Annotated in this window: 72 protein-coding genes and 2 other annotated features (1 of these 74 cut by a window edge); of the genes, 71 read left to right on the forward strand and 1 reads right to left on the reverse strand. The window is 39.2% G+C overall.

Annotated features, from left to right (window positions below; genetic code table 11):
- Positions 1-199: 199 nt before the first annotated feature.
- The 70 genes from ctsR to Q9B79_RS25730 all read left to right on the forward strand — a co-directional run bounded on the left by ctsR (position 200) and on the right by Q9B79_RS25730 (position 55,356).
- On the forward strand, positions 200-661 hold the full coding sequence (gene ctsR, locus Q9B79_RS25385) for a transcriptional regulator CtsR (RefSeq protein ID WP_001244563.1): 462 nt from the start codon (positions 200-202) through the stop codon (positions 659-661).
- Between the two features lie 173 nt (positions 662-834).
- Positions 835-1,383, forward strand: a complete 549-nt coding sequence (gene mcsA / locus Q9B79_RS25390; protein WP_306188674.1) for a protein-arginine kinase activator protein McsA — start codon at positions 835-837, stop codon at positions 1,381-1,383.
- 4 nt (positions 1,384-1,387) lie between these two features.
- Positions 1,388-2,452 (forward strand): protein-arginine kinase McsB, encoded by a 1,065-nt coding sequence (gene mcsB, locus Q9B79_RS25395; protein WP_306188676.1) that lies wholly within the window; start codon positions 1,388-1,390, stop codon positions 2,450-2,452.
- Between the two features lie 22 nt (positions 2,453-2,474).
- On the forward strand, positions 2,475-4,910 hold the full coding sequence (gene clpC, locus Q9B79_RS25400; RefSeq protein WP_000971179.1) for an ATP-dependent protease ATP-binding subunit ClpC: 2,436 nt from the start codon (positions 2,475-2,477) through the stop codon (positions 4,908-4,910).
- A 96-nt stretch (positions 4,911-5,006) separates the two neighbouring features.
- Positions 5,007-6,383, forward strand: a complete 1,377-nt coding sequence (radA, locus tag Q9B79_RS25405) for a DNA repair protein RadA (RefSeq protein ID WP_001085207.1) — start codon at positions 5,007-5,009, stop codon at positions 6,381-6,383.
- 3 nt (positions 6,384-6,386) lie between these two features.
- A complete protein-coding gene (gene disA / locus Q9B79_RS25410; RefSeq protein ID WP_078418158.1) occupies positions 6,387-7,460 on the forward strand; it encodes a DNA integrity scanning diadenylate cyclase DisA in 1,074 nt (357 codons plus the stop codon).
- 160 nt (positions 7,461-7,620) lie between these two features.
- Positions 7,621-8,730: a PIN/TRAM domain-containing protein gene (locus Q9B79_RS25415; protein WP_098669548.1), complete on the forward strand. Its 1,110-nt coding sequence runs from the start codon at positions 7,621-7,623 to the stop codon at positions 8,728-8,730.
- 16 nt (positions 8,731-8,746) lie between these two features.
- Positions 8,747-9,427 carry a 2-C-methyl-D-erythritol 4-phosphate cytidylyltransferase gene (gene ispD / locus Q9B79_RS25420; protein ID WP_306188681.1) on the forward strand — a complete coding sequence of 227 codons (681 nt, stop codon included), beginning with the start codon at positions 8,747-8,749 and terminating at the stop codon, positions 9,425-9,427.
- A gap of 115 nt (positions 9,428-9,542) precedes the next feature.
- Positions 9,543-10,019, forward strand: coding sequence for a 2-C-methyl-D-erythritol 2,4-cyclodiphosphate synthase (ispF, locus tag Q9B79_RS25425; RefSeq protein ID WP_000488386.1), 477 nt, complete (start codon positions 9,543-9,545; stop codon positions 10,017-10,019).
- Between the two features lie 89 nt (positions 10,020-10,108).
- Positions 10,109-11,566 (forward strand): glutamate--tRNA ligase, encoded by a 1,458-nt coding sequence (gltX, locus tag Q9B79_RS25430; RefSeq protein ID WP_000415154.1) that lies wholly within the window; start codon positions 10,109-10,111, stop codon positions 11,564-11,566.
- Between the two features lie 47 nt (positions 11,567-11,613).
- Positions 11,614-11,842: a binding site (T-box leader), on the forward strand.
- A 138-nt stretch (positions 11,843-11,980) separates the two neighbouring features.
- The gene (gene cysE, locus Q9B79_RS25435; protein ID WP_306188687.1) at positions 11,981-12,646 is read left to right on the forward strand and encodes a serine O-acetyltransferase; all 666 of its coding nucleotides are present in this window, start codon (positions 11,981-11,983) and stop codon (positions 12,644-12,646) included.
- A complete protein-coding gene (gene cysS, locus Q9B79_RS25440; RefSeq protein ID WP_306188688.1) occupies positions 12,627-14,024 on the forward strand; it encodes a cysteine--tRNA ligase in 1,398 nt (465 codons plus the stop codon). The genes cysE and cysS overlap by 20 nt, the downstream gene beginning before the upstream one ends.
- Before the next feature lie 2 nt (positions 14,025-14,026).
- Positions 14,027-14,434: a Mini-ribonuclease 3 gene (locus Q9B79_RS25445; RefSeq protein WP_000564261.1), complete on the forward strand. Its 408-nt coding sequence runs from the start codon at positions 14,027-14,029 to the stop codon at positions 14,432-14,434.
- Positions 14,431-15,174: a 23S rRNA (guanosine(2251)-2'-O)-methyltransferase RlmB gene (gene rlmB / locus Q9B79_RS25450; RefSeq protein WP_000093759.1), complete on the forward strand. Its 744-nt coding sequence runs from the start codon at positions 14,431-14,433 to the stop codon at positions 15,172-15,174. The genes Q9B79_RS25445 and rlmB overlap by 4 nt, the downstream gene beginning before the upstream one ends.
- A 3-nt stretch (positions 15,175-15,177) precedes the next feature.
- Entirely contained in the window at positions 15,178-15,690 is a 513-nt protein-coding gene (locus Q9B79_RS25455; RefSeq protein WP_098669544.1) for an NYN domain-containing protein, read from the forward strand.
- A 67-nt stretch (positions 15,691-15,757) separates the two neighbouring features.
- Positions 15,758-16,417: an RNA polymerase factor sigma-70 gene (locus Q9B79_RS25460; RefSeq protein ID WP_306188689.1), complete on the forward strand. Its 660-nt coding sequence runs from the start codon at positions 15,758-15,760 to the stop codon at positions 16,415-16,417.
- Between the two features lie 128 nt (positions 16,418-16,545).
- Complete coding sequence (rpmG, locus tag Q9B79_RS25465; protein WP_002070160.1) at positions 16,546-16,692, forward strand: 50S ribosomal protein L33; 147 nt, start codon at positions 16,546-16,548, stop codon at positions 16,690-16,692.
- A 32-nt stretch (positions 16,693-16,724) separates the two neighbouring features.
- Entirely contained in the window at positions 16,725-16,904 is a 180-nt protein-coding gene (gene secE, locus Q9B79_RS25470; protein ID WP_001241321.1) for a preprotein translocase subunit SecE, read from the forward strand.
- 131 nt (positions 16,905-17,035) lie between these two features.
- Entirely contained in the window at positions 17,036-17,569 is a 534-nt protein-coding gene (gene nusG, locus Q9B79_RS25475) for a transcription termination/antitermination protein NusG (protein WP_000415794.1), read from the forward strand.
- A gap of 167 nt (positions 17,570-17,736) precedes the next feature.
- Positions 17,737-18,162, forward strand: a complete 426-nt coding sequence (rplK, locus tag Q9B79_RS25480) for a 50S ribosomal protein L11 (protein WP_001085872.1) — start codon at positions 17,737-17,739, stop codon at positions 18,160-18,162.
- Between the two features lie 178 nt (positions 18,163-18,340).
- Positions 18,341-19,033, forward strand: coding sequence for a 50S ribosomal protein L1 (gene rplA, locus Q9B79_RS25485; protein WP_002020168.1), 693 nt, complete (start codon positions 18,341-18,343; stop codon positions 19,031-19,033).
- A 49-nt stretch (positions 19,034-19,082) separates the two neighbouring features.
- Positions 19,083-19,226 (forward strand) — a sequence feature (ribosomal protein L10 leader region).
- A gap of 39 nt (positions 19,227-19,265) precedes the next feature.
- Positions 19,266-19,766: a 50S ribosomal protein L10 gene (gene rplJ / locus Q9B79_RS25490; RefSeq protein WP_029439120.1), complete on the forward strand. Its 501-nt coding sequence runs from the start codon at positions 19,266-19,268 to the stop codon at positions 19,764-19,766.
- A 67-nt stretch (positions 19,767-19,833) separates the two neighbouring features.
- Positions 19,834-20,193, forward strand: coding sequence for a 50S ribosomal protein L7/L12 (rplL, locus tag Q9B79_RS25495; protein WP_000159736.1), 360 nt, complete (start codon positions 19,834-19,836; stop codon positions 20,191-20,193).
- 76 nt (positions 20,194-20,269) lie between these two features.
- Complete coding sequence (locus Q9B79_RS25500) at positions 20,270-20,869, forward strand: class I SAM-dependent methyltransferase (RefSeq protein WP_306188690.1); 600 nt, start codon at positions 20,270-20,272, stop codon at positions 20,867-20,869.
- A 293-nt stretch (positions 20,870-21,162) separates the two neighbouring features.
- Positions 21,163-24,696, forward strand: coding sequence for a DNA-directed RNA polymerase subunit beta (gene rpoB / locus Q9B79_RS25505; protein ID WP_000147555.1), 3,534 nt, complete (start codon positions 21,163-21,165; stop codon positions 24,694-24,696).
- A gap of 37 nt (positions 24,697-24,733) precedes the next feature.
- Positions 24,734-28,345, forward strand: coding sequence for a DNA-directed RNA polymerase subunit beta' (gene rpoC, locus Q9B79_RS25510; RefSeq protein WP_048526366.1), 3,612 nt, complete (start codon positions 24,734-24,736; stop codon positions 28,343-28,345).
- A gap of 113 nt (positions 28,346-28,458) precedes the next feature.
- A complete protein-coding gene (locus Q9B79_RS25515) occupies positions 28,459-28,707 on the forward strand; it encodes a ribosomal L7Ae/L30e/S12e/Gadd45 family protein (RefSeq protein ID WP_306188692.1) in 249 nt (82 codons plus the stop codon).
- 114 nt (positions 28,708-28,821) lie between these two features.
- On the forward strand, positions 28,822-29,244 hold the full coding sequence (gene rpsL, locus Q9B79_RS25520) for a 30S ribosomal protein S12 (protein ID WP_001142341.1): 423 nt from the start codon (positions 28,822-28,824) through the stop codon (positions 29,242-29,244).
- A 29-nt stretch (positions 29,245-29,273) separates the two neighbouring features.
- Complete coding sequence (gene rpsG, locus Q9B79_RS25525) at positions 29,274-29,744, forward strand: 30S ribosomal protein S7 (protein ID WP_001137493.1); 471 nt, start codon at positions 29,274-29,276, stop codon at positions 29,742-29,744.
- Positions 29,745-29,952: 208 nt separating this feature from the next.
- Positions 29,953-32,031, forward strand: a complete 2,079-nt coding sequence (fusA, locus tag Q9B79_RS25530) for an elongation factor G (protein ID WP_000090370.1) — start codon at positions 29,953-29,955, stop codon at positions 32,029-32,031.
- A gap of 117 nt (positions 32,032-32,148) precedes the next feature.
- On the forward strand, positions 32,149-33,336 hold the full coding sequence (gene tuf, locus Q9B79_RS25535) for an elongation factor Tu (protein WP_001029614.1): 1,188 nt from the start codon (positions 32,149-32,151) through the stop codon (positions 33,334-33,336).
- A gap of 398 nt (positions 33,337-33,734) precedes the next feature.
- Positions 33,735-34,043, forward strand: a complete 309-nt coding sequence (rpsJ, locus tag Q9B79_RS25540; RefSeq protein WP_001040596.1) for a 30S ribosomal protein S10 — start codon at positions 33,735-33,737, stop codon at positions 34,041-34,043.
- 34 nt (positions 34,044-34,077) lie between these two features.
- A complete protein-coding gene (rplC, locus tag Q9B79_RS25545) occupies positions 34,078-34,710 on the forward strand; it encodes a 50S ribosomal protein L3 (RefSeq protein ID WP_000160207.1) in 633 nt (210 codons plus the stop codon).
- A gap of 25 nt (positions 34,711-34,735) precedes the next feature.
- On the forward strand, positions 34,736-35,359 hold the full coding sequence (rplD, locus tag Q9B79_RS25550) for a 50S ribosomal protein L4 (RefSeq protein ID WP_001127258.1): 624 nt from the start codon (positions 34,736-34,738) through the stop codon (positions 35,357-35,359).
- Positions 35,359-35,649 carry a 50S ribosomal protein L23 gene (gene rplW / locus Q9B79_RS25555; RefSeq protein WP_001205558.1) on the forward strand — a complete coding sequence of 97 codons (291 nt, stop codon included), beginning with the start codon at positions 35,359-35,361 and terminating at the stop codon, positions 35,647-35,649. The genes rplD and rplW overlap by 1 nt, the downstream gene beginning before the upstream one ends.
- A gap of 28 nt (positions 35,650-35,677) precedes the next feature.
- Positions 35,678-36,508, forward strand: a complete 831-nt coding sequence (rplB, locus tag Q9B79_RS25560; RefSeq protein WP_000511582.1) for a 50S ribosomal protein L2 — start codon at positions 35,678-35,680, stop codon at positions 36,506-36,508.
- A 60-nt stretch (positions 36,509-36,568) separates the two neighbouring features.
- Positions 36,569-36,847: a 30S ribosomal protein S19 gene (rpsS, locus tag Q9B79_RS25565; RefSeq protein ID WP_098669541.1), complete on the forward strand. Its 279-nt coding sequence runs from the start codon at positions 36,569-36,571 to the stop codon at positions 36,845-36,847.
- 17 nt (positions 36,848-36,864) lie between these two features.
- A complete protein-coding gene (gene rplV, locus Q9B79_RS25570) occupies positions 36,865-37,206 on the forward strand; it encodes a 50S ribosomal protein L22 (RefSeq protein WP_001148024.1) in 342 nt (113 codons plus the stop codon).
- A 3-nt stretch (positions 37,207-37,209) separates the two neighbouring features.
- On the forward strand, positions 37,210-37,869 hold the full coding sequence (rpsC, locus tag Q9B79_RS25575) for a 30S ribosomal protein S3 (protein ID WP_000529956.1): 660 nt from the start codon (positions 37,210-37,212) through the stop codon (positions 37,867-37,869).
- Between the two features lies 1 nt (position 37,870).
- On the forward strand, positions 37,871-38,305 hold the full coding sequence (gene rplP / locus Q9B79_RS25580; protein ID WP_000928971.1) for a 50S ribosomal protein L16: 435 nt from the start codon (positions 37,871-37,873) through the stop codon (positions 38,303-38,305).
- Positions 38,295-38,495, forward strand: a complete 201-nt coding sequence (gene rpmC / locus Q9B79_RS25585) for a 50S ribosomal protein L29 (RefSeq protein ID WP_000855718.1) — start codon at positions 38,295-38,297, stop codon at positions 38,493-38,495. The genes rplP and rpmC overlap by 11 nt, the downstream gene beginning before the upstream one ends.
- Positions 38,496-38,515: 20 nt before the next feature.
- Complete coding sequence (gene rpsQ, locus Q9B79_RS25590; protein ID WP_000004106.1) at positions 38,516-38,779, forward strand: 30S ribosomal protein S17; 264 nt, start codon at positions 38,516-38,518, stop codon at positions 38,777-38,779.
- Between the two features lie 43 nt (positions 38,780-38,822).
- Positions 38,823-39,191: a 50S ribosomal protein L14 gene (gene rplN / locus Q9B79_RS25595; protein ID WP_000615912.1), complete on the forward strand. Its 369-nt coding sequence runs from the start codon at positions 38,823-38,825 to the stop codon at positions 39,189-39,191.
- A 38-nt stretch (positions 39,192-39,229) separates the two neighbouring features.
- Entirely contained in the window at positions 39,230-39,541 is a 312-nt protein-coding gene (rplX, locus tag Q9B79_RS25600) for a 50S ribosomal protein L24 (protein WP_000558200.1), read from the forward strand.
- A gap of 26 nt (positions 39,542-39,567) precedes the next feature.
- The gene (gene rplE, locus Q9B79_RS25605; RefSeq protein WP_001080829.1) at positions 39,568-40,107 is read left to right on the forward strand and encodes a 50S ribosomal protein L5; all 540 of its coding nucleotides are present in this window, start codon (positions 39,568-39,570) and stop codon (positions 40,105-40,107) included.
- 33 nt (positions 40,108-40,140) lie between these two features.
- Entirely contained in the window at positions 40,141-40,326 is a 186-nt protein-coding gene (gene rpsN / locus Q9B79_RS25610) for a 30S ribosomal protein S14 (RefSeq protein WP_001085700.1), read from the forward strand.
- 29 nt (positions 40,327-40,355) lie between these two features.
- Positions 40,356-40,754, forward strand: coding sequence for a 30S ribosomal protein S8 (gene rpsH, locus Q9B79_RS25615; protein ID WP_000245511.1), 399 nt, complete (start codon positions 40,356-40,358; stop codon positions 40,752-40,754).
- Between the two features lie 32 nt (positions 40,755-40,786).
- Positions 40,787-41,326 carry a 50S ribosomal protein L6 gene (rplF, locus tag Q9B79_RS25620; protein WP_000086558.1) on the forward strand — a complete coding sequence of 180 codons (540 nt, stop codon included), beginning with the start codon at positions 40,787-40,789 and terminating at the stop codon, positions 41,324-41,326.
- 31 nt (positions 41,327-41,357) lie between these two features.
- Entirely contained in the window at positions 41,358-41,720 is a 363-nt protein-coding gene (gene rplR / locus Q9B79_RS25625; RefSeq protein ID WP_000628816.1) for a 50S ribosomal protein L18, read from the forward strand.
- Positions 41,721-41,741: 21 nt separating this feature from the next.
- Positions 41,742-42,242, forward strand: a complete 501-nt coding sequence (gene rpsE / locus Q9B79_RS25630) for a 30S ribosomal protein S5 (RefSeq protein ID WP_000554646.1) — start codon at positions 41,742-41,744, stop codon at positions 42,240-42,242.
- A 13-nt stretch (positions 42,243-42,255) separates the two neighbouring features.
- Entirely contained in the window at positions 42,256-42,438 is a 183-nt protein-coding gene (gene rpmD, locus Q9B79_RS25635) for a 50S ribosomal protein L30 (protein WP_001085234.1), read from the forward strand.
- 33 nt (positions 42,439-42,471) lie between these two features.
- A complete protein-coding gene (gene rplO / locus Q9B79_RS25640; protein WP_000766080.1) occupies positions 42,472-42,912 on the forward strand; it encodes a 50S ribosomal protein L15 in 441 nt (146 codons plus the stop codon).
- Complete coding sequence (gene secY / locus Q9B79_RS25645; RefSeq protein WP_000490117.1) at positions 42,912-44,213, forward strand: preprotein translocase subunit SecY; 1,302 nt, start codon at positions 42,912-42,914, stop codon at positions 44,211-44,213. The genes rplO and secY overlap by 1 nt, the downstream gene beginning before the upstream one ends.
- Positions 44,214-44,269: 56 nt before the next feature.
- Entirely contained in the window at positions 44,270-44,920 is a 651-nt protein-coding gene (locus Q9B79_RS25650) for an adenylate kinase (protein ID WP_098669539.1), read from the forward strand.
- On the forward strand, positions 44,920-45,666 hold the full coding sequence (gene map / locus Q9B79_RS25655; RefSeq protein WP_000582539.1) for a type I methionyl aminopeptidase: 747 nt from the start codon (positions 44,920-44,922) through the stop codon (positions 45,664-45,666). The genes Q9B79_RS25650 and map overlap by 1 nt, the downstream gene beginning before the upstream one ends.
- 68 nt (positions 45,667-45,734) lie before the next feature.
- Positions 45,735-45,953 (forward strand): translation initiation factor IF-1, encoded by a 219-nt coding sequence (gene infA / locus Q9B79_RS25660; RefSeq protein WP_001029884.1) that lies wholly within the window; start codon positions 45,735-45,737, stop codon positions 45,951-45,953.
- A 35-nt stretch (positions 45,954-45,988) separates the two neighbouring features.
- Positions 45,989-46,102: a 50S ribosomal protein L36 gene (gene rpmJ / locus Q9B79_RS25665; RefSeq protein ID WP_000868344.1), complete on the forward strand. Its 114-nt coding sequence runs from the start codon at positions 45,989-45,991 to the stop codon at positions 46,100-46,102.
- A 21-nt stretch (positions 46,103-46,123) separates the two neighbouring features.
- Positions 46,124-46,489, forward strand: a complete 366-nt coding sequence (gene rpsM, locus Q9B79_RS25670) for a 30S ribosomal protein S13 (protein WP_000090788.1) — start codon at positions 46,124-46,126, stop codon at positions 46,487-46,489.
- 24 nt (positions 46,490-46,513) lie between these two features.
- A complete protein-coding gene (rpsK, locus tag Q9B79_RS25675) occupies positions 46,514-46,903 on the forward strand; it encodes a 30S ribosomal protein S11 (RefSeq protein WP_000101798.1) in 390 nt (129 codons plus the stop codon).
- Between the two features lie 180 nt (positions 46,904-47,083).
- A complete protein-coding gene (locus Q9B79_RS25680; RefSeq protein ID WP_000569643.1) occupies positions 47,084-48,028 on the forward strand; it encodes a DNA-directed RNA polymerase subunit alpha in 945 nt (314 codons plus the stop codon).
- Between the two features lie 35 nt (positions 48,029-48,063).
- Positions 48,064-48,426: a 50S ribosomal protein L17 gene (gene rplQ, locus Q9B79_RS25685; protein WP_000331490.1), complete on the forward strand. Its 363-nt coding sequence runs from the start codon at positions 48,064-48,066 to the stop codon at positions 48,424-48,426.
- Between the two features lie 103 nt (positions 48,427-48,529).
- A complete protein-coding gene (locus tag Q9B79_RS25690) occupies positions 48,530-49,372 on the forward strand; it encodes an energy-coupling factor ABC transporter ATP-binding protein (protein WP_306188722.1) in 843 nt (280 codons plus the stop codon).
- Positions 49,348-50,229, forward strand: a complete 882-nt coding sequence (locus Q9B79_RS25695; RefSeq protein ID WP_098669537.1) for an energy-coupling factor ABC transporter ATP-binding protein — start codon at positions 49,348-49,350, stop codon at positions 50,227-50,229. The genes Q9B79_RS25690 and Q9B79_RS25695 overlap by 25 nt, the downstream gene beginning before the upstream one ends.
- Complete coding sequence (locus Q9B79_RS25700) at positions 50,217-51,011, forward strand: energy-coupling factor transporter transmembrane component T family protein (RefSeq protein WP_098669536.1); 795 nt, start codon at positions 50,217-50,219, stop codon at positions 51,009-51,011. Before Q9B79_RS25695 ends, Q9B79_RS25700 begins: the two co-directional genes overlap by 13 nt.
- 14 nt (positions 51,012-51,025) lie before the next feature.
- The gene (gene truA, locus Q9B79_RS25705) at positions 51,026-51,769 is read left to right on the forward strand and encodes a tRNA pseudouridine(38-40) synthase TruA (RefSeq protein ID WP_306188726.1); all 744 of its coding nucleotides are present in this window, start codon (positions 51,026-51,028) and stop codon (positions 51,767-51,769) included.
- A 152-nt stretch (positions 51,770-51,921) separates the two neighbouring features.
- A complete protein-coding gene (gene rplM / locus Q9B79_RS25710; RefSeq protein WP_001260793.1) occupies positions 51,922-52,359 on the forward strand; it encodes a 50S ribosomal protein L13 in 438 nt (145 codons plus the stop codon).
- Between the two features lie 21 nt (positions 52,360-52,380).
- On the forward strand, positions 52,381-52,773 hold the full coding sequence (rpsI, locus tag Q9B79_RS25715; protein ID WP_000079986.1) for a 30S ribosomal protein S9: 393 nt from the start codon (positions 52,381-52,383) through the stop codon (positions 52,771-52,773).
- A 162-nt stretch (positions 52,774-52,935) separates the two neighbouring features.
- On the forward strand, positions 52,936-53,364 hold the full coding sequence (locus Q9B79_RS25720; RefSeq protein ID WP_306188730.1) for a DUF2521 family protein: 429 nt from the start codon (positions 52,936-52,938) through the stop codon (positions 53,362-53,364).
- Between the two features lie 66 nt (positions 53,365-53,430).
- A complete protein-coding gene (gene cwlD / locus Q9B79_RS25725; RefSeq protein WP_306188733.1) occupies positions 53,431-54,144 on the forward strand; it encodes an N-acetylmuramoyl-L-alanine amidase CwlD in 714 nt (237 codons plus the stop codon).
- 144 nt (positions 54,145-54,288) lie between these two features.
- On the forward strand, positions 54,289-55,356 hold the full coding sequence (locus Q9B79_RS25730) for an Mrp/NBP35 family ATP-binding protein (RefSeq protein WP_306188735.1): 1,068 nt from the start codon (positions 54,289-54,291) through the stop codon (positions 55,354-55,356).
- Positions 55,357-55,412: 56 nt separating this feature from the next.
- On the opposite strand, the gene gerD is transcribed toward Q9B79_RS25730, so the two are convergent.
- Positions 55,413-56,030 (reverse strand): spore germination protein GerD, encoded by a 618-nt coding sequence (gerD, locus tag Q9B79_RS25735; RefSeq protein WP_098669532.1) that lies wholly within the window; start codon positions 56,028-56,030, stop codon positions 55,413-55,415.
- A 139-nt stretch (positions 56,031-56,169) separates the two neighbouring features.
- On the opposite strand from gerD, the gene kbaA reads away from it, so the two are divergent.
- A protein-coding gene (gene kbaA, locus Q9B79_RS25740) for a KinB signaling pathway activation protein KbaA (RefSeq protein WP_306188737.1) crosses the window boundary here: on the forward strand, positions 56,170-56,257 show its start. 524 nt of this gene lie beyond the right edge of the window; the window shows 88 of its 612 coding nt (coding positions 1-88); it begins with the start codon at positions 56,170-56,172; the stop codon falls past the right edge of the window.

The raw sequence follows: 56,257 nt of genomic DNA on the forward strand, positions 1-56,257 counted from the left end.
CACGAGTCAAATGACTCGTGTTTTTTCGTGTTTTCTTTTATAATCCATAGTAATAAAAAATGTGTTTAAATAATAATAATTTTGATTAAATACAGGGGAATGTGGCTAGGATAGTGAATAAGCAAAAGAGTTGCAAATTTTATTAATACGTATATAATTAAAGTCAAAGATAGTCAAAGTCAATAAAGGTGGCGGATAAATGAGAAATATATCTGATATCATTGAGCAATATCTAAAGCAAGTTATTGACTTAAGTAATAATAATGTGATTGAAATCAAAAGAAATGAGATTGCGGATCGATTCGAGTGCGTACCATCTCAAATCAATTATGTAATCAATACCCGTTTTACGTTAGAAAGAGGATTTGTAGTAGAAAGTAAACGTGGTGGAGGAGGTTACATTCGCATTATAAAAGTCAAACTGCATGATGATATAGACATTATTGATCAAATGCTTCATATGATTGATCATAGCGTTGCGCAAGGAAATGCAGAGAGTATGATTATACGTTTAATAGAAGAGGGAATCATAACAAATCGTGAAGCTAAACTCATGTTAAGCGTACTAGATCGTTCTGTACTATCAATGGATGTTCCTTCTCGAGATGAACTTAGGGCTCGAATATTATGCGCAATGTTAAGAACACTGAAATATAAATAAATACAGCTTTTGTAAAAGAATAATAAGTAAGAAATAAGGCAGTTGAATATTGTAGAAGTTTTGAAAAAAGAACACGCACTTTTATTTAAACGAATAAAGGAAAGTGAACAATCTAGTAATGTATGAAAAGTACTATGAGATAGATCGTTCCTGTTGTAAAGGTGGGGATAGTGATGACTTGTCAAAACTGTAATATAAGACCAGCAACTTTACATTATACAAAAGTGATTAACGAAAAGAAGGCGGAAGTTCATCTTTGTGAGCAATGTGCAGAACAAAGTGGCTATACGTCTTTCTTTCAATCATCGCAGTCTAACTTTTCATTCCATGATTTATTTGCTGGGTTATTACACGGTGAATCAACAATGTTTGAAGAAGGAAAAAACGGATTTTCGAATACAAGTATATTAAGGTGTCCAGGTTGTAAGATGACATATGAGCAATTTACAAAGGTAGGACGCTTTGGATGTGCTTCTTGTTACGATACATTTAAGGAACATTTAAAGCCATTATTAAAACGTCTTCACGGCGGGCATACGGATCATTGTGGAAAAATTCCTGAACGTATAGAAGGAAATATTCACTTAAGGAAAGAATTAGATGAACTAAAACTCATTCTGAAACAATACGTACAGAAAGAGGAGTTTGAGAAAGCTGCTGGAATAAGAGATAAAATTCGAGGTCTTGAAAATCAGCTTAGTGAGCATAGAGAGGGGGAATAGTTCTATGTCACTGGACAAAATTATGAATGAAGCGATTAGTCCATGGATGAAGGGTGATGGCCCTGATTCTGATATTGTTTTAAGTAGCCGAATTCGTTTGGCCCGTAATTTTAAAGAATATCAATTCTCTACTATGCAAAACGAAGAAGAAGCGAAACAGATTCATGAATTATTTAAAAAGGAATTTATAAATAAAACGATAGAACCTTTTGGAGAGTTTGAACTATTAAAAATGAATGAGTTAACGCCTCTTCAAAGGAGAGTATTAGTTGAAAAGCATTTAATTAGCCCCAACCTTGCAGGAACAGAATATGGAGCATGCCTATTGTCAGAAAGTGAACATATTAGTGTCATGCTGAATGAAGAAGACCATATTCGGATTCAATGCTTATTTTCAGGATTGCAGTTATCAGAGGCCCTTCAAAGTGCCAATCAAATAGATAATTGGATAGAAAAAGAGGTTGAGTATGCTTTTGATGAATCACTTGGATATATTACGAGCTGTCCTACTAACGTTGGTACAGGATTGAGGGCTTCTGTAATGATTCATTTACCAGGACTCGTCTTAACAAAAAGAATTAGCCGTATCATACAAGTAATTCAAAAATTAGGGTTAGTAGTAAGAGGAATATACGGTGAAGGTAGCGAAGCGTTAGGTAATATATTTCAAGTGTCAAATCAAATGACACTAGGAAAATCTGAAGAAGATATTATTGCAGATTTAAAGAGTGTTATTCAACAAATTATACAGCAAGAAAAAATGGCGAGAGAATTAATTGTACAGAATTCAAGTATTGAGCTTGAAGACAAAGTTTATCGCTCTTATGGCATACTAGCAAACAGTCGTTTAATTCAATCTGCGGAAGCGGCCAATTGCTTATCAGATGTACGACTTGGTATTGATTTAGGATATATAAAAGGTGTGTCGAGAAATATTTTGACTGAACTAATGGTTCTTACACAACCAGGCATTTTACAACAATATGCAGGAGGGCCTTTAGGACCAGAAGAAAGAGATTATCGAAGATCAACCTTAATCCGTGAGCGATTACGTATTGAAAAAAACTAAGCGCAAGTAGGAGGCGATTTCTATGATGTTTGGAAGATTTACAGAAAGAGCACAGAAAGTATTAGCTTTATCTCAAGAGGAAGCAATTCGCATTGGGCATAATAATATTGGAACAGAACATATTTTACTTGGGCTTGTACGCGAAGGCGAAGGGATTGCAGCAAAAGCGTTAATTGCTCTTGGATTAAGCCCAGAGAAAGTTCAAAAAGAGGTAGAAGCGTTAATTGGGCGCGGAACAGAAGCTTCTCAAACTGTACATTATACACCGCGTGCTAAAAAGGTTATTGAGTTGTCTATGGATGAAGCTCGCAAATTAGGTCATTCTTACGTTGGAACAGAACATATCTTACTTGGTTTAATCCGCGAGGGTGAAGGTGTAGCAGCACGTGTTTTAAATAACTTGGGTGTTAGTCTAAATAAGGCAAGACAACAAGTATTGCAACTTCTTGGAAGTAATGAAGCAAGTTCAGGTCACCAAGGTGGTTCTTCAACAAATGCAAATACACCAACACTTGATAGCTTAGCACGTGATTTAACAGTTGTTGCACGTGAAAATCGTTTAGATCCTGTTATCGGACGTGGCAAAGAAATTCAACGTGTAATTGAAGTCTTAAGCCGTAGAACAAAAAACAACCCTGTATTAATTGGGGAACCTGGTGTAGGTAAAACGGCAATTGCAGAAGGGTTAGCACAACAAATCGTAAATAATGAAGTTCCTGAAACTTTAAGAGATAAGCGTGTTATGACGCTAGATATGGGTACAGTGGTAGCTGGAACGAAATATCGTGGTGAATTTGAAGATCGTTTGAAGAAAGTGATGGATGAAATCCGCCAAGCAGGAAATATCATTCTATTTATTGATGAACTTCATACATTAATTGGTGCAGGTGGAGCAGAAGGTGCTATTGACGCATCGAACATTTTAAAACCGTCTTTAGCTCGCGGGGAGTTACAATGTATTGGGGCGACAACGTTAGACGAATATCGCAAATATATTGAAAAAGACGCGGCTTTAGAGAGACGTTTCCAACCAATTCACGTTGATGAACCAAGCTTAGATGAATCAACTCAAATCTTGAAAGGTTTACGTGATCGTTATGAGGCACATCACCGCGTATCTATTACAGATGATGCAATTGATGCAGCTGTAAAGCTTTCAGACCGTTATATTACAGATCGTTTCTTACCAGATAAAGCGATTGATTTAATTGATGAAGCTGCTTCAAAGGTTCGCTTACGCTCGTATACAACACCACCGAATTTAAAAGAGCTGGAAGTGAAGCTTGAGGAAATTAGAAAAGAAAAAGATGCAGCTGTACAAAGTCAAGAATTTGAAAAAGCTGCTTCGTTACGTGATATGGAACAACGCTTACGTGAGAAGTTAGAAGATACGAAGCGTCAATGGAAAGAGCAACAAGGAAAAGAAAACTCAGAAGTGACAGTAGAAGATATTGCAAATGTCGTTTCTACGTGGACTCGTATCCCGGTTTCTAAACTTGCACAAACAGAGACTGATAAATTATTAAACTTAGAATCCATTCTTCATGATCGTGTTATTGGTCAAGATGAAGCGGTAGTAGCTGTAGCGAAAGCTGTTCGTCGTGCTAGAGCAGGATTGAAAGATCCGAAACGTCCAATCGGTTCATTTATTTTCTTAGGACCAACAGGTGTAGGTAAAACGGAGCTAGCAAGAGCGTTAGCAGAATCTATGTTCGGTGATGAGGATGCAATGATCCGCATCGATATGTCGGAGTACATGGAGAAGCATTCTACTTCTCGTTTAGTTGGTTCTCCTCCAGGATATGTTGGATACGAAGAAGGTGGACAGTTAACAGAGAAAGTTCGCCGTAAGCCATATTCAGTAGTCTTATTAGATGAAGTAGAGAAAGCTCATCCTGATGTGTTTAACATTCTACTACAAGTATTAGAAGATGGTCGCTTAACAGATTCTAAAGGGCGTACAGTTGACTTCCGTAATACAATTGTTATTATGACATCTAACGTTGGTGCAGAGGCGTTAAAACGTAATAAGCATCTTGGATTTAACGTCCAAGATGAGAGCCGCGATTATTCAGATATGAAAGGTAAAGTAATGGATGAATTGAAAAAGGCATTTCGTCCAGAATTCTTAAACCGTATTGATGAAATTATCGTGTTCCATATGCTTGAGAAAAAACATATTCAAGAGATTGTAACACTTATGGTAAATCAATTAGTGAACCGCTTAAAAGAGCAAGAAATTGAATTGCATTTAACAGAAGGAGCAATTTCAGCTATTGCTGATAAAGGATTTGACCGAGAGTACGGTGCTCGTCCGCTTCGTAGGGCAATTCAGAAACATGTAGAAGATAGACTATCGGAAGAACTTTTAAAAGGTGCTATTGAGAAAGGACAAAAAGTTATCTTTGATGTTGAAGGAGAATCATTTGTCATTCATAGTGCTGAAAAGGTAAAATAAGTATAGACAAACTAAGAGGGCTACGAGATAGCCCTCTTTCTTGTACGAGAAGGATAAACTGTTTATAGATGAAAGTGAAGTGAAATATAAAACGATATGGCTAAAAAGAAAACAAAATTCACATGTCAAGAGTGTGGGTATCAGTCACCGAAATATATGGGGAAATGCCCTGGATGTGGTCAATGGAATACGCTTGTTGAAGAGATGGAACCGGTTGTATCATCAAGGCGCCTTAATTATGCCAATGCAATTCAATCGGAAGTAACAAAACCAAGACGCCTAACAGAAGTAGAAACAAAGTCTGAGGCGCGTATTGAAACGAAATTCCAAGAATTTAATCGTGTACTTGGTGGCGGGATTGTAGATGGTTCCTTAGTACTTATTGGTGGAGACCCTGGGATTGGAAAATCAACGTTACTATTACAAATATCATCGCAATTAGCAGATTCTTCATATGATGTACTATATATATCGGGTGAAGAATCAGCAAAACAGATTAAACTGCGCGCGGATCGTTTACATGTAAATGGTAGTAATCTATTTGTTGTATCAGAGACTGATTTACAGCGAATTGCAGCACACATTGAAGAAGTGAATCCAGCCTTTGTTGTTATTGATTCCATCCAAACGATACATTTACCTGAGGTAACGTCAGCACCGGGAAGTGTGGCACAAGTACGTGAATGTACAGCGGAATTAATGAAACTTGCAAAAACGAAAGGGATCCCTATTTTTATCGTTGGGCATGTGACAAAAGAGGGCGCAATCGCAGGGCCTCGTATGTTAGAACATATGGTCGATGCAGTTCTTTACTTTGAAGGAGACCGTCATCATACATATCGTATTTTGCGAGCTGTGAAGAATCGTTTTGGTTCTACAAATGAAATGGGTATTTTTGAAATGAAGGAACTTGGTCTTGCGGAAGTCTTAAACCCTTCTGAAATTTTCCTTGAGGAAAGACCAGTTGGGGTTGCAGGATCGACAGTAGTTGCCTCAATGGAAGGAACACGACCAGTTTTAGTAGAAATACAAGCATTAATCTCCCCTACTAGTTTTGGAAACCCTCGAAGAATGGCAACGGGAATTGACCATAACCGTGTATCGCTTATTATGGCAGTGTTAGAAAAAAGAACAGGTTTATTATTGCAGAATCAAGACGCATATTTAAAAGTAGCAGGCGGTTTGAAGTTAGATGAACCAGCAATTGATTTAGCTGTGGCTTTAAGTATAGCTTCAAGTTTTAGAGATAAATCTACGGCACCAACCGATGCAGTAATAGGAGAAGTAGGATTAACTGGAGAAATAAGAAGGGTATCAAGAATTGAACAACGTGTACAAGAAGCAGCTAAATTAGGATTTCAACGCGCTATTATTCCTAGAAAAAATTTAGGAGGATGGACAATTCCGGATGGGATTGAGGTAGTAGGTGTATCCAATTTAGGAGAAGCGCTTCGTTTGACATTAGGAGGCTAGGCTATGGAAGAAAACAAGCAACGTGTCAAAAGTATGATTAATATTTTACAACTTGTGGCCCCAGGAACACCACTGCGCGAAGGGATAGATAATGTACTTCGCGCACAAACAGGGGGATTAATTGTTCTTGGATATAATGAACAAATTAAAAGTATTGTTGATGGCGGGTTTCATATTAATTGTGCATTCTCTCCCGCTAGTTTATACGAATTAGCAAAAATGGATGGAGCACTTATTTTAAATGAAACTGGAAGTAAAATTTTGATTGCGAACGCACAGTTAGTTCCAGAGTCATCTATTGACTCTATTGAGACTGGTATGCGCCATCGAACGGCGGAGCGTGTAGCAAAGCAGACAGGTAGCCTTGTAGTGGCTATTTCACAAAGACGTAACGTAATTACGCTTTATCAAGGAAATTTACGTTATACACTAAAAGATATAGGTGTTATTTTAACAAAGGCAAACCAAGCTATTCAAACGTTAGAAAAATATAAGGCTGTATGGAATGATGGGATTACGAATTTGGGCATTCTAGAATTTGAAGAGGTCGTTACAATGTCCGAAGTAGTTCATGTTTTACATAGTGTTGAAATGGTACTACGTATTAAAAATGAAATATTGAGCTATATCCATGAACTGGGGACAGAAGGTAGGTTAATTCGTTTACAACTTACGGAACTACTAGCCGATTTAGAAGCAGAGGCAGCGCTATTAATTAAAGATTACTATCAAGAGAAAACACAAGATCATCATCAAATATTGAAAAAATTACAAGAACTTGCAAATGCACAACTTCTAGAGGATAGCGATTTAGTTAAATTGCTCGGATACCCAGGACAAACAAGTTTAGAAGAAAGTGTGACACCGAGAGGATATCGAATCACTAGCAAGATTTCACGTGTTCCACCACTTATCATTGAAAATTTAATTAATCGATTTAAAACCTTACAAGGTGTTTGTCGGGCGACTATTAATGAATTAGATGATGTGGAAGGAATTGGGGAAGTCAGGGCGAAGAAAATACGAGAAGGCCTAAAAAGAATTCAAGAGCATCTCTATATGAGTAGACACAATTAAGAATATTACATTGATTCCATAATATAACGACACTAGAACATTTTTGTTATAAGATATGATATATTGGTAAATAAAACTATTTATAAAAAAACACGTCCGCTTTTGCATTCGGCGTTTTGATTAGCGAAACAATGGTTAATAATGAGTAGGAGGTGGTTGGATGTTAAAACGGATTGTACAGCTCTTCTTTTTAGTAATCGGGGGAGCGTTAGGGATTTATTTAATCCCAAAAGTTATTAATGTATTAGACATCGGTGCCGTTCCTTTATTGGAAGGATCGTATGTTCGTGCAATTATTGGTGCAATTATTTTATTTTTAACAACATTTTGGCTTGTAGATTATATTGTTCAACTTATTAAGCATATTGAAGAGGCTCTTGTAAAAGCGCCTGTAGCGGATGTTTTATTTGGTACATTAGGTTTAATCTCGGGGCTTATTGTTGCGTATTTAATTTTAATACCAATTCGTGAATTTACAATTCCAGTTATTAGTACGGTGTTGCAAGTGTTCTTCACTCTTTTACTAGGATATTTAGGATTCCAAGTAGGGTTTAAAAAGAGGAATGAATTGCTAGGATTATTTACATTACCACAACGTGGGAAGAAGAAAAATAATAATAGTGAGAATGAAGAGCCAGAAAATGAGGCAGAAGAATCTTTAGCGCATTGGAAAATTCTTGATACGAGTGTAATTATCGATGGGCGTATTGCTGATATTTGCCAAACAAAGTTCTTAGAAGGAACAATTGTCATTCCACAATTCGTGTTAGAAGAACTTCAGCACATTGCCGATTCTTCCGATGCTTTAAAGCGTAATCGTGGTCGCAGAGGATTAGACATTTTAAACCGTATTCAAAAAGAGATGCCGATTCCGGTAGAGATTTATGAAGGCGATTTCGAGGATATTCAAGAAGTGGATAGCAAACTTGTAAAGTTGGCGAAAATCACTGGTGGAACAGTAGTAACGAATGATTTCAACTTAAACAAAGTTTCTGAATTACAAGGGGTAACGGTGTTAAACATTAACGATTTAGCTAATGCAATTAAACCTGTTGTACTCCCAGGTGAAGAACTAAGTGTTTATGTTGTAAAAGATGGAAAAGAACAAAATCAAGGTGTTGCATATTTAGATGACGGCACGATGATTGTAGTAGAAGACGGTAGAGAATATGTAGGCTCACAACTCGATGTACTCGTTACGAGTGTGTTACAAACATCGGCGGGTCGTATGATTTTCGCCAAACGTAAGTTATTAGAAAAAGCATTATAAGTAGAGGGTTATTAATATGTATACATTAATTATTCCAGCAGCTGGTCAAGGAAAGCGGATGGGTGCTGGCAAAAATAAGTTGTTTTTACTTATTAATGAAGTGCCGATTATTGTGCATACGTTACGTGCTTTTGAAAAGGATAAGGCGTGTAAAAATATTATTATGGCAATTAATGAAGAAGAGCGTCCGTATTTTGAAGAGTTAATGCAGAAGTATCCGATTGAAAAGCCAGTACAATTTATTCAAGGTGGAGCCGAAAGACAAGATAGTGTGTATAACGCGATTCAGCATACGAGTGGTGTTGAGTATGTTCTTGTACATGATGGGGCACGCCCGTTCATAACGAATAAAGTGATTCAAAATGTATTAACTGCAGCAGAAAAATATGGAGCTTCCATTTGTGCGGTGCCAGTAAAAGATACCGTTAAGAAAGTAGAGCAGGGTGTCGTTGTCGAAACGGTAGAGAGATCTCAGCTTAAAGCTGTACAAACACCGCAAGGGTTCTCTGTTTCTCTTTTATTAGAAGCTCATAGGAGCGCGAAACAGAGTTGTTTCCTTGGTACAGATGATGCAAGTCTCATAGAACGTATTGGGAAGCAAGTAGGTGTAGTAGAGGGGAGTTACTATAATATTAAAGTAACGACTCCAGAGGATTTACTAATTGCTGAAAGTTTTCTTCACGTTCAAAAGAAATGATAACAATGATTATAGCGAAGAAAAGCTCGGCAAAGGCCGGGCTTTTCTTTATAAGGATAGCGATATAATATAGAATCATAAAGCTCAGTAGTTTAGCTTGAGGAGGATGTAAAAAATGTTTCGAATTGGACAAGGTTTTGATGTGCATGAATTCGCGGAAGGTAGACCGTTAATTATTGGTGGAATCACAATTCCCCATGAGAAAGGATTAATTGGTCACTCTGATGCAGACGTATTGTTACATACGATTGCGGACGCATGCTTAGGTGCAATTGCAGCAGGAGATATCGGAAAACATTTCCCTGATACAGACCCTGCCTTTAAAGATGCTGATTCAGCTGTATTACTGCAAAAGGTTTGGGAATTTGTGCGTGAACAAGGGTATGAATTAGGGAATTTAGATTGTACAATTATTGCTCAAAAGCCAAAAATGGCACCACATATTGAAAGCATGCGTAAACGCATTAGTGAGCTATTAGAAACGTCTATTGATAATATTAATGTAAAGGCAACAACAACAGAAAAATTAGGATTTACAGGTAGAGAAGAAGGAATTGCTTCTCAAGCAGTTGTTTTATTGCAGAAAAAATAATGGTTTTTAATTCGTAAGATGGATAATCACATTTTTTTGGTGTACAATTATAGAATGTGTTGACATTAAGAATGGAAGGTGTACCAATTATGGAAAAGCAAGTGAGAGTGCGCTATGCGCCAAGTCCAACAGGACACTTACATATCGGAAATGCGCGTACGGCATTATTTAATTATTTATTTGCTCGTCATCAAGATGGTAAGTTTATTATTCGTATTGAAGATACTGATGTAAAACGTAATGTTGCAGGTGGAGAAGAAAGCCAATTAAAATACTTGAAATGGCTCGGTATGGACTGGGATGAAGGTGTTGATGTTGGTGGTGAATTTGGACCATATCGTCAAACAGAGCGTTTAGATATTTATAAAAAGTTATATGAAGATTTATTAGAGCGTGGTTTAGCTTACAAATGTTATATGACAGAAGAAGAGTTAGAAGCAGAACGTGAAGGACAAATCGCTCGTGGTGAAACACCTCGTTATGCAGGTAACCACCGTGATTTAACTGAAGCACAAGTGAAAGAATTTGAAGCTGAGGGACGTATTCCAAGTATTCGTTTCCGTGTACCAGCTGACCGTGATTACACATTTAAAGATATCGTAAAAGATGAAGTTGCATTCCATTCAAATGATTTCGGTGATTTTGTTATCGTGAAAAAAGATGGAATTCCAACTTATAACTTTGCGGTAGCAGTAGATGATCACTTAATGGAAATTACACACGTACTTCGTGGTGATGACCACATTTCAAACACGCCAAAACAAATGATGATTTATGAAGCTTTCGGCTGGGATATCCCACAATTCGGTCACATGACTTTAATTGTAAATGAAAGCCGTAAAAAATTAAGTAAGCGTGATGAATCTATTATTCAATTTATTGAGCAATATAAAGAGCTTGGATATCTTCCAGAAGCAATCTTTAACTTTATTGCATTACTAGGTTGGTCGCCAGTAGGAGAAGAAGAAATCTTCTCTCAAGAAGAGTTTATCAAAATGTTCGATGCAGCTCGTTTATCAAAATCACCTGCATTATTTGATTCTCAAAAACTAAAATGGATGAACAACCAATATATGAAAAAGCAAGATTTAGATACGGTAGTAGAATTAAGCTTACCGCATCTAGTGAAAGCTGGACGTATAGGTGAAACTTTAAGTGAACAAGAACAAGCTTGGATTCGTGATGTAATTGCGTTATATCATGAACAAATGAGCTTTGGAGCTGAAATTGTAGAGCTTTCTGAAATGTTCTTCAAAGATCATGTTGATTATGAAGAAGAAGGACAAGAAGTATTAAAAGGTGAACAAGTACCAGAAGTACTTCGTGCATTTGCTGGTCAAGTAGAAGCGCTAGAAGCGATGGAACCAGCAGCAATTAAGGCGGCTATTAAAGCAGTTCAAAAGGAAACAGGTCATAAAGGTAAAAACTTATTTATGCCAATCCGTGTTGCAACTACTGGTCAAACACATGGCCCAGAGCTTCCGAATGCTATTGCACTTCTTGGAAAAGAAAAAGTTTTAAATCGTCTACAAAAAGTAATTGGTTAACATTTTCTAGGTTTAGAAATATAATAAGTATACTTAAAACCTAATAAGGAAAAGCGACGAGAAGGAGAAGTAGAAAATCAGGCTTTTTACAGAGAGAACCACCTTTAGGCTGGAAGTGGTTTATAAGCGGATTTTTGAAATGCCCCTTCGAGTCTTCTGCTGAACAGCAAATTGTTTTGTAAAGTAAGCAGAAGCGGTTTACACCGTTATCATAGATGAGTTTGAGGCTTTTTTAGCCTAAACAGAGTGGAACCGCGCTTATAAGGCGTCTCTGTCAATATGACAGAGGCGTCTTTTTTTATACCGTAAAACTGGGTGTGGGTATAAGTTTTATCCGCGTGTATAAAGATTTAGGGAGATAAGTAGGGAGTTAGTTCACTCGAAAAAGCAGCCCATAAAGGGGAGGGAACGTCGATGTTTAAGAGGCTTCGAGAAGATATTGAAGTCGTGTTTGAACAGGATCCAGCGGCAAGAAGTTACTTCGAAGTCATTTTGACTTATTCTGGATTACATGCAGTTTGGGCCCATCGAATTGCACATGCTTTTTATAAAAAGAATTTCTTCTTTATGGCACGTTGGATCTCACAAGTTAGTCGTTTCTTTACTGGCATTGAGATTCATCCAGGAGCAACAATTGGTCGTCGTTTTTTCATAGACCATGGAATGGGGGTTGTAATTGGAGAAACGTGCGAAATTGGTGATAATGTAACGATCTATCAAGGGGTTACATTAGGTGGTACGGGTAAAGAAAAAGGAAAGAGGCACCCTACAATTCAGGATAATGTATTAATTGCAACGGGTGCTAAAGTACTAGGCTCTATTACAGTTGGAGAGAATTCTAAAATTGGAGCAGGTTCTGTCGTATTAAAAGAAGTCCCTGCACATTCTACAGTTGTAGGTATACCTGGCCGAGTCGTTATTCAAAATGGAGTAAAGATTGGTCAAGATTTAAATCATTCTGACCTTCCGGATCCAATTTTTGATAAATTAAAGGTTATGGAAGTAGAACTTGATAAATTAAAAAAACAACTTGAAGTAAAGGTAGAAAGGGAGGATAAAAATGACTATTCACATTTATAATACGTTAACACGTCAAAAGGAAGAGTTTACTCCATTAGAAGAAAATAAGGTAAAGATGTACGTATGCGGACCTACAGTTTATAACTACATTCACATTGGGAATGCCAGACCACCTATGGTATTTGATACGGTCCGCCGTTATTTAGAATATAAAGGGTACGATGTACAGTACGTATCTAACTTTACTGACGTAGATGATAAATTAATTAAAGCAGCAAATGAATTAGGTGAAGATGTGCCAACCATTGCTGACCGTTTCGTTGAAGCGTATTTTGAAGATGTAACGGCGCTAGGTTGCAAGCATGCAACAGTACACCCGCGTGTAACGGAAAATATGGATATCATTATTGAATTTATTCAAGAACTTGTGAATAAAGGATATGCATATGAATCAGAAGGGGATGTGTACTTTAGAACGAAGGAATTCGAAGGGTACGGTAAATTATCTCATCAACCAATCGCAGACTTACGTCACGGTGCGCGCATTGAAGTAGGGGAGAAGAAACAAGACCCACTTGATTTTGCTTTATGGAAAGCTGCGAAAGAAGGAGAAATCTTCTGGGAGAGCCCTTGGGGGCAAGGTCGTCCAGGCTGGCATATCGAATGCTCGGCAATGGCGCGTAAATACCTAGGAGACACAATTGATATTCATGCTGGTGGGCAAGACTTGGCTTTTCCTCATCATGAGAATGAAATCGCGCAATCTGAGGCGTTAACAGGAAAAACATTTGCACGTTATTGGATGCACAATGGATATATTAATATTAATAATGAGAAGATGTCTAAGTCACTTGGGAACTTCATTTTAGTTCACGATATCATTAAGCAATATGATCCACAGTTAATTAGATTCTTTATGCTATCAGTACATTATCGTCACCCAATTAATTTCAGTGAAGAGTTATTACAAAGCACAAATAACGGACTGGAAAGAATTAAAACGGCTTACGGTAACTTAAAACACCGTATGGAAAGTAGTACGGATTTAACAGATCATAATGAGAAATGGTTAGCTGAACTGGAGAAATTCCAGACTGCATTTGAAGAAGCGATGGATGATGACTTCAATACTGCTAATGCAATCACTGAATTATATAATGTAGCCAATCATGCAAATCAATATTTACTGGAAGAACATACGTCTACAGTGGTAATTGAAGCATACGTAAAACAGCTTGAAACATTATTTGATATTTTAGGATTGGAATTAGCGCAAGAAGAGTTACTTGATGAAGAAATTGAGGCACTTATTCAAAAACGTATTGAAGCTCGTAAAAATCGTGATTTTGCATTGTCAGATCAAATTCGCGATGATTTAAAAGACCGTAACATTATTTTAGAAGATACCGCTCAAGGTACAAGATGGAAAAGAGGATAAGAATGATTGATGCAAAGCAATTAAACAGCTTAGCGTTAGCATATATGGGTGATGCGGTATATGAACAATATATCCGCTATCACCTACTTCAAAAAGGGAAAGTTCGTCCTAATCAATTACATCGATTAGGGACAAGCTTTGTTTCGGCAAAAGCACAGGCGAAAGTTGTTTATCATTTATTAGAGACAGCATTTTTAACTGAGGAAGAAGAAGCGGTACTAAGAAGAGGACGTAATGCCAATTCGGGTACTGTTCCGAAAAATACGGATGTACAAACATATCGACATAGTACAGCCTTTGAGGCGCTTATTGGCTATCATCACTTATTAAATAATCGTGAAAGATTAGACGAAATTGTATATAAGGCAATTGCTGTTTTAGAAGAAAAGGAAGGGGGCACATCATCATGAGTAGTGAATATATTATCGGACGTAACCCTGTAATTGAAGCGTTACGATCAGGAAGAGATATTAATAAAATTTGGATCGCAGAAGGTGCTGCCAAAGGACAAGTACAAATTGTACTAGCACTAGCGAAAGAGAATAAAATTATTTTACAACATGCACCAAAAAAGAAGTTAGATCAATTAGTTGAGGGGAACCATCAAGGTGTAATTGCTCAAGTAGCTGCATATCAATATGCTGAGCTAGAAGATCTATTCAAAGTAGCGGAGAAGCGTAATGAAGATCCGTTCTTCTTAATTTTGGATGAAATTGAAGACCCGCATAACCTAGGTTCTATTATGCGTACTGCGGATGCGACAGGAGCTCATGGCATTATTATTCCGAAAAGAAGAGCTGTAGGACTTACAGCATCAGTTGCGAAAGCATCTACTGGGGCAATTGAATATATTCCGGTTGCGCGCGTAACGAATTTATCTCGTACAATCGATGAATTAAAAGAGCGTGGACTTTGGATTGCTGGTACAGATGCAAAAGGGAAAACGGATTACCGTAATTTAGATGGTAAAATGCCAATTGGATTAGTAATTGGAAGTGAAGGAAAAGGTATGAGTCGTATTATTGGTGAAAAATGTGATTTCTTAATTACTTTACCGATGGTTGGTAAAGTTACATCCTTAAATGCTTCAGTAGCCGCAAGTCTGTTAATGTATGAGGTATATCGTAAACGTAACGAAATTGGTAAATAGAAAATGAACGATATTTTAATCGTTGACGGTTACAACATTATTGGAGCTTGGGGAGACTTGAAGAAACTACGGGATGTAGATTTGCAATCATCGAGGGATGCACTGATTGATAAGATGGCGGATTACCAAGGTTACACAGGTACAAGGGTAATGATAGTCTTTGATGCTTATACAGTCCACGGTATTGAAAAAAAGATGAAACAATCGCGTGTGGAAGTTATATTCACGAGGAAGAATCAAACAGCAGATGAAAAGATAGAGCAACTTGCGATTGAGCTTAGAAATATAAATACACAAATATATGTTGCGACTTCTGATTATACGGAACAATGGGTTATATTTGCGCAAGGTGCTCTTCGGAAATCTGCACGTGAATTAGAGTTGGAAGTACAAGCAATGGAGCAACAAGTAAGAAGGCGTACACAAGACACAAAAGAAAAACAACCCGCCATGCGAAAGATATTTAGTAAAGATATTACAGAAAAGTTAGAAAAATTAAGAAGAGGAGAGCGTTGAAGCATTGACGCTCTTTATCTTTTTACTGTATAATATTGCTAAATAAATAGCGGTCGGAGGGATCAAGGTGGAAGCAGGCTTCGTAAGTGTAGGCGACGTTACATTTCGTGATTTAGAAGATGAGGCAATCGTTGAGTTAGTTCGAAAAGGTAATACTGACGCTCTAGAATATTTGATTCACAAATATAAGAACTTTGTTCGCGCGAAATCGAGATCTTATTTCTTAGTGGGTGCCGATCGAGAAGATATTGTTCAAGAAGGTATGATTGGATTGTTTAAAGCGATTCGTGATTATAAAGAGGACAAGCTGTCTTCATTCAAAGCATTTGCTGAACTGTGTATCACTCGACAAATTATTACCGCTATTAAAACAGCAACCAGGCAAAAGCATATTCCGTTAAATTCATATGTGTCTTTAGATAAACCGATTTATGATGAGGAATCGGATCGGACATTATTAGATGTTATTTCGGAAGCGAAGGTAACTGATCCTGAAGAAATGATTATAAGTCAGGAAGAATATACAGACATAGAATCTAAAATATCTGAATTATTAAGCGATTTAGAAAGAAAAGTGCTTTCTTTATATCTGGATGGTCGTTCTTATCAAGAGATTTCGGAACAGTTAAATAGACATGTGAAATCTATTGATAACGCTTTACAGAGGGTGAAGCGAAAATTAGAACGATATATGGAAATGAGAGAGAATACCACTTTAAATTCATAACAAGTGCTACAGGTGTAAAAAATCACCTGTTTTCTTTTTGTAGAGAGTACAAAAGGCATGACATTGACATTGTCTTTTGTTGTATGATACATTTTTAGGGACATAATGTTACAAGGTTGGTGTAACTAATGAGGAAAAAAGTTGTACTCTCATGTGAAGAGTGTAAAAATCGAAACTACTCTACGATGAAAGATACGAGCTCAGTAGAGCGACTTGAAATAAAGAAATTCTGTAAAACATGCAATCAGCATACAGTTCACAAGGAAACAAAATAAATAATTGAAATAATACACTGGAGGTCCCGTAGATGCGTTTAACGAACTTTTTCGGCGATGTAGGTCGCGAAATGAAAAAAGTAAGTTGGCCTAAAAAAGATGAATTACTCCGTTCAACAGCGACTGTTATCGCTACAGTTGTCTTCTTTGCGATTTTCTTCGCAGTGGTTGATATGGGCATTTCTTCTTTAATTCGGTTAATTCTTGGTTAATTCTTGAATAAGAAGCACTTATCCATGATATAATGTTATTTATAAGAACTGTGTAAAGGCCCGGTGAACGGGTTTTTTCATTTGCGCAAAAAAATGTACGTCAGGGAGGGAAGGACGCTCGTCCTAAATGAATGGAAAAAAGTTGGTATGTTGTCCATACTTATTCTGGATATGAAAATAAAGTAAAAGCAAACCTAGAGAAACGTGTAGAATCAATGGGTATGCAAGATAAAATTTTCCGTGTTGTTGTCCCAGAAGAAGTAGAAGTAGAAATGAAAAACGGTAAAGAAAAATTAATGAAAAGAAAAGTGTTCCCAGGTTATGTATTAGTAGAATTAATCATGACTGATGACTCTTGGTATGTTGTACGTAACACGCCAGGTGTAACTGGGTTCGTTGGTTCTTCTGGTTCTGGATCTAAACCATCACCTCTATTAGAAGAGGAAGTTGTTACCATTATGAAACATATGGGAATGGACAACGAAGTGGTTGATTTCGACTTTGAACTTCATGAGACAGTACGTGTAAATGAGGGGCCATTCGCAGATTATACAGGTGCTATCGAAGAAATTGATGTGGAGAAGAAAAAGGTTAGCGTGCTTGTGGACATGTTTGGTCGCGAGACTCCAGTTGAGCTTGACTTCCATCAAATTGAAAAATTATAAAATGAAACTTGAAATGAATTGTAAAAAGTGATAATATCTTTTAAGTCAGTACGTCTTCGTTATCGGAGACGTTTTTTGAAAGATTTTATCCTTACAGATAAAATATGACGTGGGAGGGCAAATCACTGTCCAATTGACCACATCACGGACTTAAGGAGGTGTGTCTCGTGGCTAAAAAGGTAATTAAAATGGTAAAGCTTCAAATTCCTGCAGGTAAAGCTAACCCAGCTCCACCAGTTGGTCCAGCATTAGGACAAGCAGGTGTTAACATCATGGGCTTCTGTAAAGAGTTTAACGCTCGTACAGCAGATCAAGCTGGTCTTATCATCCCTGTTGAAATTACGGTATTTGAGGACCGTTCATTCACTTTCATTACTAAAACTCCTCCTGCTGCTGTTCTTCTTAAGAAAGTAGCTGGTATTGAGTCTGGTTCTGGTGAACCAAACCGTAATAAAGTGGCAACTGTTAAGCGTGATAAAGTACGCGAAATCGCTGAAACTAAAATGCCTGACCTTAACGCTGCTAGCGTAGAAGCTGCAATGCGTATGGTTGAAGGTACTGCACGCAGTATGGGCATCGTTATCGAAGACTAATTCGATTTGTTTTTTAAAAAAGGTTGCGGGTCTGGAATTCCAATTCGCAACCTTTATTATCGTAAATGATTATCGTTTTTTAAATAAATGGATGGCGCGCATCCTCAGGTTATACCTGAAAATAAGCGTAAACGTGGGAGGTTATTCCGCTAAAACCACATTCGAGGAGGAAATAAAAATGGCTAAAAGAGGTAAAAAGTACGTAGAAGCTGCAAAGCTTGTTGATCGTGCAGCTGCTTACTCTGCAACAGAAGCAGTAGAATTAGTAAAGAAAACAAACACAGCTAAATTTGATGCAACTGTAGAAGCTGCATTCCGTTTAGGTGTTGACCCTAAGAAAGCTGACCAACAAATCCGTGGTGCAGTTGTTCTTCCACACGGTACTGGTAAAGTACAACGTGTATTAGTATTCGCTAAAGGTGAAAAAGCTAAAGAAGCTGAAGCTGCTGGAGCTGACTTCGTAGGCGATGCAGATTACATCGGTAAAATCCAACAAGGTTGGTTCGATTTCGATGTAGTAGTAGCAACTCCTGATATGATGGGTGAAGTTGGTAAACTTGGTCGTGTATTAGGACCTAAAGGTTTAATGCCAAACCCTAAAACTGGAACAGTTACTTTCGATGTAACTAAAGCTGTTAATGAAATCAAAGCTGGTAAAGTTGAATACCGCGTTGATAAAGCTGGTAACATCCATGTTCCAATCGGTAAAGTATCTTTCGAAGATGCTAAATTAGTAGAAAACTTCAGAACAATTGCTGACACTTTACAAAAAGTTAAGCCAGCTGCTGCAAAAGGTACTTACATGAAGAACGTAACAGTTGCTTCTACAATGGGACCTGGCGTACGTGTAGACGTTTCTACATTAGCGTAAATTTTGGAAGTTGACTTCATAAAGAAGTTTTTATATAATCATTTATGTTGTGAATTTAATTAGTGTACCGTAGACAGTAGGTGTCAATAGACTTAATTTCCTACCTAGGTGTTAATATACGAAACGGAATTTTTTTCTGTGACTATATGCCTCCATGTCTACAAGTTGGGCATGGAGGTTTTTAGTGCACTTTCGGTACATCTTCTATATAATCTACAGGAGGTGTAATAACATGAGCAAAGTAATCGAAACTAAACAACAAGTTGTAACTGAAATCGCGGACAAACTTCGTGCTAGTAAATCTACAATTGTTGTTGACTACCGTGGTTTAACAGTTTCTGAAGCAACAGAATTACGTAAAAACTTACGTGAAGCTGGCGTTGAGTTCAAAGTTTACAAAAACTCTCTAACTCGTCGTGCTGCAGAGTCTGCTGAAATGGCTGAGTTAAATGAATTCTTAACAGGACCAAACGCAATCGCGTTCAGTAACGAGGATGTAGTTGCTCCTGCGAAAGTATTAAACGACTTCGCTAAAGATCATGAAGCTTTAGAAATTAAAGCGGGCGTAATCGAAGGTAAACTTGTAACACTTGATGAGGTTAAAGCAATCGCTACTCTTCCATCACGTGAAGGCTTACTTTCTATGCTTCTTAGCGTTCTTCAAGCTCCAATCCGTAACCTTGCACTTGCTACTAAAGCAGTTGCAGACCAAAAGGAAGAGCAAGGCGCTTAATTTTTTAAAAGATAATTACGTATTATCGATAAAACAATACAAACCTATTTAAGGGAGGATATTTACAATGACTAAAGAACAAATCATTGAAGCAGTTAAATCTATGACTGTATTAGAACTTAACGACTTAGTAAAAGCTATCGAGGAAGAATTCGGCGTAACTGCTGCTGCTCCTGTAGCTGTTGCTGGTGGCGCTGGAGAAGCTGCTGCTGAGAAAACTGAATTTGATGTGGAACTAACTAGCGCTGGTGCACAAAAAATCAAAGTTATCAAAGTTGTTCGTGAAATCACTGGTCTTGGCTTAAAAGAAGCTAAAGAATTAGTTGACAACACTCCAAAAGTAATCAAAGAAGCTGCTGCTAAAGAAGAAGCTGAAGAAATCAAAGCTAAACTTGAAGAAGTTGGCGCTGCTGTAGAAGTTAAGTAATTAACTTTTGATGCTTTAAAAAAAGCTCGCTCTCATGCGAGCTTTTTTTTTAACTGTAAAGAAAAGAGGTGGCCATATGGCAGACCATTATTTTTCTAACGACCCTTCTAGTAAAAGTGATCGTAAGCGATGGGAATTTACACTTCGTGGATCTCAATTTACTTTCTTATCTGACCGTGGGGTGTTCTCGAAAAACGAAGTGGACTTTGGTTCTCGTCTTTTAATTGAAGCGTTTCAAGTGCCGGATATTAAAGGTGATATATTAGACGTAGGTTGTGGATATGGACCAATTGGTTTATCGTTGGCGAAAGAGTATCAAGACCGTAAAGTCCACATGGTGGATGTGAATGAAAGGGCACTTGAGCTTGCGAAAGAAAATGCCGCTAACAATAGAATTGGAAATGTGCACATTTTTCAAAGTAGCGTCTATGAAAATGTAGATGGTATGTATGCTGCTATTCTATCTAATCCTCCAATTCGTGCAGGTAAAGATATCGTGCATGAGATTTTAGAAAAAGCTGTAGAGCATTTAGTTCCAGGTGGAGAGCTGTGGATTGTTATTCAAAAGAAGCAAGGTGCACCATCTGCGCTGAAAAAACTAGAAGAAGTATTTTCTGAAGTCGAAGTTGTAGAAAAGAAAAAAGGATATTATATCATAAAATCAAAAAAACGTTGACGGTTATTTTTGGCTATGTTAACATTATACAATGCCAATATATGATTTTCTGCGTTGAGAAAGATGTATATTTTTGTTTCTCTTGGAAAAGATAGTAAAATCAGCAGATTATGAAACAGAATGATGGTTTTCTTATAGAAGCCATTTTTCTTTTTTGAGCAGGTAGAAAGACTCAACGTATTTATCTTTAAGAGAAAAAAGACTACGCTAAATAGCAGTAGTTGTATTTATTTGTGATTTTGCACAAATTTTTTTGTGCATTTATAATACTCATGATTTGAGGGGTGAAGCAGTTGACAGGTCAACTAGTTCAATACGGACGCCACCGCCAACGAAGAAGTTATGCCCGTATTAGTGAAGTATTAGAGTTACCAAATCTTATCGAAATTCAAACCTCTTCTTATCAGTGGTTTCTTGATGAGGGTTTGCGAGAAATGTTCCAAGACATTTCTCCGATTGAAGACTTTACGGGAAATCTATCGCTTGAATTTATCGACTACAGCTTGGGTGAACCTAAATACTCTGTAGACGAATGCAAAGAGCGTGATGTGACGTATGCAGCACCACTTCGTGTAAAAGTGCGTCTAATCAACAAGGAAACTGGTGAAGTAAAAGAACAAGATGTGTTCATGGGAGATTTCCCACTCATGACAGAGACTGGAACATTCGTAATTAACGGTGCAGAACGTGTTATCGTTTCCCAGTTAGTTCGCTCTCCAAGCGTATACTATAGTGGCAAAGTGGATAAAAACGGAAAACGTGGTTTTACTGCTACTGTAATTCCAAACCGCGGAGCTTGGTTAGAGTATGAGACAGATGCTAAGGATGTTGTATATGTGCGTATTGACCGTACGCGTAAACTTCCTGTAACTGTTTTGTTACGCGCATTAGGGTTTGGCTCTGATCAAGAAATCACCGAGCTTTTAGGTGATAACGAATACTTAAGCAACACATTAGAAAAAGACAACACAGATAGCACAGAAAAAGCATTGCTTGAAATTTATGAGCGCCTACGTCCTGGTGAACCACCAACAGTAGAAAATGCTAAGAGCTTACTTGTGTCTCGTTTCTTTGATCCAAAGCGCTACGATTTAGCAAATGTAGGTCGCTACAAGATCAACAAGAAGTTACACATTAAAAACAGATTGTTTAATCAACGTTTAGCTGAAACATTAGTGGATCCAGAAACTGGTGAAATTTTAGCGGCAGAAGGAACAATCTTAGATCGTCGTACACTTGATCGCATTTTACCTTACTTAGAGAAAAACATTGGATTCAAAACAGCGAAGCCAATGGGTGGAGTGGTAGAAGGCGATGTTGAGCTGCAATCTATTAAGATTTATGCTCCTGAGTCAGAAGGCGAACGCGTAATTAACGTAATTGGTAATGCAAATATTACTCGTGATGTAAAACACATCACACCAGGTGATATCCTTGCTTCTATCAGCTACTTCTTCAACCTACTATACAAAGTAGGGGATACAGATGATATCGACCACTTAGGAAACCGTCGTCTGCGTTCTGTTGGAGAACTATTACAAAATCAATTCCGTATCGGTCTTTCTCGTATGGAACGTGTTGTTCGTGAGAGAATGTCGATCCAAGATACAAATGCAATTACACCACAGGCACTAATTAACATTCGTCCTGTTATTGCATCTATTAAAGAGTTCTTCGGAAGTTCTCAGTTATCTCAGTTCATGGATCAAACAAACCCATTAGCAGAGTTAACTCACAAACGAAGACTATCTGCATTAGGACCGGGTGGTTTAACGCGTGAGCGCGCAGGCTTTGAAGTGCGTGACGTTCACTACTCTCACTATGGTCGTATGTGTCCGATTGAAACACCAGAGGGACCAAACATCGGTTTGATTAACTCGTTATCTTCGTTCGCGAAAGTAAATGAGTTTGGTTTCATTGAAACGCCATACCGTCGTGTTGACCCAGAAACTGGTCTTGTAACAGGGCATGTTGATTACTTAACAGCAGATGAAGAAGATAATTATGTTGTAGCCCAAGCGAATATGAAGTTATCTGAAGAAGGAGAATTCCTTGATGAAGATATCGTAGCTCGTTTCCGTGGTGAAAACATTGTCACAAATAAAGAACGCATCGACTACATGGATGTATCACCAAAACAAGTAGTGTCGGCAGCGACAGCTTGTATTCCGTTCTTAGAAAACGATGACTCCAACCGCGCACTTATGGGAGCGAACATGCAACGTCAGGCGGTTCCGTTAATGAATCCGGAATCTCCGATTGTAGGTACAGGTATGGAGTACGTATCAGCAAAAGACTCAGGTGCTGCAGTAATCTGTAAACACCCTGGTGTTGTTGAACGCGTAGAAGCACGTGAAGTTTGGGTACGTCGCTATGTAGAAGTTGACGGTCAAACAGTAAAAGGCGACTTAGATCGCTACAAAATGCAAAAATTCATTCGTTCTAACCAAGGAACTTGCTACAACCAACGTCCAATCGTAAGTGTTGGAAATGAAGTTGTAAAAGGTGAAATCCTTGCGGATGGTCCTTCTATGGAATTAGGTGAACTAGCACTTGGACGTAACGTGCTTGTTGGCTTCATGACTTGGGACGGTTATAACTACGAGGATGCGATCATCATGAGTGAGCGCCTTGTAAAAGATGATGTGTACACTTCTATTCATATTGAGGAATATGAATCAGAAGCTCGTGATACGAAGCTTGGACCAGAAGAAATTACACGTGACATTCCAAACGTTGGGGAAGATGCATTACGCAACCTTGACGAGCGCGGTATCATTCGCGTTGGTGCGGAAGTAAAAGACGGAGATTTACTTGTTGGTAAAGTAACACCTAAAGGTGTAACAGAATTAACAGCTGAAGAACGTCTATTACATGCAATCTTTGGAGAAAAAGCACGTGAAGTACGTGATACATCACTACGTGTACCACACGGTGGTGGCGGTATTATCTTAGACGTAAAAGTATTCAACCGCGAAGATGGCGATGAATTGCCACCAGGCGTGAATCAACTTGTACGTGCATATATCGTTCAAAAACGTAAAATTTCTGAAGGTGACAAGATGGCCGGACGTCACGGTAACAAAGGTGTTATCTCTCGTATTTTACCAGAAGAAGATATGCCTTACTTACCAGACGGTACGCCGATCGATATCATGTTAAACCCATTAGGGGTACCATCTCGTATGAATATCGGTCAGGTATTAGAGCTTCATCTTGGTATGGCAGCAAGATACCTTGGTATTCACATTGCAACACCAGTATTCGATGGTGCTCGTGAGGAAGATGTTTGGGGCACAATTGAAGAAGCTGGTATGGCAAATGACGCGAAAACAATCCTGTATGACGGACGTACTGGTGAACCGTTCGATAACCGCGTATCTGTTGGTGTCATGTATATGATCAAACTTGCGCACATGGTTGACGATAAACTTCATGCTCGTTCTACTGGACCATACTCACTTGTAACGCAGCAGCCTCTTGGAGGTAAAGCTCAGTTCGGTGGACAGCGTTTCGGTGAGATGGAGGTTTGGGCACTTGAAGCTTACGGTGCTGCTTATACTCTTCAAGAAATCTTAACAGTGAAGTCTGATGATGTTGTTGGACGTGTTAAGACGTATGAAGCAATTGTTAAAGGCGAAAATGTTCCAGAACCAGGCGTTCCTGAATCATTCAAAGTATTGATTAAAGAGCTGCAAAGTTTAGGTATGGACGTTAAAATGATGTCTAGCGACGATACAGAAATTGAAATGCGTGATACGGAAGATGACGATGATCATCAATCAGCAGATAAATTGAATGTCGAAGTTGAGACAACTAAGGAATAATTGGGATAACCTGTAGACTAAAAGGGAGGTAGGCCCCTTGATAGATGTAAATAACTTTGAATATATGAAGATTGGACTTGCTTCACCTGACAAGATTCGTTCTTGGTCATACGGTGAAGTTAAGAAACCAGAAACAATTAACTATCGTACGTTAAAGCCTGAAAAAGACGGCTTGTTCTGTGAACGTATTTTCGGACCACAAAAGGACTGGGAATGTCATTGCGGAAAATACAAACGTGTACGTTATAAAGGTGTAGTTTGTGATCGATGTGGCGTTGAAGTAACGCGTGCAAAAGTACGTCGTGAACGTATGGGTCATATCGAATTAGCTGCTCCTGTATCTCATATTTGGTATTTCAAAGGTATCCCGAGCCGCATGGGACTTGTCTTAGACATGTCCCCTCGCGCGCTTGAAGAAGTAATTTATTTCGCTTCTTATGTTGTAACAGAAAGTGGAGATACACCACTTGATAAGAAGCAATTACTTTCTGAAAAAGAATACCGTGCATATCGTGATCGATATGGTAGCACATTCCAAGCTGCTATGGGTGCAGAAGCGATTAAAAAGCTATTACAAGACATCGATTTAGATAAAGAAGTAGACTTCTTAAAAGAAGAATTAAAAACAGCACAAGGACAACGCCGTACTCGTGCTATTAAACGTCTAGAAGTATTAGAAGCATTCCGTAACTCTGGAAATGAGCCATCTTGGATGATCTTAGATGTTCTACCAGTAATCCCACCAGAACTACGCCCAATGGTACAGTTAGATGGTGGACGTTTTGCTACTTCTGACTTAAACGACTTATACCGTCGTGTAATTAACCGTAACAACCGTTTAAAACGTCTATTGGACTTAGGTGCACCAAGCATTATCGTTCAAAACGAAAAACGTATGTTACAAGAAGCTGTAGACGCATTAATCGATAATGGTCGTCGTGGCCGTCCAGTTACTGGACCGGGTAACCGTCCATTAAAATCACTATCTCACATGCTTAAAGGTAAACAAGGACGTTTCCGTCAAAACTTATTAGGTAAACGTGTTGACTACTCTGGTCGTTCTGTAATCGTTGTAGGACCGAACTTAAAGATGTATCAATGTGGATTACCGAAAGAGATGGCGCTTGAACTGTTCAAACCTTTCGTAATGAAAGAGTTGGTTGAAAAAGGATTAGCACACAACATTAAGAGTGCGAAACGTAAAATCGAGCGTGTACAACCTGAAGTTTGGGACGTTTTAGAATCTGTGATTAAAGAACATCCAGTACTTCTAAACCGCGCACCAACACTTCACCGTCTTGGTATCCAGGCGTTTGAACCTACATTAGTAGAAGGTCGCGCAATCCGTCTTCACCCACTTGTATGTACTGCATACAACGCGGACTTTGACGGTGACCAAATGGCCGTTCACGTACCTTTATCATCAGAAGCACAAGCAGAAGCTCGTCTTCTTATGTTAGCGGCACAAAACATCTTGAACCCGAAAGACGGTAAACCAGTTGTTACTCCATCTCAGGATATGGTATTAGGTAACTACTACTTAACACTTGAGCGTGAAGGTGCAATCGGTGAAGGTATGGTCTTCAAAGATGCGAACGAAGCATTACTTGCATACCAAAATGGATATGTACACCTTCATACACGTGTTGCAGTAGCTGCAAGCGCAGTAAACAATGCAACATTTACTGAAGAACAGAAGAGTATGCTTCTATTAACAACAGTTGGTAAATTAATATTCAACGAAATCTTACCAGAGTCGTTCCCTTATATTAATGAACCAACAAATTCAAACCTTGAAAAAGAAACACCAGCGAAATATTTCGTTGAAAAAGGTGCGAACATTAAAGAAATTATTGCTAGTCGCGAAGAAGTGGCGCCATTTAGCAAGAAAATCCTTGGTAACATCATTGCGGAAGTGTTTAAACGTTTCAAAATTACAGAAACGTCTCGCATGCTTGACCGTATGAAAAACTTAGGATTCAAATACTCTACAAAAGCTGGTATTACAGTTGGAGTATCTGACATTCTTGTATTAGGCGAAAAAGATGAAATTCTCCACGAAGCACAAGCAAAAGTAGATAATGTAATTAAACAATTCCGTCGCGGTTTAATCACGGAAGAAGAACGTTACGATCGCGTTATCTCTATTTGGAGTAATGCAAAAGATGTTATCCAAGGAAAACTGATGAAGTCCTTGAATAAACGCAACCCAATCTTCATGATGAGTGATTCCGGTGCCCGTGGTAACGCATCGAACTTTACTCAGCTTGCTGGTATGCGTGGTCTGATGGCCAATCCATCTGGTCGTATCATCGAACTTCCGATCAAGTCAAGTTTCCGTGAAGGTTTAACAGTACTTGAGTACTTCATCTCTACGCATGGTGCTCGTAAAGGTCTTGCTGATACAGCACTTAAAACTGCCGATTCTGGTTACTTAACACGTCGTCTTGTTGACGTTGCACAAGATGTAATCGTTCGTGAAGATGATTGTGGAACAGATCGCGGTTTATTAATTGGTGCGATTAAAGAGGGCAATGAAGTTATTGAGTCATTATATGATCGTCTTGTTGGACGTTTTGCAAGAAAAACTGTAAAACATCCTGAAACAGGTGAAGTATTAGTTGCTGAAAATCAATTAATTACTGAAGATATCGCTCACATCGTTGAGAATTCGGGTGTTGAAACTGTAAACATTCGTTCGGCGTTTACGTGTAACACTCGCCATGGTGTATGTAAGAAGTGTTACGGTCGTAACTTAGCAACTGGAACAGACGTAGAAGTAGGGGAAGCGGTAGGTATTATCGCAGCTCAATCTATCGGTGAGCCAGGTACACAGTTAACGATGCGTACGTTCCATACAGGTGGGGTTGCCGGAGATGATATCACTCAAGGTTTACCTCGTATCCAAGAGATCTTCGAAGCTCGTAATCCGAAAGGTCAGGCAGTTATCAGTGAAATCGACGGTGTTATCGCAGCGATCAACGATGTTAAAGATCGCCAAGAAGTAGTTGTACAGGGTGAAGTTGAAGCTCGTACGTATGCTATTCCTTACGGTGCTCGTCTGAAAGTAATTCCAGGACAGCAAATTAGCCACGGTAAAGAGTTAACAGAAGGTTCTATTGATCCGAAAGAATTACTAAAAGTAACGGACATTACGGCAGTTCAAGAATACTTATTACGTGAAGTTCAAAAAGTATACCGTATGCAAGGGGTAGAAATTGGTGACAAGCACGTAGAAGTAATGGTTCGCCAAATGTTACGTAAAGTTCGTGTAAGTGATGCAGGTGAAACAGATGTATTACCAGGAACATTACTAGATATCCATCAGTTTACTGATGCGAATGCGAAGGTGTTACTACAAGGTAAACAACCAGCAACAGCTAGACCTGTTCTACTTGGTATTACAAAAGCTTCACTTGAAACAGATTCATTCTTATCTGCAGCATCGTTCCAAGAAACAACTCGTGTCTTAACTGATGCAGCGATTAAGGGTAAACGCGATGAGCTTCTAGGATTGAAAGAAAATGTTATTATCGGTAAACTTGTTCCTGCTGGAACAGGTATGAATCGTTATCGCAAAGTGGATCTTGTAAAAACAACACAAGATGACATGAATGTAGAAAATGATGAGGTTTATGTGGAACAGTAAAATTTTCCGTCGTAAATTTTGTATAAAAACAGTTAATCCTAGTTGACATTGTATGAGTCAAAATGTTACTATAAGCAAGGTTGCTCCTGAACGATGCTTTGGAGGATATTTATATGTCTTATCAAAAAGTGTCAAATGCTGAAAATGTAGTCGTTGGTCATAAACGCACATTGGAAGCAATCAAAAATGGTATAGTTAAAGAAGTTGTCATTGCGGAAGATGCTGATATGCGGTTAACCCATATTATCATTCGTACTGCATTGCAACATAACATACCCATAACCAAAGTTGAATCAGCTCGTAAACTTGGAAAAGTTGCGGGGATTCAAGTGGGAGCTTCAGCAATAGGAATAATAAGTTAAAACTGTTTTTGTGAGGAGAGAGCATTTGCTCTCCCTTGCAAAAACTTTGTTTTCAACTAATAATGAACCACCTGGATATGTGGTCATACAAACAAGCGAAGGGAGGATAATCAAATGCCTACTATTAACCAATTAGTGAGAAATGGTCGTACTGATAAAGTATGGAAATCTAAATCACCTGCGTTAAACAAAGGGTTCAACTCTTTAAAGAAAAAATCAACTGATATCTCTGCACCTCAAAAACGTGGTGTATGTACTCGTGTTGGTACAATGACTCCAAAGAAACCTAACTCAGCGTTACGTAAATACGCTCGTGTACGTTTAACAAACGGTATCGAGGTTACAGCTTACATCCCAGGTATCGGTCATAACCTACAAGAGCATAGCGTAGTATTAATTCGCGGTGGTCGTGTAAAGGATTTACCGGGGGTACGTTACCACATCGTTCGTGGTGCGCTTGACACAGCTGGTGTTGACAAACGTATGCAAGGACGTTCTAAATATGGTACTAAGAGACCAAAACCTGCTAAAAAATAATAACTTTAAAATGAAAGGAGGAACTCAATATGCCTCGTAAAGGACCTGTTGCGAAACGTGACGTGTTACCAGATCCAATGTACAATTCGAAGCTAGTAACACGCCTTATCAACAAAATGATGGTTGACGGTAAAAAAGGTAAATCTCAAACAATTCTTTATAATGCGTTCGATATCGTAAGCGAACGTACTGGTAAAGAGCCAATGGAAGTATTCGAGCAAGCTCTTAAGAACATTATGCCTGTTCTTGAAGTACGCGCTCGTCGTGTTGGTGGTGCTAACTACCAAGTTCCAGTTGAGGTTCGTCCAGAACGCCGTACAACTTTAGGTCTTCGTTGGTTAGTAAACTACGCTCGTCTTCGTGGTGAAAAAACTATGGAAGAGCGTCTTGCTAACGAAATCTTAGATGCAGCTAACAACGCTGGTGCATCTGTTAAGAAACGTGAAGACACTCATAAAATGGCAGAAGCTAACAAAGCATTTGCTCATTACCGTTGGTAGGATTCAACGTAAAATAAATGTAAGCATAAACCGCTTTATTTGTCGCTTATGGAAGTGTGGAGAGGGAGAATGCCTCTCCCTTTCGTTGGGCGCTCGTTTTACATAATGAGGGTACTGGACATACTGACATGTGTAACAATATAAAGTGGCTTTTTTGCTACTTAAAATAAAAAAATCCAATCCATATATGGAAGGAGCAAGACACCAAATGGCAAGAGAGTTCTCTTTAGAAAACACTCGTAATATTGGTATCATGGCTCACATCGATGCTGGTAAAACAACAGCTACTGAGCGTATTCTGTACTACACAGGACGTATTCACAAAATCGGTGAAACTCACGAAGGTGCATCTCAGATGGACTGGATGGAGCAAGAGCAAGAGCGTGGTATCACAATTACTTCTGCTGCAACTACAGCACAATGGAAAGGTCACCGTGTAAACATCATTGACACTCCAGGTCACGTAGATTTCACAGTAGAAGTAGAACGTTCTTTACGCGTACTTGATGGCGCAGTAGCAGTACTTGATGCACAATCTGGTGTTGAACCACAAACAGAAACTGTTTGGCGTCAGGCTACTACTTACGGCGTACCTCGTATCGTATTCGTTAACAAAATGGATAAAATCGGTGCGGATTTCTTATACTCTGTAGGAACAATCCACGATCGTTTACAAGCAAACGCACACCCAATTCAGTTACCAATTGGTGCTGAAGATGAGTTCAATGGTATCATTGACCTTGTTGAAGAATGTGCTTACATGTACGGTAACGATTTAGGAACAGACATTCAACGTGTTGAAATTCCTGAAGAGCACAAAGAGCTAGCTGAAGAATACCGTGGAAAACTTATTGAAGCGGTAGCTGAGCTTGATGAAGAAATGATGATGAAGTACCTAGAAGGTGAAGAAATCACTGTAGAAGAGCTTAAAGCTGGTATCCGTAAGGCTACAACTTCTGTAGAATTCTTCCCAGTAATCTGTGGTTCTGCATTCAAAAACAAAGGTGTTCAAATTCTGTTAGACGCAGTTATCGACTACCTACCATCTCCATTAGATGTACCTGCAATCAAAGGTACTCTTCCGGATACAGATGAAGAAGTAGAACGTAAGTCTAGCGATGAAGAACCATTCGCAGCTTTAGCATTCAAAATCATGACTGACCCTTATGTTGGTAAGTTAACATTCTTCCGTGTGTACTCTGGTGTGTTAAACTCTGGATCATACGTGAAAAACTCAACTAAAGGTAAGCGTGAGCGTGTAGGTCGTATCCTACAAATGCACGCTAACAGCCGTGAAGAGATTTCAACAGTTTACGCTGGTGATATCGCTGCTGCTGTAGGTTTAAAAGATACTACTACTGGTGATACTCTTTGTGACGAGAAGAGCCTTGTTATCCTTGAGTCTATGGAATTCCCAGAGCCAGTTATCTCTGTAGCTATCGAACCAAAATCAAAAGCTGACCAAGATAAAATGGGTACAGCATTATCTAAGCTTTCTGAAGAAGATCCAACATTCCGTGCTCACACTGACCAAGAAACTGGCCAAACAATCATCGCTGGTATGGGTGAACTTCACCTTGATATCATCGTTGACCGTATGCGCCGTGAATTCAAAGTTGAAGCAAACGTTGGTGCTCCTCAGGTAGCATACCGTGAAACTTTCCGCGCTGCTGCGAAAGTTGAAGGTAAGTTCGCTCGTCAATCTGGTGGACGTGGACAATTCGGTCACGTTTGGATTGAGTTTGAACCTAACGAAGAAGGTAAAGGATTCGAATTCGAAAACAAGATCGTCGGTGGTGTAGTTCCACGTGAATACATCCCAGCTGTTGGAGCAGGTCTTGAAGATGCACTTAAAAATGGTGTACTAGCTGGTTATCCACTAGTTGACATTAAAGCTGCATTAGTTGACGGATCTTACCATGATGTCGATTCATCTGAGATGGCGTTCAAAATCGCTGCATCTATGGCACTTAAAGCTGCGGTTTCTAAATGTAGCCCAGTAATTCTTGAGCCAATGATGAAAGTTGAAGTTGTAATTCCTGAAGAGTACATGGGTGACATTATGGGTGACGTAACATCTCGTCGTGGACGTGTAGAAGGTATGGAAGCTCGCGGTAACGCTCAAGTTGTTCGCGCTATGGTCCCACTTTCTGAAATGTTCGGTTATGCAACGTCATTACGTTCTAACACTCAAGGACGCGGAACATTCTCTATGGTGTTTGACCACTATGAAGAAGTACCAAAGTCTGTTTCTGAAGAAATTATCAAAAAAAATAAAGGTGAATAATTGATTTTTATCGATTCTTCACGTATAACTACTTATGTAAGCTTAGAAAGTGGGACGCAAGTTTCACTTTCTAGCCTAAATATAAAATAACCTATATAAACTAAGGAGGAATTTAGAATGGCTAAAGCTAAATTCGAACGTTCTAAACCCCATGTTAACATCGGTACAATCGGCCACGTTGACCATGGTAAAACTACATTAACTGCTGCGATCACTACAGTACTTGCAAAAGCTGGTGGTGCTGAAGCACGCGGATACGATCAAATCGATGCTGCTCCAGAAGAAAGAGAGCGCGGTATCACAATCTCAACTGCACACGTTGAGTACGAAACTGAAACTCGTCACTATGCACACGTTGACTGCCCAGGTCACGCTGACTATGTTAAAAACATGATCACTGGTGCTGCTCAAATGGACGGCGGTATCTTAGTAGTATCTGCTGCTGATGGCCCAATGCCTCAAACTCGTGAGCACATCCTTCTTTCTCGTCAAGTAGGTGTACCTTACATCGTTGTATTCTTAAACAAATGCGACATGGTAGACGACGAAGAATTATTAGAATTAGTAGAAATGGAAGTTCGCGACCTATTATCTGAATACGGATTCCCAGGCGACGACATTCCTGTAATCAAAGGTTCTGCTCTTAAAGCTCTTCAAGGAGAAGCTGATTGGGAAGCAAAAATCATTGAATTAATGGCTGAAGTTGATGCTTACATCCCAACTCCAGAACGTGAAACTGACAAACCATTCTTAATGCCTGTAGAGGACGTATTCTCTATCACAGGTCGTGGTACAGTTGCTACTGGTCGTGTTGAGCGCGGTATCGTTAAAGTTGGTGACGTAGTAGAAATCATCGGTCTTGCTGAAGAAAATGCTTCTACAACTGTAACTGGTGTAGAGATGTTCCGTAAACTTCTTGACCAAGCTCAAGCTGGAGACAACATCGGTGCTTTACTTCGTGGGGTTGCTCGTGAAGACATCCAACGTGGACAAGTACTTGCAAAAAGCGGTTCTGTAAAAGCTCACGCTAAATTCAAAGCTGAAGTTTTCGTATTATCTAAAGAAGAAGGTGGACGTCACACTCCATTCTTCGCTAACTACCGTCCTCAGTTCTACTTCCGTACAACTGACGTAACTGGTATCATCCAATTACCAGAAGGTACTGAAATGGTAATGCCTGGTGACAACATCGAAATGACTATCGAACTTATCGCTCCAATCGCTATCGAAGAGGGAACTAAATTCTCTATTCGTGAAGGTGGACGTACAGTAGGTTACGGTGTAGTTGCTACTATCGTTGAGTAATCTTAACTGATATAAAAAACCCCGAGGGATTTTCCCTTGGGGTTTTTGTTTGCATTTATATAACTCGTCAAATCATATTTTTATATTTTGACGAGTTTCTTCTATAGTATATAAAAAGTAATAAACAAAACCCAGAAACTGTAAAATGAATTCTGGTAGATGAAAACTTGAAATTCTTTAAAGTGCCATGTATAATAGCAAAAGTAGAGAAAAGCAGATGCAAACAAAAAGATGCTTGCATCTAGACGAATAACATTGTATAATAAACAATGTTGGTCTTTGACTGCGATGAAGTGGAAGGTTGCTGACACACCCGGCCGCTTTGCCATGGCATGGTGTGGGGAAATTTCCATGGAGAAGGTCTATTTTAGAAATAGGCGAACGAAGGAGGGAAAATAATGGCAAAAGAAAAAATTCGTATCCGTTTAAAAGCTTACGATCACCGTATTCTTGATCAGTCAGCTGAGAAAATTGTAGAAACAGCTAAGCGTTCTGGGGCAACAGTTTCTGGTCCGATCCCATTACCAACTGAAAAAACTGTTTACACAATTCTTCGTGCTGTTCATAAGTACAAAGATTCTCGTGAGCAATTCGAAATGCGCACGCACAAACGTCTAATCGACATCGTGAGTCCTACTCCACAAACAGTAGATTCATTAATGCGTTTAGACTTACCATCTGGTGTAGATATCGAAATCAAACTATAATTTATATAACTTAAAAATGTAGGAGGTGTAACTCATGACCAAAGGAATCTTAGGAAGAAAGATCGGTATGACTCAAGTATTTGCTGAGAACGGTGAGTTAATCCCAGTAACAGTTATCGCTGCTAATCCAAACGTTGTTCTTCAAAAGAAAACAACTGAAACTGATGGCTACAATGCAATCCAGTTAGGATTTGAAGATAAACGTGAAAAGTTAACTAACAAACCTGAACAAGGCCACACTGCTAAAGCATCTACAACTCCTAAGCGCTTCATTCGCGAAATCCGCGATGCAGACGTGGACGGATTAGAGGTTGGTCAAGAGGTAAAAGTTGACGTATTCGCTACAGGTGAAATCGTTGATGTAACAGGAATTTCTAAAGGTAAAGGTTTCCAAGGTGTTATCAAACGCCACGGACAATCTCGCGGACCTATGTCTCATGGTTCTCGCTATCACCGTCGTCCAGGTTCAATGGGCCCAGTTGCTCCGAACCGTGTATTCAAAGGCAAAAAACTTGCTGGACGTATGGGTGGAGACCAAGTTACTATCCAAAACTTAGAAATCGTTCAAGTTGACACTGAGCGCAACTTATTATTAGTAAAAGGTAACGTTCCAGGTGCTAAGAAATCTCTTGTAGTTGTTCAAGGCGCTGTGAAGGTTAGCAAATAATTCACAATAGGAAGGAGGAATTCCAATGCCAAAAGTTACTGTATATAACCAAACTGGTTCACAGGTTGGTGAAATCGAATTAGCTGAAGCTATTTTCGGTATCGAACCAAATGAAGCTGTACTTTTTGAAGCTGTAATGATGCAACGTGCATCTTTACGTCAAGGTACACACAAAGTAAAAACTCGCTCTGAAGTTCGCGGTGGTGGTCGTAAACCATGGCGTCAAAAAGGAACTGGACGTGCTCGTCAAGGGTCTATCCGCTCTCCTCAATGGCGTGGTGGTGGTACGGTATTCGGACCTACACCAAGAAGCTATGCGTACAAACTTCCTAAGAAAGTTCGTCGTTTAGCAATCAAATCTGCATTAGCTACTAAAGTAGTTGAGAACAACATTGTAGTTCTTGAAGACCTAGTGTTAAATGCACCAAAAACAAAAGACATGCTAGCAGTACTTAAAGGATTAACTGTTGAGAAGAAAGCTCTTATCGTAACTGCTGATGCAAACGAATCTGTAGAGTTATCTGCTCGCAATATCCCTGGAGTAACAGTAATCACTGCTGATGGCGTAAACGTTTTAGACGTGCTTCATCATGATAAGCTAATCATGACAAAAGCGGCAGTGGAAAAAGTAGAGGAGGTGCTTGCATAATGAGAGATCCTCGTGATATCATTAAGCGCCCAGTTATCACTGAACGTTCTATGGAAATGATGGCTGAAAAAAAATACACGTTCGATGTGGACGTTAAATCTAATAAAACAGAAGTTAAAGATGCTCTTGAAGCGATCTTTGGTGTTAAAGTAGAAAAAGTGAACATCATGAACTACAAGCCGAAAGCAAAACGCGTTGGTCGTCACGCTGGTTTTACTAGCCGTCGTCGTAAAGCAATCGTTAAGCTAACTGCTGACAGCAAAGAAATCGAAATCTTCCAAGGCGTTTAATTCTTACTAAAGAAGGAGGGAAATTGAGATGGGAATTAAAAAGTATAATCCAACTACTAACGGTCGTCGTAATATGACTACGAATGATTTCGCTGAAATCACGACTGACAGACCCGAAAAGTCATTACTTGCTCCTTTAAGCAAGAAGGCTGGTCGTAATAACCAAGGTAAAATTACTGTACGTCATCAAGGTGGCGGACATAAGCGTCAATACCGTATCATCGACTTTAAGCGTAACAAAGATGGAATTCCAGGACGCGTTGCTACGATCGAATACGATCCAAACCGCTCTGCGAATATCGCATTAATTAACTACGTTGACGGTGAAAAACGTTACATTCTTGCTCCTAAGAACTTAGAAGTAGGTATGGAAGTTATGTCTGGCCCAGAAGCTGACATCAAAATCGGTAACGCATTACCATTAATCAACATTCCAGTAGGTACTGTTGTTCATAACATCGAGCTTAAGCCTGGTCGTGGCGGACAATTAGTTCGTTCTGCTGGTACATCTGCTCAAGTACTTGGTAAAGAAGGTAAATACGTACTTGTACGTTTAACTTCTGGTGAAGTACGTCTTGTATTATCTGCTTGTCGCGCTTCAATCGGTCAAGTAGGTAACGAACAACACGAACTTATCAAAATCGGTAAAGCAGGTCGCTCTCGCTGGTTAGGTAAACGCCCAACAGTTCGTGGTTCTGTAATGAACCCAGTTGATCACCCACACGGTGGTGGTGAAGGACGTTCTCCAATCGGACGTAAGTCTCCAATGTCTCCATGGGGTAAACCAACTCTTGGATTCAAGACTCGTAAGAAAAACAAAGCGTCTGACAAATTCATCGTTCGTCGTCGCAAAAAATAATGGGATTGTAGTACGGTTCATTTCTAGAACCGTACGCCAATCACGAAGGGAGGCACCAAAATGGCTCGTAGCTTAAAAAAAGGACCATTTGTCGATGATCATTTAATGAGCAAAATGGAAAAATTAGTTGCATCTGAGCAAAAACAAGTTGTTAAAACTTGGTCTCGCCGTTCAACAATCTTCCCTCAGTTCATCGGACACACAATCGCTGTATATGACGGTCGTAAACACGTACCTGTGTACATCACTGAGGACATGGTTGGCCACAAGTTAGGTGAATTCGCACCAACTCGTACGTATAAAGGTCATGATGCTGACGATAAGAAAACTAGAAGATAATGAGAGGAGGCACTTCAATGCAAGCTAAAGCAGTAGCGAGAACAGTTCGTATTGCTCCTCGTAAAGTTCGTTTAGTTGTAGACTTAATCCGAGGTAAGCAAGTGGGTGAAGCGATTGCTATCCTTAACCACACACCAAAAACTGCTTCTCCAGTTGTAGAAAAAGTTTTAAAATCTGCAATCGCAAATGCAGAGCACAATTATGAAATGGACATTAACAACCTAGTTGTTGAGAAAGTTTTCGTTGACGAAGGTCCTACGTTAAAACGTTTCCGTCCACGTGCAATGGGTCGTGCAAGCCAAATTAACAAACGCACAAGCCACATCACAGTTGTGGTATCAGAAAAGAAGGAGGGATAATCGATGGGTCAAAAGGTTAATCCAATTGGTCTTCGTGTCGGCGTTATCCGTGACTGGGAATCTCGTTGGTTCGCTGAGAAAGATTACGCTACATTATTACATGAAGACATCAAAATCCGTGAGTACATTAATGTACGCTTAAAAGATTCTGCTGTTGCTAAAGTAGAAATCGAACGTGCAGCAAATCGTGTAAATGTTACAATTCACACTGCAAAACCTGGTATGGTAATTGGTAAAGGTGGTACTGAAGTTGAAGCACTTCGTAAAGCTCTTAACCAATTAACAGGCAAGCGTGTACACATCAACATTTTAGAAGTTAAGAGAGCTGATCTTAACGCTAAATTAGTAGGCGAAAACATCGCTCGTCAATTAGAAAACCGTGTATCATTCCGTCGTGCACAAAAGCAAGTTATTCAACGTGCTATGCGTGCAGGTGCTAAAGGTATTAAAACACAGGTTTCTGGTCGTCTTGGCGGAGCTGATATCGCTCGTGCAGAATCTTACAGTGAAGGAACTGTTCCACTTCATACACTTCGCGCTGATATTGACTATGCAGCAGTTGAAGCTGATACAACATACGGTAAATTAGGCGTAAAAGTATGGATCTACCGTGGAGAAGTCCTTCCTACAAAAAAGAAAGCTTCTGAGGAAGGAGGAAAATAATATGTTAATGCCAAAACGCGTAAAATATCGTAGAGAGCATCGTGGTAAAATGCGTGGTCGTGCTAAAGGTGGAACTGAAGTTGCTTTCGGTGAATTCGGTTTACAAGCACAAGCTGCTTCATGGATTACAAACCGTCAAATCGAAGCTGCTCGTCGTGCAATGACTCGTTACATGAAACGTGGCGGTAAAGTATGGATTAAAATTTTCCCTTCTAAACCTTACACTGCAAAACCTCTAGAAGTACGTATGGGTTCCGGTAAAGGGGCACCAGAAGGCTGGGTAGCAGTAGTAAAACCTGGGAAAATTATGTTCGAAATCGCGGGTGTATCTGAAGAGGTAGCACGCGAAGCATTACGTCTTGCAGCTCACAAGTTACCTGTGAAATGTAAATTCGTAAAACGTGAAGAAAATGGTGGTGAATCTAATGAAAACTAATGATATTCGTGAATTAACCACTGCCGAAATCGAAACAAAAGTTAAAGCTTTAAAGGAAGAGTTGTTTAATCTTCGCTTCCAACTTGCTACAGGACAATTAGAGAATCCAACTCGCATTCGTGAAGTGCGTAAAGCAATTGCTCGTATGAAAACTGTAGTTCGTGAAAGAGAGATCGGAATTAATCGATAAATTGAGGGGAGGTTTGCATAGTGAGCGAACGTAACCAACGCAAAGTTTATACTGGTCGTGTTGTGTCTGACAAAATGGACAAAACGATTACAGTTTTAGTTGAAACTTACAAAACTCATTCCTTGTACGGAAAACGTGTTAAGTATTCTAAGAAGTACAAAGCCCATGATGAGCAAAACCAAGCGAAACTTGGCGATATCGTTAAAATCATGGAAACTCGCCCGCTTTCTGCTACTAAGCGTTTCCGTTTAGTTGAAATCGTTGAAGAAGCGGTTATTATCTAAATAGACGAATCGGAATTTTTAGTCCGAAGGGAGGTTTCATAACATGATCCAACAAGAATCTCGTTTGAAAGTTGCTGACAACTCTGGTGCACGTGAACTTTTAACAATCAAAGTATTAGGCGGCTCTGGTCGTAAATATGCTAACATTGGTGACATTATCGTTGCTACGGTAAAACAAGCAACACCAGGTGGCGTTGTTAAAAAAGGTGACGTTGTTAAAGCAGTAGTAGTACGTACGAAGAGCGGAGCTCGTCGTCCGGACGGTTCTTACATCAAATTTGATGAAAACGCAGCGGTTATCATTAAAGACGATAAGAGCCCACGTGGTACTCGTATATTCGGACCAGTAGCTCGTGAATTACGTGATAGCAACTTCATGAAGATCGTTTCTTTAGCTCCAGAAGTTCTATAATTTAAGGTATTGCCTTGCTAAGGAGGTGCAGAATTAAGATGCATGTAAAAAAAGGTGATAAAGTACAGGTAATCACTGGTAAAGACAAAGGAAAACAAGGCGTTATCCTTGTGGCTTTCCCAAAGCAAAACCGTGTTATCGTTGAGGGTGTCAATATCGTTAAGAAGCACTCTAAGCCATCTCAATTAAATCCACAAGGTGGAATTATTACTAAAGAAGCACCTATTCACGTTTCTAACGTTATGATTTTAGATCCGAAAACAGGTGAACCTACTCGTGTAGGCTTCAAAGTAGAAGATGGTAAAAAAGTTCGTATTGCAAAAAAATCTGGTGAATTATTAGATAAATAATTTTCTTAAGAAAGGAGGTCACTTCATTGAATCGCCTTAAAGAGAAGTTCCAAAAGGAAATTACTCCTGCTCTAGTGAGCAAGTTTAACTATAAATCTGTGATGGAAGTACCGAAAATCGAAAAGATCGTAATCAACACTGGTGTTGGTGACGCGGTATCTAACTCAAAAGCTTTAGACAATGCAGTAGAAGAATTAACACAAATCGCAGGTCAAAAACCTGTTGTAACTCGTGCTAAAAAATCAATCGCTGGTTTCCGTCTTCGTGAAGGTATGCCAATCGGTGCGAAAGTAACTTTACGCGGCGAGCAAATGTATGAGTTCTTCGACAAATTAGTATCAGTTTCTTTACCACGTGTACGTGATTTCCGTGGTGTTTCTAAGAAATCATTCGATGGTCGTGGAAACTACACATTAGGTGTTAAAGAGCAACTTATTTTCCCTGAGATTGATTATGATAAAGTAAGCAAAGTCCGCGGTATGGACATCGTAATCGTTACTACAGCGAAAACTGATGAAGAAGCTCGTGAACTGTTAACACAATTCGGTATGCCATTCCAAAAATAATGGAAGCCAACGCTAAGTAGAGGAGGCGAAAACGTGGCTAAAAAATCTATGATAGCGAAACAAAAGCGTACTCCTAAGTTTAAAGTACAAGAGTATACACGTTGCGAACGCTGCGGTCGTCCGCATTCTGTATACCGCAAATTTAAACTTTGCCGTATTTGTTTCCGTGAACTTGCATATAAAGGTCAAATTCCTGGTGTTAAAAAAGCTAGTTGGTAAAACCCACAAATGGGAAGGAGGTAAAACACATGGTGATGACAGATCCAATTGCAGACATGCTTACTCGCATCCGTAATGCGAACATGGTACGTCATGAGAAATTAGAGGTTCCTGCTTCTAAAATCAAAAAAGAGATCGCTGAACTTTTAAAACGTGAAGGTTTCATTCGTGATGTAGAATACATCGAGGATAACAAACAAGGTATCCTTCGTATTTTCCTGAAATATGGTGCAAACAATGAACGTGTAATCACTGGATTAAAACGTATCAGTAAGCCTGGCTTACGCGTTTACGCTAAAGCTGACGAAGTACCACGTGTACTTAACGGATTAGGTATCGCTCTTGTTTCTACATCTAAGGGAGTAATGACAGACAAAGACGCTCGTCAATTACAAACTGGTGGAGAAGTAGTAGCATACGTTTGGTAATATATATTTAAAACGAACGGAGGTGTGACCACATGTCTCGTATTGGTAAAAAGATTCTTGAAATCCCTGCAGGTGTTACTATTACAGTTGCAGAAGACAATACTGTAACAGTAAAAGGCCCAAAAGGTGAATTAACTCGTACTTTCAATGCTGATATGCTTATCAAAATTGAAGAGAATACATTAACAGTTGAGCGTCCATCTGAACAGAAGGAACACCGTGCATTACACGGTACAACTCGTGCTTTAATTGGAAACATGGTTGAAGGTGTAACTGAAGGTTTCGCACGCGGACTTGAATTAGTCGGTGTTGGTTACCGTGCTCAAAAACAAGGTGATAAACTTGTATTAAGCGTAGGTTATTCTCATCCAGTAGAAATGACTCCGGAAGCAGGTCTTGAAGTTGAAGTACCTGCACCAACAAAGATCGTAATCAAAGGTATCGACAAGCAACGTGTTGGCGAATTCGCTGCTAACATCCGCGCTGTACGTGCTCCTGAGCCTTACAAAGGTAAAGGTATTCGTTACGAAGGCGAAGTTGTTCGTCGTAAAGAAGGTAAAACTGCTAAGTAAACCCGTTAGGTGAGAGAAAGGAGTGACAAGAATGATCACTAAAGCTGATAAAAATGCGACTCGTAAGAAAAGACATGCACGTGTACGTGCTAAACTTACTGGTACTGCAGAGCGTCCACGTTTAAACGTGTTCCGTTCTAACCAACATATTTACGCTCAAGTTATTGATGATGTGAATGGTGTAACGTTAGTAAGTGCATCTACTCTTGATAAAGACCTTGCTCTTAACGGTACTAGCAATATTGAAGCTGCTACGAAAGTTGGAGAATCAGTTGCTAAGCGTGCTGTAGAGAAAGGCGTTAAAGAAGTAGTATTTGATCGCGGTGGTTACTTATACCATGGCCGTGTTAAAGCTCTAGCTGAAGCTGCTCGTGAGGCTGGATTACAATTTTAATGGTCAAAGGAGGGAAAATTGATGCATCGCATTGACCCAAGTAAATTAGAACTTGAAGAACGTGTAGTTACGATAAATCGTGTCGCGAAAGTTGTTAAGGGTGGTCGTCGTTTCCGCTTTGCTGCACTAGTTGTAGTTGGCGATAAAAACGGTCATGTTGGATTCGGTACTGGTAAAGCACAAGAGGTACCAGACGCAATCCGCAAAGCTATCGAAGACGCTAAGAAAAACTTAATCGCTGTACCATTAGTTGGTACAACAATTCCACACACAATCAACGGTCATTTTGGCGCTGGTGAAGTATTCTTAAAGCCTGCTGCTGAGGGTACTGGTGTTATTGCTGGTGGACCTGTTCGTGCGGTCCTTGAATTAGCTGGTGTACAAGATATTCTTTCGAAATCTCTTGGTTCTAACACACCAATCAACATGATTCGCGCTACTGTGAACGGATTAAGCGAACTTAAGCGCGCTGAAGATGTTGCAAAATTACGCGGTAAATCTGTAGAAGAGCTACTAGGTTAAGGAGGGAAAACAAATGGCGAAAAAGTTAGAAATTACCCTCACTCGTAGTGTAATTGGTCGTCCACAAGATCAACGTGCGACGGTAGAAGCTTTAGGTCTTAAAAAGTTGAATTCAACTGTAGTTAAGGAAGAAACTCCTGCTATTCTTGGTATGATCAACAAAGTTTCTCACCTTGTAACTGTAAAAGAAGCTTAAGGATAACTCATTAATATAAGGAGGTGCCTGGGAATGAAACTTCATGAATTAAAACCTGCAGAAGGTTCTCGTAAAGTACGTAACCGTGTCGGTCGTGGTATCGGTTCTGGTAACGGTAAAACTGCTGGTAAAGGTCATAAAGGACAAAACGCACGTTCTGGCGGCGGTGTTCGTCTTGGCTTCGAAGGTGGTCAAACTCCATTATTCCGTCGTTTACCAAAACGCGGCTTCACAAACATTAACCGTAAAGAGTTTGCTATTGTAAACTTATCGACGTTAAATCGTTTTGAAGATGGTACAGAAGTAACACCTGAATTATTGCTGGAAACTGGCGTTATCAGCAAATTAAACGACGGTGTTAAAATTCTTGCAAGCGGCGCAGTAGAGAAAAAACTAACTGTTAAAGCGCACAAGTTCTCTTCAAGTGCTAAAGAAGCAATTGAAGCAGCTGGCGGATCAGTTGAGGTGATCTAATGTTTCGTACAATCTCCAACTTTATGCGCGTTGCTGAGATAAGACGTAAAATATTATTCACTTTAGCGATGTTAATCGTATTCAGGATTGGCACGTTTATCCCCGTGCCATTTACAAATGGAGACGTACTGAAGGCACAAGATCAATTAAATGCTTTAGGTATTCTAAATACATTTGGCGGTGGAGCCTTGAAAAACTTCTCCATCTTTGCGATGGGAATCATGCCGTATATTACAGCATCCATCATCGTGCAATTATTGCAGATGGATGTTGTTCCTAAATTTTCGGAATGGTCGAAGCAAGGTGAAATGGGCCGTCGTAAATTAACGCAATTCACGCGTTATTTTACAATTGTTCTTGCGTTTATTCAGGGGTTTGGTATGTCAATCGGTTTTAACGGTATGGTAGGTGGGCAATTAATTTTGAATCCTGGTTGGAGCACTTATTTATACATTGCTACGGTACTGACTGCTGGTACTGCATTTTTAATGTGGTTAGGTGAACAGATTACAGCTAAAGGTGTAGGTAATGGTATTTCCATCCTTATCTTTGGTGGTATTGCCGCAGCGATCCCAAGTGTTATATCTCAAGTGTATCAACAACAGTTTCAAAATATCGGAGATCAATTGTTCATGAGTATCGTTAAAGTTGCATTGATCTTACTAGCTGTGCTAGCAGTTATTGTGGGTGTTATTTTCATTCAACAGGCTGTTAGAAAGATCCCAATTCAATATGCGAAGCGTGTAACAGGAGGAAATGGTGGTTATGCTGGAGCACAAAACACACATTTACCGCTTAAGGTAAATAGTGCTGGTGTTATTCCAGTAATTTTTGCTGTTTCATTCTTAATTACGCCTCCGACTATTGCACAGTTCTTCCCGAAACATGATGTATCGCAGTGGATTATTGCTAACTTTAACTATTCTCACCCAGTGGGAATGATCATATATGTTGCGCTCATTGTAGCCTTCACATATTTCTATGCGTTTGTTCAGGTTAATCCAGAACAAATGTCAGAGAATCTAAACAAGCAAGGTGGATATGTTCCAGGTATTCGTCCGGGTAAGAATACGGAACAATATCTAACAAAAATCTTGTATCGTTTGACCTTTGTAGGATCAATTTTCCTAGCAGCGATTGCAATCTTACCAGTTATCTTTACGAAACTGGGAAATCTTCCTCCATCTGCACAGATTGGTGGAACGAGTATGTTAATCGTTGTCGGCGTTGCTTTAGAAACAATGAAGCAGCTAGAAAGCCAACTGGTAAAACGCCATTACAAAGGGTTTATCAAGCAATGAGTAAGTGGGAAGTATTGTCTTCCCTACATGCTCATGTACTCTGAGGGGGAACAAGGATGAACTTAATTTTAATGGGGCTTCCTGGTGCTGGTAAAGGTACACAAGCCGAACAGATTGTTGCCAAGTATAACATCCCTCACATCTCAACAGGAGATATGTTCCGTGCAGCTATGAAGGCTGAAACTGAAATGGGTTTACAAGCAAAATCTTTTATTGATAAAGGTGCACTTGTTCCAGATGAAGTTACAATCGGAATCGTTCGTGAACGTTTAAGTCAAGAAGACTGCGTAAAAGGATTCTTACTAGATGGTTTCCCACGAACTGTTGCACAAGCATCAGCTCTTGAAGAGATTATGAAAGATCTTGGCAAAAAAATCGACTATGTTTTAAACATTAATGTGGATTCAGGGTTGTTATTAAAACGTCTTACAGGCCGTCGCATTTGTAAAGAGTGCGGTGCGACTTACCACTTAGAATTCAATGCGCCAGCAAAAGTTGACGTGTGTGATAAATGTGGTGGCGAATTATATCAACGCTCTGATGACAATGAAGAAACTGTAGCAAATCGCTTAGATGTAAATATTAAGCAAACAAAACCTTTGCTTGATTTCTACGAGGAGCTTGGTTACCTACAAAGCATTAATGGTGAGCAAGATATCAATAAAGTATTTGCTGATATCGATGTTCTCATCGGAGGCTTAGCGTAATGATAATCTGCAAAACTCCTCGCGAGATAGAAATCATGCGAGAAGCTGGCAGGATCGTTGCTTTAACTCATCAAGAGTTAAAACAACACATTACTCCAGGAATTACAACGAAAGAGCTCGATCAAATAGCGGAAAAGACGATTCAAAAATATGGTGCTACGCCATCTTTTAAAGGATACAACGGATTTCCGGGGAGCATATGTGCTTCTGTAAATGAAGAGCTTGTACACGGAATTCCAGGGAAGCGCAAGCTCAAAGAGGGCGATATCATCAGTATCGATATTGGTGCGAAATACAATGGGTACCATGGAGATTCTGCATGGACGTATCCAGTTGGAAACATTTCTGAATCTGTTCAAAAGCTACTTGATGTCACAGAAAAATCGTTGTATCTTGGTCTAGAACAAGTAAAACCAGGCGAGAGATTATCAAATATCTCACATGCGGTTCAAACCCATGCTGAAGAGAATGGATTCTCGATCGTTAGGGAGTATGTTGGTCACGGAATCGGGCAAGACTTACATGAGGACCCGCAAATCCCGCACTATGGTCCACCAAATAGAGGCCCTAGATTAAAGCCGGGAATGGTCATCTGTGTTGAGCCGATGGTGAATCAAGGAAGACGATATGTAAAAACACTATCTGATGACTGGACAGTGGTAACGGTAGATGGTAAATGGTGTGCCCATTTTGAGCACACGATTGCTCTTACAGAAGCAGGATACGAAATCCTTACCACTTTATAAGTAGCTGGCTCTCCGGGATTTCAGAGCAGTGTAAAATGTTACTGATTTGAAGAAGGGAGAACTATTGAATGGCTAAAGATGATGTAATTGAAGTCGAAGGTACCGTTCTTGAAACGTTGCCAAATGCTATGTTCAAAGTAGAATTAGAGAATGGGCATGTCGTATTGGCTCACGTTTCTGGTAAAATCCGTATGAACTTCATTCGTATTTTACCAGGAGACAAAGTTACGGTAGAATTATCTCCGTACGATTTAAATCGTGGTCGTATTACGTACCGTTTTAAATAATATAGCACTCCGTAATCTTTAAGGAGGTTCGAGACATGAAAGTAAGACCGTCAGTTAAACCAATCTGCGAAAAATGTAAAGTTATTCGTAGACGTGGAAAAGTAATGGTTATTTGTGAAAACCCTAAACATAAACAAAAACAAGGTTAATCAGAAGGAGGTGCATTCGTAATGGCACGTATCGCAGGTGTAGATATTCCTCGAGACAAACGCGTTGTTATTTCTTTAACTTACGTATTCGGCATTGGTCGCACAACTGCTGAAAAAATTCTTGCTGAAGCAGGTATTTCTGAAGAAACACGAGTTCGTGATTTAACGGAAGACGAATTAGGACGTATCCGTGATATCATCGATCGTATTAAAGTTGAGGGAGACCTTCGTCGTGAAGTATCTCTTAACATTAAACGTCTAATGGAGATCGGTTCTTACCGTGGTCTTCGTCACCGTCGTGGTTTACCAGTTCGTGGTCAAAACTCTAAAAACAATGCTCGTACACGTAAAGGTCCACGTCGTACAGTAGCAAATAAAAAGAAATAATAAGTAAAGGAGGTTGAACTAACAATGGCACGTAAAACAAACACTCGTAAAAAACGTGTGAAAAAGAATATTGAAGCTGGTATAGCTCATATTCGTTCTACTTTCAACAACACAATCGTAACTCTTACAGATACTCACGGTAACGCACTTTCTTGGTCTAGTGCTGGTGCACTTGGTTTCCGTGGATCTCGTAAATCTACTCCATTCGCTGCGCAAATGGCTGCTGAAACTGCTGCTAAAGCTGCAATGGAACACGGTTTAAAAACTTTAGAGGTTACTGTTAAAGGTCCTGGTGCTGGTCGTGAAGCTGCAATTCGTGCTCTTCAAGCTGCAGGTCTAGAAGTAACAGCAATTAGAGATGTTACTCCAGTTCCTCATAATGGATGTCGTCCACCAAAACGTCGTCGTGTGTAATTTTTCTGTATAGAATTTTCCCTTTTGTCTATAATGGATATGATGCATTATCGAGAAATTTCGTACAGAAACATCGCTTGTTGTGCACAATCGGGAACTGCCTAAGGGGGACTTTCGGTTAGACAGGGGTTAGACCTTTGTTTAACCGGGGTTTCGACGTTTTGAAGGAGGGTTTAGTTAATGATTGAAATCGAAAAGCCGAAAATCGAAACGGTTGAACTTAACGAAGATGCTAAATATGGTAAATTCGTAATTGAACCGCTTGAGCGTGGATATGGTACTACTTTGGGTAACTCCTTACGTCGTATTCTTTTATCCTCACTCCCTGGTGCCGCTGTTACTGCTATCCAAATCGATGGCGTATTACATGAATTTTCAACAGTTGAGGGCGTAGTAGAAGACGTTACGACGATCATCTTAAACTTGAAAAAGTTAGCTCTTAAAATCTACTCTGAAGAAGAGAAGACGTTGGAAATTGATGTGCAGGGCGAAGGTATTGTCACAGCTGCTGATATTACTCACGATAGTGATGTAGAAATCTTAAATCCAGATTTACACATTGCAACGTTAGCAAAAGATGCGCATTTCCGCGTGCGTTTAACTGCAAAGCGTGGCCGTGGGTATACGCCAGCTGATGCAAATAAAAGCGAAGATCAACCAATAGGAGTAATTCCTATTGATTCTATTTATACTCCAGTATCACGTGTGACTTACCAAGTGGAAAAGACACGTGTCGGACAAGTGGCTAATTATGATAAGCTTACGCTTGATGTATGGACGGATGGAAGCATCGGGCCAAAAGAAGCTATCTCTTTAGGTGCCAAAATCTTAACTGAGCATTTAAATATCTTTGTTGGTTTAACTGACGAAGCACAAAATGCTGAGATTATGGTCGAGAAGGAAGAAGATCAAAAAGAGAAAGTTCTTGAGATGACTATCGAAGAACTAGACCTTTCTGTTCGTTCTTATAATTGCCTAAAACGTGCAGGAATTAATACTGTACAAGAGCTTGCGAACAAAACAGAAGAAGATATGATGAAAGTTCGTAACTTAGGACGTAAATCCTTAGAAGAAGTTAAACATAAACTTGAGGAATTAGGTTTAGGTTTACGTAAAGACGACTGAGGATTTAAACCCATCAACAAAGGAGGGAACTACGAATGGCATACAGAAAATTAGGCCGTACAAGTGCGCAACGTAAAGCTATGTTACGTGACTTAGCTACTGATTTAATTATCAACGAGCGCATCCAAACGACAGAAACTCGTGCAAAAGAACTTCGTTCTGTAGTGGAAAAAATGATCACTTTAGGTAAACGCGGAGATCTTCATGCTCGTCGTCAAGCAGCAGCTTTCATTCGCAATGAAGTAGCTAACGCTGAGACTGGTCAAGATGCACTTCAAAAATTATTCGCTGATGTAGCTCCACGCTATGCTGAGCGCCAAGGCGGATACACTCGTATTGCAAAAATTGGTCCACGTCGCGGAGACGCAGCACCAATGGTAATTATCGAGTTAGTATAATGATAATTAAAAGGGCAGGACAGTTCTTTTCAAGAAACTGGTCATGGCCCTTTTTTTTAAATATAAAAATAGGCTTACTTGACGAAGGAAAGGGTGCCTTGTATTGAAAAAAGAGAAACTTCGGACAGAAAATATATCATTTCAATATCCTGGGGCAGCCACTTATGCGTTAAAAGATGTTTCATTTTCCTTATATGAAGGAGAATGGGTATCTGTTATTGGACAAAACGGTTCAGGGAAGTCTACACTTGCAAAACTATTGAATGGTTTGTTTTTACCGGAAGCAGGAACTATTAGAGTAAATGATACAATGGTTTTGTCAGAGGAAACGGTATGGGATGTTCGAAAACAAATTGGGATGGTATTTCAAAATCCGGATAATCAATTTGTTGGAACGACAGTGCAAGATGACGTTGTCTTTGGCTTAGAGAATATCGGAATGCCAAGAGAACAAATGATAGAAAGATTAGATCAGGCCTTGCGACTCGTCCGTATGGAAGAGTTTCTTAATGATGAGCCTCATTCGTTATCTGGTGGGCAAAAGCAGCGAGTGGCAATAGCAGGCGTTTTAGCACTTCAGCCATCTATTTTAATATTAGATGAAGCAACGTCAATGCTAGATCCCCAGGGGAGACGTGAAGTAGTAGAAACGGTTAGACAACTCGTTAATCAAAAAGGTATTACCGTGTTATCAATTACGCACGATTTAGAAGAAGCGGCACAATCAGACCGTGTCATTATTTTAAATAAGGGAGAAATATTAGAGGAAGGAACTCCAGAACAAATTTTCAAGTCCTCTCATATGCTCCAAGAAATTGGATTAGATGTACCGTTCTCAGTGAAAATAGCAGAATTATTAAAAAGAAATGAAATTCACTTGCAAAATACGCATCTTACAATGGAAAGCTTGGTGAACGAACTTTGGAGATTACATTCCAAAAAGTAGAACATCGTTATCAATATAAAACTCCATTTGAAAGACGCGCACTTTATGATGTAGACGTGTCGTTTCCAAGTGGGGGCTATTATGCCATTATCGGTCATACTGGTTCAGGTAAGTCGACGATGATTCAACATTTAAATGGTTTATTGCAGCCGACAAATGGCACAGTTCAAATTGGTGAACATTTCATTTCGGCAGGAAAGAAAGAAAAAAAGCTAAAGCCACTACGTAAAAAGGTAGGGGTTGTCTTTCAATTTCCAGAACATCAGTTGTTTGAAGAGACTGTAGAGAAAGATATTTGTTTCGGTCCTACTAATTTCGGAGTATCTGTAGAAGAAGCGAAGCAAAAGGCAAGAGAGGCAATTGAACTTGTAGGGTTAGAACCAGAACTGTTAGCACGTTCACCATTTGAGTTAAGTGGTGGGCAAATGAGGCGTGTTGCGATAGCAGGCGTATTAGCTATGGAACCCGAAGTGCTTGTATTAGATGAACCTACAGCAGGACTAGATCCAAAAGGGCAGAATGAACTTATGGAGATGTTTTATAAACTACATAAGGAGAAAGGTCTTACAGTTATCCTTGTAACGCATAATATGGAGGATGCTGCTAAATATGCCGAACAGATTGTAGTCATGCATAAAGGAACGGTCTTTTTGCAAGGAAGTGCAGAGGAAGTATTTTCACATGCTGATGAATTAGAGAAAATTGGCGTGGATCTTCCTATGTCTTTAAAGTATAAACGTGCAATTGAAGAGAAGTTTGGCATTTCAATCCCAAAGGCTACCTTATCTTTAGAGGATCTTACTCATGAAGTTGTGCAGGTGTTACGAAAAGGTGGTCATGAATCATGCAGCAGTTGATTATTGGAAGATATATTCCAGGGAATTCTCTTATTCATCAACTTGATCCACGTACGAAGCTGCTGATTGTCTTTTTATATGTATTTGTTGTTTTCTTAGCAAATAATGCGATTTCATATGGATTTTTATTTTTATATGCACTCATTGCTTTATTTTTTGCAAAAGTGCCGATTCGTTATGTACTTTCGGGCTTAAAACCAATTCTATGGATTTTTCTTTTTACATTTTTCCTGCATATTTTTACAAATAAAGAAGGGGAAGTACTATTCCAGCTTGGTTGGTTTTCGATACATGAAAAAGGATTAGAGCAAGGAATATACATTTCTATACGATTCTTCGTTATTATTTTAATGACGACATTACTAACGTTAACGACGACACCTATTGAGATTACAGATGGTTTGGAGACGTTATTAAAGCCGTTGAAGCGTATAAAAGTTCCTGTTCATGAAATCGCATTAATGATGTCAATTTCTCTTCGTTTTATCCCGACATTGATGGATGAAACGAGTAAAATAATGAAGGCACAAGCGTCACGTGGTATTGATTTTGCTGGGGGACCGATAAAAGATAGGATGAAAGCTATTATCTCACTACTCGTCCCTCTATTTATCAGTGCTTTTAAGCGTGCAGAGGACTTAGCAATTGCTATGGAAGCTCGTGGATATCAAAGTGGCGAAGGACGTACTAAATTTAGGCAACTGCGCTGGAAAACAAGTGATACAGTAACGATTATAAGCTTACTTTGTTTAGCTTGTATTTTGGCATGGGTGCGATCGTAATGGAGAATAGAGAAATGGATAGAATAAAATGTACGGTTGCATATGATGGCATGCATTTTTGCGGTTATCAAATTCAGCCGCAGCATCGTACTGTTCAACAAGAAATAGAGAAAGCTTTACAGAAATTGCATAAAGGGGAACTTGTTCGTGTGCAAGCATCTGGCAGAACGGATTCTACTGTTCATGCTAAAGGACAAGTGATACACTTTGATACACCGTTGTCTCTTGAAGAGTGGCAATGGAGTAATGCATTAAACACAATGCTACCAGATGATATTGTTATTAGACAGGTAGAGAAAAAAACAGAAGAATTTCACGCGCGTTACGGTGTCGAGAGAAAAGAATATCGTTATCGTGTATTATTATCAAAGACTGCGGATGTATTCCGTAGAAATTACGTATATCAATATCCATATCCGCTCGAAATAAACGCTATAAGAAAAGCGATCCCTTATTTTATTGGAACGCATGATTTTACTTCTTTTTGTTCGGCAAAAACTGACAAAAAAGATAAAGTGAGAACAATTTATGAAATTGAGCTAATTGAGCAAGACGATGAATTAATTTTTCGTTTTGTAGGTAATGGATTTTTATATAATATGGTCAGAATTATTGTTGGTACGTTACTGAGCGTAGGGCAAGGAAAGCTTGATCCAGACAGCATTCCAGAGATTCTAGCGAAACGAAATCGTCAGTTTGCTGGAAAGATGGCTCCTGGTCATGGGCTTTACTTATGGCAGGTAAACTATAACAACTAATCCTGGTGTAACATTTGCTTGACATTAGAAACTCAAAAGTATATCATAACATATGGTATTGTTTCTAAAACCACGATTAGCCCCGGAAGGAAATCGTGTTTAAGATAAACAATAGATTTTTTCTATGGAAAAGATAACGAGGAGGGAAACACATGCGTACGACTTTTATGGCAAAAGCTAACGAAGTTGAGCGTAAATGGTATGTGGTTGATGCTGAAGGTCAAACTTTAGGTCGCCTTGCTAGTGAAGTAGCATCCATTTTACGTGGTAAAAACAAACCTACATTTACACCACACGTTGACACGGGTGATCATGTAATTATTATTAACGCTGAGAAAATTCATTTAACAGGTAATAAATTAAACGATAAAATTTACTACCGTCACACTAACCACCCAGGTGGACTTAAACAAAGAACAGCTCTTGAAATGCGTACAAACTACCCTGTACAAATGTTAGAGCTTGCAATTAAAGGCATGCTTCCAAAAGGACGCCTAGGCCGTCAAGTTTCTAAGAAACTAAACGTGTATGCTGGAGCAGAGCATCCACACCAAGCACAAAAACCAGAAGTTTACGAACTTCGCGGATAATCAATTAAAGGAGGGCTTACTTTGGCACAGGTTCAATACTATGGCACTGGACGTCGTAAGAGTTCAGTAGCGCGCGTACGCCTAGTTCCAGGCGAAGGACGCGTTATCATTAACGGTCGTGATTTTGAAAACTATATCCCATTTGCTGCATTACGTGAAGTAGTGAAACAACCTCTAGTTGCAACAGAAACTTTAGGTAACTACGATGTACTTGTAAACGTAAATGGTGGTGGATACACTGGTCAAGCTGGTGCTATTCGTCACGGTATTTCTCGCGCTTTATTAAAAGCTGATCCAGAATACCGTCTAACACTAAAACGTGCAGGTCTATTAACTCGTGACGCACGTATGAAAGAGCGTAAAAAATACGGTCTTAAAGGCGCACGTCGTGCACCTCAGTTCTCAAAACGTTAATTTTTGCGAACTACAAACCCCAACCATTTTGGTTGGGGTTTTTTTATGTTTCATTCCTCTTTTGGAATTTTTGTAGTTTGGAATATTTTAGTGCTATCCTCTCGCGTATGCTTCTTCTTTAGAAGTTTAGACTAATATGTATTAGGGAGGTTTATAAGTACTATGAATGTCATTGTCAGCTTACAAGAAAAACAAAAAGAAAAGCAGTTAAAATATGAACGGAAGATGCTACGGGAATTATCATTAAAAACATTACGTTCAAATATTAGAGATGCCTTTCAGATGCAGGAACTTCATCGGCAGTATGAAGATTACTGTATTGAATTAGGGATAGAATCGTATTTATTAGGAGCGAGATATAGTAAGTTTGGTTATTACGGTGAATCATTTTTTGATGTGAAATATAGAGCCTTAGAAGAAGAGCAACAATTAACGGAAACACTATTTCAATTTTTGGCGAGCATGAGTATGAGGGAAATTAAGTTACAAGATGAGGAATTGCTTTTTGAATCTTGCCAGCAGTTTATCGGTTTATGGTGGCAGGAAGGATATGAAAAAGGTGAAAGAAGATATCGATTAAAGCTTCATTAAGACAAGCATAAACTTTCCTCTTGTCCCATATAAGTAATTAGAGGGACTAGCTGGAGGAGGAAAGGTATGAAGAGAATTCGAATTATCTCTTTTGCACTCGCTGCGGTTGTTTTGTTTTTTTTAGTTAAACAAGAGTTTCAAATTACAAAATCGTGGCGAGCTTGGAATTTACCCTTATCAGGGAAAGTAATTGTATTAGATGCTGGGCATGGTGGACCAGACGGAGGGGCTGTTGGTGGAAAGGATATTATAGAAAAGGATATTACGCTTGAGATTACAAAGAAGGTACAAGATTATTTACAAGAGCAAGGCGCGCTAGTTATTTTAACGCGTGATGGAGATTATGATTTAGCACAGAAAGATACAAAATCATATAGTAGACGTAAAGCAGAGGATTTAAAAAAGCGTGTAGAGATTATTAATAAACCTGATGTAGACTTTTTTGCGAGTATTCATTTAAACGCTTTAACTAGTAGTGGATCGAAAGGCGCACAAACGTTCTATTATCGTTCTTCGATTGAAAATGAACGTGCTGCGAAATTTATACAAGCAGAATTGAGAACCAGTTTAGAGAATACGAATCGTTCTGCTAAAACAATTTCTCATGTGTATTTATTAAAGTATGCAAAAACACCAGGCGCTTTAATTGAAGCTGGCTTTTTATCGAATGTGAATGAAAGGTATATGTTAAATTCGGAGAAATATCAGCAAAAGGTAGCGGCTGCAGTATATCGTGGTATATTACGTTATTTCACGGAAAAAGGAAATCCTCCAGAATAAGGGGGATTTTTTTGCGTTTCTCTCGTTAACGAAGTTTTCCGAAAATATGTTATACTGGAAATGTAAACGCATTTATTTTTAAAATAAAGAGAGATACAATAAATTAACATTACGTTATTTTTCATACAGGGGGCTGGGCTAATTATGGTAACGAAAGAGCAAGTAGTGGAAGCGTTAGAAGGGATTGTAGATCCGTTTTTACATAAAACGCTAAAAGAAATAGGTGCAATTAAAGAGGTGACGGTTAAGCCTGAAAAGGAACATGTAAGTGTTAAAATTGCAATCGTAAAAACCGGTACAGCGGAACAAATGCAATTGCAATCTGGAATTGTAAAGTTAGTAAAAGAACTAGGAGCAGCAACAGTAGGGCTTCGCTTTGCAGAATTTACAGAAGAGGAATTAGCTCAGTTTGCACCAGAACAGGAAGAGGAGCAAACTGAATCTTTATTGTCACCAAATTCAAAAACGACATTTTTAGCAGTGGCGAGTGGAAAAGGTGGAGTTGGGAAATCAACAGTTTCTGTTAACCTTGCTATTGCTTTAGCTCGTCTAGGGAAAAAGGTTGGTATCATTGATGCCGATATTTATGGTTTTAGCGTACCAGATATGATGGGGATAGAAAAACGTCCTGTTGTAAGAGGAGATAGAATCATTCCAGTGGAACGTCTAGGTGTAAAGGTAATCTCAATGGGGTTCTTTGTAGAAGATAATGCACCAGTTATTTGGAGAGGGCCTATGCTTGGGAAAATGTTAAATCATTTCTTTACAGAAGTAGAGTGGGGAGATTTAGACTATTTAGTTTTAGATTTACCACCGGGTACAGGTGATGTTGCACTAGATTTACATTCGATGTTGCCGGCTTGTAAAGAGATTATTGTCACAACGCCTCATCCAACAGCGGCATTCGTAGCAGCGCGTGCTGGAGCTATGGCTTTACGCACAGAACATAGTATTCTTGGCGTTGTTGAAAATATGGCTTATTTTGAAAGTAAAGCAACTGGTGAAAAAGAATATGTGTTTGGAAGAGGTGGAGGAGATAAATTAGCTGCAGAACTTCAAACGGAAGTGCTTGGCCGAATCCCGCTTCAACAACCTGATTGGAATAAAGAAGACTTTGCGCCGTCGGTATACGAAGATACACATACGACGGGCCTTATTTATCGCACGATAGCTGAGACAGTGATTGGTAAAACAGCTGTTGCGCAAAAATAAAATAATAATGAGTGGACGATACGCATATTGTCCACTCATTATTATCGTTATTATTTTTATTGCTGTTCCTTTTTATCGCCTTGAGAACCACCTTCACCGCCTGCTTCTTTTTTATCAGAACCACTTTTTTCAGCCTTTTGTACGCCTTTACTAATAATATCAATCATCTTAGCTTGGAAGAGTGGGCTTTCGGCAGTTTCTGTTAGTACTTGTTGTAAATATTGGCGGTATTCTTTGCTCTTCATCGTTTGTAGCATCATTTTTTCTACTTCAGGGTTTTTCATAATTTCTATAACGCCTGCTTGGTATTCAGGGTCTTTTAGTAAAGTTTTCATTAAGGCTGTTTGTTCTTTTCCCATACTTTTAGCGAATTTCGATGAGAACTCAGGGTCTTTAAAGAGCTTTTCCCAGAATTGTTGCCCTTTGTCGGATACCATTGCATCTTCAATCGTTTTCTTTACCACTGTTTCATCTAGTATGAGTGCTTGTTTCATTTTTTCATCAGTTAATACATCTTGAATGGCTTTCTTACCTTGATCAGTTTTTAAAATATCAACAATCATTTTCTTCGTTTGATCATAATCAAGTTCGGACTTTGCTTCTTTTTCTTGTGCACATGCTACAAGTACAAAGAATAGAAAAGAAGAAGTCAAAACGAGCAGCATCCGTTTCATAAGTTGGAACTCCTTTCAGCACAGTTCTCTCTTTTTAATATAAATATCTTTAAGGAATTTATACATGAACATGGCTAGCTTTTTGAAATTGTCATTGATACAATTTGATTAGAAATATAAGGATAATGGGGGATGTGTTGTGAATAGCCGCAAGTGGGTACGACTATTTTTTACGACGTTGTTTCTTGGTGGGATTAGTACGGTTATTATTGGGTTTGTTTTGGAGT

This window comes from Bacillus sp. MHSD_36, assembly GCF_030757775.1.
Lineage (GTDB): Bacteria > Bacillota > Bacilli > Bacillales > Bacillaceae_G > Bacillus_A.

Excerpts from the sequence above, each read along its gene's own strand:
- rpsC (WP_000529956.1), top strand. The coding sequence starts at position 37,210 with ATGGGTCAAAAGGTTAATCCAATTGGTCTTCGTGTCGGCGTTATCCGT.
- rpsE (WP_000554646.1), top strand. The coding sequence starts at position 41,742 with ATGCATCGCATTGACCCAAGTAAATTAGAACTTGAAGAACGTGTAGTT.
- ispF (WP_000488386.1), top strand. The coding sequence starts at position 9,543 with ATGTTTCGAATTGGACAAGGTTTTGATGTGCATGAATTCGCGGAAGGT.
- rplL (WP_000159736.1), top strand. The coding sequence starts at position 19,834 with ATGACTAAAGAACAAATCATTGAAGCAGTTAAATCTATGACTGTATTA.
- Q9B79_RS25700 (WP_098669536.1), top strand. The coding sequence starts at position 50,217 with ATGCAGCAGTTGATTATTGGAAGATATATTCCAGGGAATTCTCTTATT.
- secY (WP_000490117.1), top strand. The coding sequence starts at position 42,912 with ATGTTTCGTACAATCTCCAACTTTATGCGCGTTGCTGAGATAAGACGT.
- rplV (WP_001148024.1), top strand. The coding sequence starts at position 36,865 with ATGCAAGCTAAAGCAGTAGCGAGAACAGTTCGTATTGCTCCTCGTAAA.
- nusG (WP_000415794.1), top strand. The coding sequence starts at position 17,036 with ATGGAAAAAAGTTGGTATGTTGTCCATACTTATTCTGGATATGAAAAT.
- rpsL (WP_001142341.1), top strand. The coding sequence starts at position 28,822 with ATGCCTACTATTAACCAATTAGTGAGAAATGGTCGTACTGATAAAGTA.
- mcsB (WP_306188676.1), top strand. The coding sequence starts at position 1,388 with ATGTCACTGGACAAAATTATGAATGAAGCGATTAGTCCATGGATGAAG.
- Q9B79_RS25445 (WP_000564261.1), top strand. The coding sequence starts at position 14,027 with ATGATTGATGCAAAGCAATTAAACAGCTTAGCGTTAGCATATATGGGT.
- rpsS (WP_098669541.1), top strand. The coding sequence starts at position 36,569 with ATGGCTCGTAGCTTAAAAAAAGGACCATTTGTCGATGATCATTTAATG.
- gerD (WP_098669532.1), bottom strand. The coding sequence starts at position 56,030 with ATGAAACGGATGCTGCTCGTTTTGACTTCTTCTTTTCTATTCTTTGTA.
- rplO (WP_000766080.1), top strand. The coding sequence starts at position 42,472 with ATGAAACTTCATGAATTAAAACCTGCAGAAGGTTCTCGTAAAGTACGT.
- cysE (WP_306188687.1), top strand. The coding sequence starts at position 11,981 with ATGTTTAAGAGGCTTCGAGAAGATATTGAAGTCGTGTTTGAACAGGAT.
- rpsG (WP_001137493.1), top strand. The coding sequence starts at position 29,274 with ATGCCTCGTAAAGGACCTGTTGCGAAACGTGACGTGTTACCAGATCCA.
- rplP (WP_000928971.1), top strand. The coding sequence starts at position 37,871 with ATGTTAATGCCAAAACGCGTAAAATATCGTAGAGAGCATCGTGGTAAA.
- mcsA (WP_306188674.1), top strand. The coding sequence starts at position 835 with ATGACTTGTCAAAACTGTAATATAAGACCAGCAACTTTACATTATACA.
- rlmB (WP_000093759.1), top strand. The coding sequence starts at position 14,431 with ATGAGTAGTGAATATATTATCGGACGTAACCCTGTAATTGAAGCGTTA.
- rplC (WP_000160207.1), top strand. The coding sequence starts at position 34,078 with ATGACCAAAGGAATCTTAGGAAGAAAGATCGGTATGACTCAAGTATTT.
- rplQ (WP_000331490.1), top strand. The coding sequence starts at position 48,064 with ATGGCATACAGAAAATTAGGCCGTACAAGTGCGCAACGTAAAGCTATG.
- rpsK (WP_000101798.1), top strand. The coding sequence starts at position 46,514 with ATGGCACGTAAAACAAACACTCGTAAAAAACGTGTGAAAAAGAATATT.
- Q9B79_RS25500 (WP_306188690.1), top strand. The coding sequence starts at position 20,270 with ATGGCAGACCATTATTTTTCTAACGACCCTTCTAGTAAAAGTGATCGT.
- rplD (WP_001127258.1), top strand. The coding sequence starts at position 34,736 with ATGCCAAAAGTTACTGTATATAACCAAACTGGTTCACAGGTTGGTGAA.
- rplJ (WP_029439120.1), top strand. The coding sequence starts at position 19,266 with ATGAGCAAAGTAATCGAAACTAAACAACAAGTTGTAACTGAAATCGCG.
- Q9B79_RS25680 (WP_000569643.1), top strand. The coding sequence starts at position 47,084 with ATGATTGAAATCGAAAAGCCGAAAATCGAAACGGTTGAACTTAACGAA.
- truA (WP_306188726.1), top strand. The coding sequence starts at position 51,026 with ATGGATAGAATAAAATGTACGGTTGCATATGATGGCATGCATTTTTGC.
- radA (WP_001085207.1), top strand. The coding sequence starts at position 5,007 with ATGGCTAAAAAGAAAACAAAATTCACATGTCAAGAGTGTGGGTATCAG.
- gltX (WP_000415154.1), top strand. The coding sequence starts at position 10,109 with ATGGAAAAGCAAGTGAGAGTGCGCTATGCGCCAAGTCCAACAGGACAC.
- cwlD (WP_306188733.1), top strand. The coding sequence starts at position 53,431 with ATGAAGAGAATTCGAATTATCTCTTTTGCACTCGCTGCGGTTGTTTTG.
- Q9B79_RS25650 (WP_098669539.1), top strand. The coding sequence starts at position 44,270 with ATGAACTTAATTTTAATGGGGCTTCCTGGTGCTGGTAAAGGTACACAA.
- rplN (WP_000615912.1), top strand. The coding sequence starts at position 38,823 with ATGATCCAACAAGAATCTCGTTTGAAAGTTGCTGACAACTCTGGTGCA.
- secE (WP_001241321.1), top strand. The coding sequence starts at position 16,725 with ATGCGTTTAACGAACTTTTTCGGCGATGTAGGTCGCGAAATGAAAAAA.
- rplA (WP_002020168.1), top strand. The coding sequence starts at position 18,341 with ATGGCTAAAAGAGGTAAAAAGTACGTAGAAGCTGCAAAGCTTGTTGAT.
- disA (WP_078418158.1), top strand. The coding sequence starts at position 6,387 with ATGGAAGAAAACAAGCAACGTGTCAAAAGTATGATTAATATTTTACAA.
- rplM (WP_001260793.1), top strand. The coding sequence starts at position 51,922 with ATGCGTACGACTTTTATGGCAAAAGCTAACGAAGTTGAGCGTAAATGG.
- Q9B79_RS25415 (WP_098669548.1), top strand. The coding sequence starts at position 7,621 with ATGTTAAAACGGATTGTACAGCTCTTCTTTTTAGTAATCGGGGGAGCG.
- rpmC (WP_000855718.1), top strand. The coding sequence starts at position 38,295 with ATGAAAACTAATGATATTCGTGAATTAACCACTGCCGAAATCGAAACA.
- tuf (WP_001029614.1), top strand. The coding sequence starts at position 32,149 with ATGGCTAAAGCTAAATTCGAACGTTCTAAACCCCATGTTAACATCGGT.
- rpmD (WP_001085234.1), top strand. The coding sequence starts at position 42,256 with ATGGCGAAAAAGTTAGAAATTACCCTCACTCGTAGTGTAATTGGTCGT.
- Q9B79_RS25720 (WP_306188730.1), top strand. The coding sequence starts at position 52,936 with ATGAATGTCATTGTCAGCTTACAAGAAAAACAAAAAGAAAAGCAGTTA.
- rpmJ (WP_000868344.1), top strand. The coding sequence starts at position 45,989 with ATGAAAGTAAGACCGTCAGTTAAACCAATCTGCGAAAAATGTAAAGTT.
- fusA (WP_000090370.1), top strand. The coding sequence starts at position 29,953 with ATGGCAAGAGAGTTCTCTTTAGAAAACACTCGTAATATTGGTATCATG.
- rplR (WP_000628816.1), top strand. The coding sequence starts at position 41,358 with ATGATCACTAAAGCTGATAAAAATGCGACTCGTAAGAAAAGACATGCA.
- clpC (WP_000971179.1), top strand. The coding sequence starts at position 2,475 with ATGATGTTTGGAAGATTTACAGAAAGAGCACAGAAAGTATTAGCTTTA.
- rplX (WP_000558200.1), top strand. The coding sequence starts at position 39,230 with ATGCATGTAAAAAAAGGTGATAAAGTACAGGTAATCACTGGTAAAGAC.
- infA (WP_001029884.1), top strand. The coding sequence starts at position 45,735 with ATGGCTAAAGATGATGTAATTGAAGTCGAAGGTACCGTTCTTGAAACG.
- Q9B79_RS25730 (WP_306188735.1), top strand. The coding sequence starts at position 54,289 with ATGGTAACGAAAGAGCAAGTAGTGGAAGCGTTAGAAGGGATTGTAGAT.
- rpsJ (WP_001040596.1), top strand. The coding sequence starts at position 33,735 with ATGGCAAAAGAAAAAATTCGTATCCGTTTAAAAGCTTACGATCACCGT.
- rpsM (WP_000090788.1), top strand. The coding sequence starts at position 46,124 with ATGGCACGTATCGCAGGTGTAGATATTCCTCGAGACAAACGCGTTGTT.
- Q9B79_RS25515 (WP_306188692.1), top strand. The coding sequence starts at position 28,459 with ATGTCTTATCAAAAAGTGTCAAATGCTGAAAATGTAGTCGTTGGTCAT.
- Q9B79_RS25455 (WP_098669544.1), top strand. The coding sequence starts at position 15,178 with ATGAACGATATTTTAATCGTTGACGGTTACAACATTATTGGAGCTTGG.
- rplF (WP_000086558.1), top strand. The coding sequence starts at position 40,787 with ATGTCTCGTATTGGTAAAAAGATTCTTGAAATCCCTGCAGGTGTTACT.
- map (WP_000582539.1), top strand. The coding sequence starts at position 44,920 with ATGATAATCTGCAAAACTCCTCGCGAGATAGAAATCATGCGAGAAGCT.
- ctsR (WP_001244563.1), top strand. The coding sequence starts at position 200 with ATGAGAAATATATCTGATATCATTGAGCAATATCTAAAGCAAGTTATT.
- rpmG (WP_002070160.1), top strand. The coding sequence starts at position 16,546 with ATGAGGAAAAAAGTTGTACTCTCATGTGAAGAGTGTAAAAATCGAAAC.
- rplW (WP_001205558.1), top strand. The coding sequence starts at position 35,359 with ATGAGAGATCCTCGTGATATCATTAAGCGCCCAGTTATCACTGAACGT.
- cysS (WP_306188688.1), top strand. The coding sequence starts at position 12,627 with ATGACTATTCACATTTATAATACGTTAACACGTCAAAAGGAAGAGTTT.
- ispD (WP_306188681.1), top strand. The coding sequence starts at position 8,747 with ATGTATACATTAATTATTCCAGCAGCTGGTCAAGGAAAGCGGATGGGT.
- rplB (WP_000511582.1), top strand. The coding sequence starts at position 35,678 with ATGGGAATTAAAAAGTATAATCCAACTACTAACGGTCGTCGTAATATG.
- rpsH (WP_000245511.1), top strand. The coding sequence starts at position 40,356 with ATGGTGATGACAGATCCAATTGCAGACATGCTTACTCGCATCCGTAAT.